Origin of the sequence: Acidaminococcus fermentans (assembly GCF_009696675.1) — a bacterium.
Lineage (GTDB): Bacteria > Bacillota > Negativicutes > Acidaminococcales > Acidaminococcaceae > Acidaminococcus.
In genome coordinates, this window is record NZ_VULN01000009.1 from 1 (window position 1) to 53743 (window position 53743).

Here is a 53743-nt window from a genome sequence, read left to right on the forward strand (position 1 = left end):
TAATCGATTACAATGCAAACCGTATTCATTCGAGTATTGATTATTTAACTCCGAATGAAAAATACCAGCAATTAGTAAGTTAACGAGGTGTCTCGGTTCGATGTGTCTAAAAGCCTTGACACCTTTCGAGCCGCTATGCGGCTCACGAGGCCGGGGTGTTGCACATAACGTGCAACAGCCCCCTTTTTTTTATGTTGAAAAATCAGATAATTTTGTTATACTTAAAAAGGCTGGAGGAATCCGGAAAAGAGCGAAAAGCCCCGCAGGCCACGGACGGGCGGGCCTTCGGCTCGCCCCTACGGCGTTGGGGTCGGGATGTTGTTTGTACGGTCAGTTGGACGGGGATTTCGGAGAACCCCGTTGTTCACGGCCGCCCGACAGCGACGACGTAGGGGCTCCCCGCAGGGGAGCCCTTCCCGGCCTGCGGGTTTCACGTTCAAAGGCAGATGCGTGAGCATCTGGCATCCGAAACGATGAACGACATTCTGTCCCCAAATTCTCCCACCTCTTTTGGTATACTGGAACCAGGAAAAGAAAAGGAGGTAGGGATCATGAGCTTTGTGCTTGCGGAGGATATGGATTTTGGTACGGTGGAGACGGCGGTTTATGGGTACGTGAATTTCTGCCAGGGACCGGATTTTTATGAGTTCCGGATGAGCCCGGAGGCGGCACGGCCTTTTATGGAAAAAATCGACAAGGCCCTGGCGGGGCTCGATGGGGTGCTGAAAAAGCTGGACCCTCAGGCGCAGCCGTTGGATCAGGTCATTTACCAGGAGGGGGACGAGGACAACCAGGGGACCATTGTGTTCACCGCCTGTCTCCTGGGGCCGGTGGCCATTGACGGGGAATGGAAGAGTGAAGGGGATGCTCTGAAGTTCATCGATGAAATGGATCCGGAAGGGAAGCGGCATGTGGCCTGCGACCTGGTGGCCGACCAGTGTGATTTCGGCAATATCGTTACTCTGCAGCTGAAGAGGTTGGATGGGAGGGAGTAGGCCCAGGGGCAGTCTCTGGCAGCCACTAGCCGCTGGGGGGAACCTGCCAAACCCCAGGCCGGGAAGGGCGGGCCTTCGGCTCGCCCCTACGCCGTTGGGATCGAACGCTCGATTTTACGGTCACAGGAACGGATTTTTCGGCAGTTCCGTTTCTGGAATTTTTTGTTGGATCCTTCGGAGACGGGCGGCCGGGCCTGCCGCCCCTACGGTATCGGTATGCATTTCCCTAAAATTTGCCTGCAAATTTTATCCAAAACGACCAACGATAAATGACCAACAATGAACCACATTTCAGGAGGTGTTTAACCATGGTGCTGAAAAAACGACGGATCACCCGGGGGCTTTTGGCCGGGTGTTTGCTGCTTTCTCTGGCGGTTGGGGGAACGGCTCTGGCCCGGGAACCGGAGATCATGTCCAACTTGGGGAATATTACCATCAGTTGTTCCATCTACCCAAGCCAGGCCGGGGTGGCGGGGGTGCGTACCGGCATTTCCCAGAGCCAGGTGGAAGAGGTGCTGGGGGCGCCCCTGTCGGTGAAATACGGCCGGGGAACCATGGAATATTCCTATCCTTCCCGGACTCTGTTTTTGGTCCATTTCAGCCCGGAAATGCCCTATGTGCTGACGGACATCAAAACTTCCAACCGGGAAGATGCCACAGTGGACGGGGTCCAGCCAGGGATGGGGGAAACGGTGCTGAACGATGTGTACGGCCAGGCGGACGCCGTCTGGACCAAAGAGTACGAATCTCCCAAGATCCCGGAAGAGGACAACCAGAAGAACCACGCCCGGCTGGACGAAACCATCTATGAATACCATGCCAACAAAACCACCACCCTGGCCTTCAAGGTAAGGCAGGGAGTGATCCGGGAGATCCACGTGCATCAGGCGGAGTGAGGAAGAGAAGAAGTCAGATTCGGCCCTGACGGGCCTTGAGACGTCAGACGTCAGTTTTGTACGTTGGGAACAAGTGCAGAGTGAAGAGTGCAGAGTGCAGAGTGAAGAGCGGGACGGAGTGGGTCCAACTTCTCATTTCGGTGCCGTAGGGGCCTCACGCCGGGAGGCCCGCCAGATGCAGGACCGTTCTGTTTATCGCGGGTCAAGCTGACATCTGACTTCTTTTTTAAAAAGTTTAATTTTCCCCGCCTTCCAGTGCTGTATACTATAAAGATACAACGACAGCACTGGGGGGCGGTTTTTTTATGTTTGAAGGCAGAATCCGGGAGGTGGAGCGGCCGGATCGGATCCTTTCCTATTTTGGACAGGAAAAGGCCGTCCTGCTGGTGGTGACGGTCACCGGCATCCTGTACAACCTGGGCATGGGGGCGGGGCCCTATTTCGAAGGCCAGCTGGCCCAGTGCCTTTACGACATTTTCCAGGGCAAAGCCACTGCCGGGGATATGGTCCGTCTGGCAGCTTTGTATGTGGGGGTGATCTTCCTGGTCCAGTTGTCCCGGGCCGGGAAGCGTTACAGCGTCCGGCTGTTTGCCAACCGGGTGAGCCGGACCATGCGCCATACCCTGTACCACAGTCTGGTGCGCCTGGAAGCCCGGCAGCTGCAGCAGGAAAACCTGGGGAACCTGATGACCAAGGCCATGGGGGACGTGGATGCCTGTGCGGAAGGGATGCGGAAATTCACCACGGAAGTGTTCGACACCGGGGTGGTGATGGTGGTGTACCTGAGCCTGCTGCTGGCCTACGACTGGCGGCTGACCCTGCTGGCCTGCAGCTTCACCCCGGCGGCCTACTGGATCGCCAACCGGCTGAAAAAGCAGGTGGCCCAGGCCAACGGGGTCTACAAGGCCACGGAAGCCCGGCTGAACACCCTGACCCTGGACCGGGTGAGCCATGCCCTGACCTACCGGATCTACGGCCAGGAACAGAACCGGGATGCCGCCTACGAAAACCAGCTGACCGCCTACGAAAAGGCCAGCGCCCGGGCCAACATCTTTGAAGGGGCCCTGGGGCCTTTGTACGATGCCATTGCCATGGCAGGCACCGGGATGATCTTCTGGTTCGGGGCGAAGAACGTCCAGGGTACCGGGTGGGAACTGTGGAACATTGCCAGTTTCACCACCTTTTTGGCTTGCTTCACCAAACTGGCGGTAAAGACCAGCCATGCGGCCAAACTATTCAATGCGGTCCAGAAGGCCCAGGTTTCCTGGCAGCGGATCAAGCCCCTGCTCCAGCAGGCGGCTCCGGAAGAGGATGAACAGCCACTGGAGCCGGTGGAACCGGCGGATCTGGAAGTCCGGGACCTGGCCTGCCATTATCCGGGCCAGGAGGAAGGCCTTTCCGGGATTTCTTTTGCCGCTCATCCCGGGGACATTATCGGCATTACGGGACCGGTGGCCTGCGGAAAGAGCCTTCTGGGGAAGGTGTTCCTGGATGAAGTGCCCTGGACCGGGACCCTGCTGTGCCATGGGGAGGATTTCCATACCTTGGACCGGGAACGGCGCCGGAGCCTTGTTTCCTATCTGGGCCACGATCCGGAGCTCCTCAGCACTTCCATTGGGGAGAACATTGCCCTGGGAGACCCGGTGGATGTGGAAAAATACCTGGCCATGACCAATCTGGCAGAAGAGGTGGCGGCCATGCCCCAGGGAGTGGATACTCCGGTGGGCAGCGAAGGCACCCGGCTTTCCGGCGGGCAGCAGGCCCGGATCGCCCTGGCCCGGACCCTGGCCCATGCCCGGTCGGTGCTGGTGCTGGACGATCCTTTTGCGGCAGTGGACCGGAAAGGGGAAACAAAGATCCTGGAGAACATCCGCCGGGCTTTCCCGGACCGGGTGATCCTTTTGATTTCCCATCGGCTTACCCATTTCCCGGAATTTACCGGGGTCCTGTTCCTGGAAGGGGGACGGGGGATCTTCGGGACCCATGCAAAACTCATGGAGCAGGAGCCCGGCTATGCCCGGCTGGTAAAGCTTCAGCAGGAAGGGGTGGATCTGGATGAATAGGAAGAATCCTGTTTGGGAAAGCGTGAAGGGAACCCTCCGGGCCCATCCCCGGTCCGGGGCTCTGGTGGCGGTGCTGGTGGTCCTTTCTGTGTTCACCTCCCTTTTGCCGCCCCTGGTGCTGGAACGGGCGGTGAACAGCCTGACGGAAGGACGGGGGATTCCCTGGCAGCTGGGCCTCTTGTACATCGGCCTTACGGTGCTGTCGGACTGCTGCGAAACCGCCCAGAACGGGGCCATTACCCTGTTCGGACAGAAGGTGACCCACGGTCTCCGGTCCACCCTGTGCGCCAAACTGGACCGGCTGCCGGCCCGGTACTTCACCGGCCATCCCAGCGGCCAGACCACGTCCATTTTTGTCAACGACGGGGACACCATCGATGCCCTGTATTCTGACGGGATCGTGGGGATGCTGGCGGATGCCTGCAAGCTGCTGGGGATTCTGTGGATCCTGTGGAGCCGGAGCCAGGGGCTGTTCTGGATCCTGTGCCTTTTGCTGCCCCTGCTGTTTGGGCTCACCCGGCACTTCCAGAAGGGGACCCTGGCCGCCCAGCGGGAAAACCGCCGGGCCATCGGACGGGTGAACAGCCATGTGCCGGAAACCATCCGGAACATCCGGACCATCCATTCCCTGGGGAAGGAACAGTATATGGAAGACCGGTACGATACCCTGATCACCGACAGCTTCCGGGCCATCAACCGGGCCAATGTGTTCGACGGGATCTATTCTCCCATTATCCTGGTGACCCAGGCGGCAGTGGTGGCGGTGATCATGGTGGGGGCGGCCCTGGGGCCCGCCTGGGCGGATCTCTTCGGCCTTTCCGTAGGGTCCGCCGTTGCGGTGATTGCTTACGTGGGGAAAATCTTCGGGCCCCTGGAGAGCATCGGCATGGAAATCCAGAGCATCCAGAGCGCCATGGCCGGGATCCAGCATATCGGGGAATTCCTGGACGAAGAGGAGCGGACTTCTGTGAGCCGGGACCCTTTGCCGGAAGGAATCCGGGACAAGGCAGTGGCTTTTTCCCATGTGACCTTCGGGTATGACCCGGCCCGACCCATTTTGAAGGACTTTTCCTGCAGCCTGGAGCCGGGGGAACAGGTGATCCTTATGGGGCCCAGCGGCTGCGGCAAAAGCACCCTGTTCAAGCTGCTCCTGGGGCTGTACGGCCCCCAGCAGGGGACGGTGGCCCTGATGGGGTACCGGGCCGGGAGCCTGCCGGAAGAGGAGAAACGGAGCCTGTACGGCTGCGTGGAACAGGAATTTTCTCCGGTACCCGGTACCGTAGGGGACCAGGTGACCCTGGGAGATGGGTCGGTGACTGCGGACCAGACGGACCGGGCCCTGGAACTGGTGGGCCTGCAGGAGGCGGTGGACCGGCTGCCCCAGGGGAAGGACACCCCCATGGCGGACGGACTGTTCTCCCAGGGAGAACTCCAGCTGCTGAACATTGTCCGGGCCGTGGCCAAAGAACCCCGGCTGCTGCTCTTGGACGAAATCACTGCCAACCTGGACAGCCAGACGGAAGAAAAAGTACTGAAAGCCCTGGAAAGGGCTGCCCAGGGCCGCAGCGTCCTCAGCATCTCCCACCGGTTCTCCCGGATGATGGAAGGGCAGAGGATCATCAGGATGGGGTAACGGGCTGTCAATGGTCAATGGTCTCTGGACGATCCAGTGACCATTGACAAAAAAAGGTGCCCGGAGGCACCTTTTTTTAATATCCCAACTTTTTCTTCAGCTCTTCCATATCCTTTTCCGTCAGGAAGGGCCGGATCAGGCCCAGGTAGTATTCCGCTTCTTTTTCCCGGCCGGCTTTGTGACAGGCCTGGGCTCCTCCGGCGGCCAGCCGGAGGACTTCCGGATTGGGGCCCAGGGGGATGGCTTCCTTCTGGGCGAAGGCGGCCAGTTCTTCCCGGGTGGCCGGTTTCCCGTCCAGCTTCTGGTTTTCCGCCAGGGTCTGGAGCTGTTTTTTGGCTTCTTCCGAATCCTGGAAGTTCAGGCTCATGAGATAGGCGTACCGGGCTCCCTGCCAGTCTTCCTTATGGAGCAGCAGGGCTCCCTGGTTCCGGTAGCACCGGGCCAGGTCAGCAGGACGGAAGGCCTCACGGAACGCTTCCCGGTTCACCCGGCCGAAGCTTTCCCAGTCGGCCTCATCCTTCAGCACCGCCAGATAGGCCGCCCGCACCGGGGCGCTGGCCGGATCCCACCGGAGCCCTTTTTCCAGGGCCTTCCGGGCGTTTTTCAGGTTCCCCTGGGCCAGTTCCAGTTCCCCCTGGACCAGATACAGCAGGTGGAAGGGGAAGGGGGCCTGCTGGACGTTCTTTTTCGGCTGGTAAAACTGCTGGAACAGCACCATTTCCATGGGCTCTGCAAAGGACCGGAATTCCACTTCCGAATCCGGCTGGAACAGGGCGGAATGTTCCGCTTCCTGGATATGGGGGGCCAGCAGCTCCCGGGCCTTGTCAAAATCCCGGGCAGCGGTCAGCTTCCGGGCTTCTTCCAGATGAGCCCGGAATTTGTCGAAAGCCTGGCTGAACATGTCTGCAAAATGCTGGCGGCTTTCCTCCGGCATCAGCTTGTACAGCAGCTGGCTGCAGAACCGGGCGATTTCCCGGTGGAGAGGGTGGTCCCGGTACAGTTCCATGCACCCCTGCAGGTATTTGATGTCTTTCTGGGAGTTCCCGGTCAGGTTCTCCCGGATGGATTTTACAATGGATTCCAGTTGTTCCATGATTTTTCCTCCGATTCGTGGCAATGTATCTACTATTATACAGCCCTTGCCCCCTTCCTTCAACTGTGCTATAATGGTTCCATTCAATTCCATACCTTGCCATGAACAGGAGAGTACGCATTTCCGGAGGTCACAGAGAGTGGGGAGCAGGTGGGAGCCCCGTACGGAAAGAGATGGGGAAGTTCACCTGGGAGCAACCGGACTGAACGGAGTAGGTCCGGCGCCGGCAGCGTTATCGGCCAGATGAGTGAAAAAATAGGGTGGTACCGCGAACCTTCGCCCCTTGTGGGGACGGAGGTTCTATTTTTTTAGGAGGCGTGAACATGAGCGATAAACTGCAGGAACTGCGGGAGAAGATCCAGAAGGATCTCAGTCAAGTCAAAAGTGTGGAAGATCTGAAGAACATCCGGGTCCAGTACCTGGGCAAGAAGGGGGCCCTGACCTCCATTCTCCGGAGCCTGGGAGACGTGGCGGCGGAAGAACGGCCGAAGATCGGCAAAATGGTCAACGAAGTCCGGGCCAAGATGGAACAGCGGATCAACGAACAGATGAAGCTGCTGGAAGCCCATCAGATTGAAGAAAAACTGGCCAGTGAAACCCTGGATTTCACCCTGCCGGGACGGAAACCGGCCCTGGGCCATCTCCATCCGGTGACCCAGACCCTGCGGGACATCAAGAAAGTGTTCATGCGCATGGGGTTCGAAGTGGTGGAAGGCCCGGAAATCGAAACGGACTATTTCAACTTTGAAGCCCTGAACCTGCCCAAGGACCATCCGGCCCGGGATATGCAGGATACCTTCTACATCACCGATGACATCCTGCTCCGGACCCAGACTTCCGGGGTGCAGGCCCGTACCATGCAGAGCCGGGAACCCAACACCCCCATCCGGATGATCTGCCCGGGCACCGTGTACCGGAACGACTACGATGCCACCCATTCTCCCATGTTCCATCAGGTGGAAGGCCTGGTGGTGGACAAGGATATTTCCCTGGCGGACCTGAAAGGGACCCTGGAACTGTTCTGCAAGGAGATGTTCGGGGACAGCGTGAAGATCCGGCTGCGGCCCAGCTTCTTCCCCTTCACGGAACCCTCCTGCGAAGTGGATATCAGCTGCGTCATGTGCGGGGGCAAGGGCTGCCGGGTGTGCAAGAACTCCGGCTGGCTGGAAATCCTGGGGGCCGGGATGGTGCATCCCAACGTGCTGCGGATGAGCGGCTACGATCCGGACAAAATGAAGGGCTTTGCCTTCGGGATGGGCGTGGAACGGATTGCCATGCTGCGGTACGGCATCGACGATCTCCGTCTGTTCTTCGAAAATGACCTGCGGTTCATCCGTCAATTCTGAGTGGGAGGCAAAGGACAATGTTAGCTTCTATTAATTGGTTGAAACAATATGTGGATATTCCCGTAACGCCGGAAGTGCTGGCGGACAAACTGACCCGGGTGGGCCTGGAAGTGGAACAGGTGATCCATCTGGGCGAAGGCCTGGAAGGGGTCATCACCGGGAAGGTGGCCCAGATCGAACGGCATCCCAATTCTGACCATCTGTGGATCTGCCAGATGGACCTGGGGCAGGGGGAACTGGTCCAGATCCTCACCGGGGCCCAGAACGTGCATCAGGGGGATATGGTACCGGTGGCCGTGGTGGGCTCCCATCTGCCCGGCGGCATGACCCTGAAGGCCGCCAAGATGCGGGGCCTGGATTCCAACGGCATGCTGTGCAGCGCCGGGGAACTGGGCATCGATGCCAAACTGCTGCTGCCGGAACAGCGGGACGGGATCTTCATCCTGCCGGAAAACACTCCCATCGGGGTGGACGTGAAGGAACTGCTGGGGCTGGATGATGTGGTGCTGGATATCGACCTGACCGCCAACCGCAGCGACTGCTTCAACATGCTGGGCCTGGCCCGGGAAACTGCCGCGGTGCTGGGACAGAGCCTGCGTCTGCCCAAACTGGCCACCCGGGACGAAGCGGCCGGCAGCGCAGCCGACTGTGCCAAGGTGGAAATCCAGTGCAAAGACCTGTGCACCCGGTTCGCCATGCGGATGGTGAAGGACATCCAGGTGACGGAATCTCCTGAATGGATGCAGAAACTGCTCCGGGCTGTGAACATCCGTCCCATCAACAACGTGGTGGACGTGACCAACTATGTGATGATGGAACTGGGCCAGCCCATGCATGCCTACGACTATGACACGGTGGCGGACCATGCCTGGATCGTCCGCCGGGCCCAGGAAGGGGAGACCCTGGTGACCCTGGACGGCCAGAAACGGGACCTGAATCCCAACATGATCGTCATCGCCGACCCGGAAAAAGCCATTGGTCTGGGGGGCGTCATGGGCGGCCTGGCTACGGAAGTCACCGGCAAGACCGTGAACGTGATGCTGGAATCCGCCACCTTCTACGGCCCCAGCATCCGGCACACCTCCAAGGACCTGGGCCTGCGCAGTGAAGCTTCCCAGCGGTTCGAACGGGGGGTGGATACCATCCGGGACCACGATGCCCTGAACCGGGCTGTGCACCTGCTGGAAGAAATGGGGGCCTGCAAGGCCGTAGCCGGTGTGGTGGAAGACTACCCGGTACCCCAGGAACCGGTGAAGATCAAGGCCCTGCCGGAAGCCCTGCGCCGGCGGATCGGCACGGAAGAAATTACCGATGCAGAGATGCGTTCCATCCTGGAAGGGCTCCGGTTCGATGTGGAACCCCAGGCCGACGGCAGCTGGCTGGTCACCGTGCCCACCTGGCGGAACGACTGCACTTGCGATGCGGACCTGTCCGAAGAAGTGGCCCGGATGTACGGCTACGACAAGATCCCGTCCACCCTGCCCCAGCTGGATATGGCCCGGGGCGGCCAGGCTCCCATCGAGGACGTGAAGGACAAGGTACGGAACTGCCTGGCGGATGCGGGTCTGGACGAAGTGATGACCTACACCTTCATCAACGCCGGGGACTTTGACAAACTGGGACTGGGCGCCGACGACAGCCGCCGGCAGGCCATCCAGATCATCAACCCCATCAGCGACGATTTCCGCACCATGCGCACCACTCTGGTGCCCAGCCTGCTGAATACCGCCGCCTACAACCTGGCCCGGCAGAACGACCGGGTGGCCCTGTTCGAAGTGGGCCGGGTGTTCCTGCCCAAGGCTCTGCCCCTGACAGAACAGCCTGCGGAAAAGACCCGTCTGTGTGTGGTGCTGGCTGGCAAACGGAATGAACTGAACTGGACCGAAAGCAAGGACGCGGTGGACTTCTTCGACCTGAAAGGGGACCTGGAACTGGTGCTGGAAGTGCTCCAGGCCAGCGGCGTGACTTACGCCAAGCCGGAAGAGAAGTTCCTCCATCCCGGCAAGAGCTGCACCGTGCTCCATGACGGGAAGGCCGTAGGCTTCATGGGGGCCCTCCATCCCCAGGTGCAGGACCGGTTCGGCCTCAGCGCGGAAACCTTCGTGCTGGAACTGGATCTGAGCAGCTTCGTGGAGGGGGCGGAACGGATTCCCCAGTTCACCCATATTCCCCAGTTCCCCAGCACCAGCCGGGATATTGCCGTGGTGGTGCCCCAGACCGTCAGCGCCGTTGACCTGATGGCGGAAATCCGCACCCAGGCCGGCCCGCTGCTGAAGGATGTGCGGCTGTTCGACGTGTACAGCGGCAAGCAGGTGAAGAACGGCTGCAAGAGCGTGGCCTTCAGCCTGACCTTCCAGGATCTTACCCGGACCCTCCAGGACAAGGAAATCAACGACATCATCAACCAGGTGGTGAAGAAAGTCCAGGAACGGTTCGAAGGGGAATTGAGAGAGTAAAAAGGGGTGTGAAAAAAACACACCCTCGGTCAACGGTCAGCTGACCGTTGACCACTTTTTTCAAAAAACTGTTGACAAAAATCCCTATCTATCGTATACTAAACAAGTCAGCGGCGCTGGAAAGCAAAGCGACAACGGCCCAGTAGTTCAGTTGGTTAGAATGCCGCCCTGTCACGGCGGAGATCGTCGGTTCGAGTCCGTCCTGGGTCGCCAATGCGGAAGTAGCTCAGTGGTAGAGCATCACCTTGCCAAGGTGGGGGTCGCGAGTTCGAATCTCGTTTTCCGCTCCATAGGAGTATAGTTCAATGGTAGAGCAACGGTCTCCAAAACCGTCGATCTGGGTTCGAATCCTAGTACTCCTGCCATCGATTTTGCAGAGAACTAGACAACACAAGGCGATATGAAACAGTACGTGGAACCGCTTCCACACTGGGAAATCCCGTGTTTCTGGTTCTCTTTTGTTATCGTTTTATATCGCTTCATATTGCACCATATTCCCCATTTGTTCCCTATCGGAGCAGATGGGGCCTTTTTTCTTGTAAAAAATAGGGAACAAGGAGCCGCAAAAGAAGCCCCGGTGCGGCTTTCCGGGTCCTGTTACTTCAGGGCATCCAGGGCTTTCACGGCCTGGTCGGCCATGTCCTCAGTCACGTGGGTGTAGATGGCCATGGTAGTGGTAGGATCATTATGCCCAACGCGCTGCATGATTGCCTTGAGGGGTACGCCCTGCTCTGCCAATAGGGAAATGTGGGTGTGCCGGAAGATGTGGGTGGTCAGCTTTTTAGGGAACTTGATTTTCTTGAGCATGTGGTTGACGAAAGTAATGTCCAGGGGGCCGCCCTCCCTGGTGCAGAAAATCCAGTGTTCTCCGGCCGCATCGTGGGCGGTGGGGTACCAGGCCCGGCGGCGTTTGTTCTTGAGCATGTAGTAGTCCAAAATCTCCCTGGAACGGCGATCCAGTGCCACGTGGCGGATAGAGTACACATTCTTGGGCGTGCCCCTTACGGGCTGTTCTCCTTTGCCCAGGCCCCACTGTAAGGTACCATTCACATAGATGGAATCCCCCTCATAGTCTTCATCTCGCAGCGCCGCCAGTTCTCCGAACCGGAGCCCCGTCCTTGACTGCAGTTCACAGGCATCGGCCACCAGGGGGGACAGCTTCCGCAGCGCGGCCAGGACCTGTTTCAGCTCTGTTTGGTCCAGGTACTTTTCCCGCTGACTCTCTACTGCCTGGATGGTTTTGGGCGGCCGTTTGATCTCTACCCGGTTCACTAACTCCATGGAGTGGAGGATGCCCAGCTTATAGGCACGGTCTAGGCTGCGGCGCACCAGGGTCAGGATTTTTCCGGCATAGACCACGCTGTTTTTCAGCACGATTTCGTCCAGGACCTTCTGTATCATGGCCGGTGTCAGCTTTCCCACCAGGGTATCCGGCGGGAAGAACTGCAGCAGTTTCGACCGAACCGTCACATAGTTCTTATAGGTGGTCGGCTTTACGAATGGGCGCTGCGCAGCCATGTAGTCGTCAATCAGTTCAAACAGTTTCGTGGGGGCCTCTGCGGCCTGCTTTTCGGCGATCAGCTGGTCCAGCTTTTCCCTGGCGGCCTTTTGGGCCGTTCGGGACCCGGTGGGCATCGTTACAGATACCTTGTGCCTCTTGCCGGTCAGGTGATCCACATAAGTCTCGCGGAACACATAACCTGTTTTATTTTTTTCCATCCACATGGTATTACCTCCTTACATTTCGTATTCTTATGTGATGGTTTCAGGGTATTTCATGGTATAATAAAACAAATCAAAGGGAGGAGAGGTACAAGTATGAGCACGATTGAAAAGGCGAGGATTGCCTATACGGGCCCTGGCCTGAATGATGGCGCCATGCCCGTAAAAGACCTGGCACCGGCACTGCTGGCCTTTACAGAACTGGTTGAAAGTGCTTATCGTGCCATTGGCGGCACAAATCCGGTCAAGGTCATGCTTAATCAGGACAGCCTTCACAAAGGCTCTTTTGACATTACGTTCCTCCTGAATCTGGATATCCTGCAGCAAGTAAAACTTTTCATGTCGACTGCCCAGGAAACCGGCCTGACGGATCTGCTTACGGTCCTGGGGTGGGGCACTGCGGCCGGCAAAGGGATTTTCTGGCTGATTAAAAAAATCCATGGCCGCAAGATCAAAAGCATCGACGCCCCCAGGGGAGAAATCACTCTGGCTGATGGAGAGACCATCCAGACCGACCCGAACACCATCAAGGTTTTCCTGAATGTAGATTGCCGGGTCAGCGTAGAAAAGGTCATCGAGCCTGTGAAACAAGAGGGAATCGATGGATTCGAACTGCGGGACCCGGACCGGAACAATCAGGAACAGACCCTGCTGCAAATCGACAAGAGGGAAACAGAACTTTTCAAGGCTCCTCCTGCGGCTGACGAAGGTGATATAGAATCCGATACCGCAGAACAGGATATGCTGGCCAGGATCATCTCCGTAAACTTCGACCTGGGGAAATGGCGGCTGTCCGATGGAACAAATTCCTTCTGGGCATCCATCGAAGATAAGGATTTTCTTCAGAAAGTTGACAAAGGAGAGCTGTCTTTCCGGAAGGGTGATATGCTGCGGATCCGTTACTATGTCCATCAGGCAGTGAAGAACGGAAAGCTTTCTTCTGACTATATCATCACAAGTGTCCTGGAACTGAAAAGGGCACCTCAGCAAATCAAGCTTGATCTCTGAGCGCATTTGTTACCCGGCCTTTGTGGCCGGGTATTTTTTGTCCTCAAAACTTCCTTCTCATAGACCCATTCTTTTCTCTGTAGGAAAAGGTATATTCCAAAGAAAATAGTTCCTTTCAGATTCTAAGTGTAGGAAAAAGTCATTTTCTGTTCTTACTGTTTGTTAAGAGCAGAAAAGTGGCTTTTTTTGTTCTTAGCAAAAACCGGAAGGCTTTTTATAGATGGGCATCGAGTTTCTCCTTTGTCATATCCTTTAACACATCGAATAACGGCTTATAATCGATGTTTTCTATAATAAATTCGCCAACTCGAGCCTCCACTGCTTTTCGAATGGAACTGAAATCCTTTTTATAATTCTTTTTTATTTTAATTTTTTCTTTTTTCGTTAACTCAAAAAGGCCAGAGTTAAGCAAATCAGGCACCCCAGCGAATGACAGAATGTCATTTTGACAGGAATAGCCAGAAGATTTCAATAGATCCAGAGTTATGAAAGTTAAACGCATTGCTTCCATTAATGGCGCTGTTTTCGCAAATGTTTTAAGCACACCAAGATAATATTTTGCATAGGCCTTTTGTACATCTGAGACCATTCCGTCATTTGGTATCAAATTAAGTTCCATTGCCAAACGGAGTATGTGCTTGCAAGCAAGCGTCTCATTATTAAATTCAAAGTCCATGCAGGTACAACTACATAAAGTGGTGTCATAAATTTCACCAGTGCTGCCGACAAATCTTCCACTTTTGGTTGAAGTGTCAATACTTAATGGGGTTAATTCGGCAGCCATAGCTGATTTATAGCGTTTTTCATCTATGTTTTCTAATAAATTTCTCATACTAACACGTCCTTTCAATCTCTATTCTTCACATAAAACTTCAGATTCTCATAAATCTGAAAATTATTGGTGTCACTACATTATTTGGAATGCCTTTCCTTTTCTACTTGTCCCACATCCAATTCCTTGTCCAGATCCCCATTCCTCACATGAGATAGCGCATGGAGGTAGGACGCCTGGTTTGTTTCCCGATTGTACCGAGAGTTCAGCAGCACCACAGTAGATCCGTCGTCCGATTCACAGACCATCTCCCGCACTCCCAGGGGCAAATCATACAGCACAGCACGGGGCCGTTCATCCATTGTTCTCGCCGCCTTCCTTGGCTTTTTGGTATCTAATAAAGTTCATGACTTCTTTAACCGCTTCGGGGGAGAGACCCCGGGTGGCATCAAACATGGCCTTGTATTCCGGATTATCGTGGAGCTCTTGGGCAAGCCGGGCGGTTTCAGGATCGGTATAGTACCCAGAATCTGAGTTTCCAAGAAGATAGTCCGTAGAAACATGGAAAATATGTGCAAGAGCTTTGATTTCATCATCACGGGCGGGACGTTTTCCGGTTTCAATTCGGTTTAGAACGGCCGGGTTCATGTTAGCCTTTTGAGCAAGTTCATATTGCTTCATTCCAGATTGTTCGCGCAGTTCAGCAATCCTGTCACCAATATTCATAACACACCTCCATATTTCTATATTGTTAATACGTTTACATTATAGCATTGATAAAACGGAAAAAGGAGCTTCTTTACAAAATAGCAATAAAGTTGTTGTATTTCCAAAACAGAAATATTATAATGAAAGAGCAAATGAAGGGAGATGGAGATAAGATGAAAATTAATCTTCCATTCATCAAAAGGAAGAGAGAGGAAAAAGGCCTGTCAATGCAGGATATGGCTGAACTGCTCGGCTTTAAATCTGCGCCGGCGTATTTTCACTATGAAAAAGGTGAGAGAAAGTTCAGGGCGGACATGCTCCCGGTTTTAGCTCGGGCATTTGACTGCAAGATCGAAGATTTATACTGCTGATTTTTTTTACAAGAGAAATTTCTAAAATAGAAATATGAGGTAAAAACAAGGAGAGAAAGGGAAAATGATTGATGGGCTCAAAGGAAAGACTCTGCACGGGGCTGAGATTTTAGACGTCAGCTACGGCAGGGAGGAGGTACCGGAGGAAATCCAGAACATGGGCCGCAAATTGGGCCATGAGCCAAACACATCTACGGGGCTCTGGTTCCAGGCAAGCTGCAAGGTAAAGGGAAAAACCTACCTGGCAGATCTGCGATGGACGCCGGACGAAGGCAACGAGTGCATGATCTTCAGGTTTATCGAGAGCGGCAGATCGTACTACTCTAGACGGGGCATACCGCTGACCATCCACAGCCTCCTAAAATGCGTCGACGACTTTGCTAAGGATGGAGGCGGAACGCCATATGTGGGGCAAGTAAGCCGGCATTGTCCTATCGCAACAAGGAGAGAGTGGAAGGAAGAAGAAAATGGGGACTGAACCTTTAGAAAAAGAAAACGCCGATCTCAAGCGGCAACTTGAAGAACGGCGCAATCTGGCTAAAAAGAGATTCTATGCAGACCTGTTGATTTATTGTCTGCTGGAAATCAATCTTTTCGCAATCATGACCCAGCAATGGGACGTCAAGCTTCTTTACTTTTTCCTGGCAGAAGTCGTTGGACTGCTGGTCTGGACAGGATGGGCATTGTTTAAAGAGAAAGAGAAGTAGAAATGGGTGAAAAAATAAAAGCACTCCAAAGAATGTGGAATGCTTTGTCGTTCGAAACAAAGCTGATTCTGGTCCTGGATGGCATCACACTTGTCTGCACTGTCATTAACGTAGGACGGATATTACAGAAGCTATAGCCGCAACCGCACTCAGAACAATTGAAACATAGTTGAGATATCTATTTTTATCGGCTTCTCTGATTTCATACCAGCGGTTCTCTCCCAAGACAGAGAGAGCGAAAGCATCTGTCGGTTTGAACTCATAGAGCGGATAAAAGTCTTCTGGAACCTGGACAAGCTGAAAGTAATGCTTTGGGAAGGAATCCTGTAGTAAAGAAATGGGGCTTAAAGGACTTTCCGGAGCGTTCGGATCTTTTTTGAAATCATCGACCAGATAGGAGCAAAGGGTGGGCGAATTCATTGAAGGGAGAACGTTTTGGATATCTTGATAAGTATTTCTACCTGACTTGATGGAACGAATGACCTTATCAATCTGTTCGTGAGTAAGAGCGAATTCTTTGGCATGGTATGCATCCAGCTTTTTCTTGTAACTTTCATAGCGGCTCTGTTCGATGCTGGCCCTATAAAGAGGGCTAGACATCAGTGAACTGCTTAATTGAGTCAAACCGGAAAGCTGATTCATATCAACCATCAATATCACCTCCTTCCGTACCCATTATACCAGAAGGAGATCTGGAAAGCAGAAAGGGGAAAACAATCGTGAATAGGGTAGACTCCGTAATCTGGTGGGGCAAATATATCCTGGCAATCATTGACCGATGGACCAGTCATCACCCTGGCCCTGCCGGATTCATTGCGGGGGTGCTTCTGGCGGCCTCCATGTTCGAGTGGTAGGGGGGTGGAAGAGTTGAAACGTGCGGCACTGAAACGTTTTGTGGAATATGGAATCCTGCTGCCGATGGTGCTGATCTATATCCTGATCCGCCAGGCAATCGGAGGATTCATGAACTGGCCGGCTGCAGCCAAAGGATTTTTCCTGGGCTTCACGGTGGCCATGATCAGCCTCCTGGTCTTCGTCGACTGGGTGCTGGTATAGGGATCAATGTTGGGAGGGGCGAACCATGGACGTAAAAATCACCGAAACGGTCCCGGCGGCGCAAATGTATGCCAAAATTCCGGAAATTTGCAAAACATTTTCCATTGGCGCAACGCTGGCCCGGCGGCTGAGTGACGAAATGCACGCCTCCAGGAAATGGAAGAAGTATGTGATCAAGATGGATCACCTGACTCTGGTGAACATCGACGGGTTCGACAAATTCCTGCAGGCGAAGAGTTACTGATTACTGAGGAGGAAAGGCACATGGAAAACGTAGTATCAGTGGGGGAAATCAAATGGGGCGACATGAACCCTATCATCAGTTATACAGAGAAAGTGGGAAGCAAGGAAAAAGTGGTGAAGGGGGTCAGGATCCGCGGCCAGATGCCACATCCGGATTTCGTGAAGGCTATGGACTCTCTGGGCAATGACTTCCTGAACATGATGCAGTTGCGGCTGCTGGATAACGAACTACTGGGGGACCGGATCATCGTAACCGGTCTCAAGGCAAGCGAGAGCGGACGTGTGGCCATAAGGGTACAGCTCCTTTTCGACCACGTAAAAGCAAAGGAGTATATCACGCCCAGCTATGCCATGGAACAGTTGCCGGATGCCGCCCAGCGGCATATAACCCGGGCACTCGTGGAAGCCAAACGGTACTTGAAGGGAAAGAGTGCCCAGACTGTGCTGACGTTTGACGGCGGCAATGATACCGGGGCAAAGGCAGCAGTATCATGAGTACGGCCAGCATGGGGCTGCGGCTGCTGCTGGGGTTTGATCTTTTACTGATTTTCCTTGCGGCAGTCACCATCCTGGCAATTCTCTTTGACATGAAAAGGAACGGAAGGAGGTGAATTCCATGATCAGTCTTATCGGACAGTTTAACGCTTTTTATCGATGGATGGAGACAGCTGATATCGGCCCTGCCGCCCTGGCTCTTTGGATGGCTCTTCTGAAGATTTCAAATGATGCGGGGTGGAAGCTGACGTTCAACGCCTCGAATTCCATGTTGAGCGTCAAAACCGCCGGGTTGTCTATACCTGCTATCCATCGGGCACGTAACCAGTTGCAGCAGCAGGGAAGAATAACCTTCCGGGTCCGGAAAGGAAACCAGTCATCGGAATACACCATTATTCCCTTTGCTGAAAAATACGTTAAGCAATCTGACCAGCAAACCGACAGCAAAGCGACCAGCAAACAGCCAGCAAACCGACAGCAAAGTGACCAGCAAACCGACAGCACCACGACCAGCATTGCGACCACATACATAGAAGAGAAGAAAAGAGAAGAGATAGAGAACGAGAAAAACAAGAAAAAGAGTCGTTGTCGTTGTCCTGATTTTGGAGAAGTGGCAAAACTCTTCCAGGACAACATCCACCCGTTCAGCGGACCGGTGGAAAAGGACATGGTTATAGACCTGGTGGATACCTACGGGGCAAACTGGACCCAGCTGGCTATCCGGCAGGCTATTGGGGCAGGCGCACTGAGTCTGAAGTATATCACGAAGATCCTGCAGAACTGGAAAGCCAAAGGCGGGCCGACTACACGACGGAAGACAACGGTGGATGCGGCCCAGATGGCAGCAGAAATGAGAGAGGAGGGGATTGAGTCATGGTAAAGGCAAGAGAAGCAGCGGAACGGCTGGCCGGCCATAAGGCCACGAAAATGCCGGGGGATTACCTGGATGGAGACGGCTGCATTACCTGCGGCGTGTGCAATCACCGGAAAGAGAGCTACGTGAAGTGGTTCGACGGATCCGTGAAACTGGTTCCCGTGATGTGCGACTGTGAAAAGGCCAAATGGGAGAAGGAAAAGCTGGACCAGGAACGCCGCCAGGATGCTTTCCGGATTCGGCAGATCCAGGCCTACGGATTCGCCCCCAGCCAGCTGCAGGAAATGACGTTCAAACACGCCGACCCGGAGGGAGAGAACGTCCGTCTGGCTGCGGCTTATGCCAGGCATTTCGATGAGATGAAATCCCAGAATGCGGGGCTGCTGTTTTACGGCAACTGCGGCACGGGGAAGACCTTCCTGGCCGGTTGCATTGTGAACTACCTGCAACATCGGAACCGGACGGCCTTTATGACAAGTGTCCCGACTTTGGTACAGGAACTGAGCAGCTGGAACCGGGACGACAAGACCACCGCCCTGGACCGGATCCGGAACTGCGAGCTCTTGGTCATCGACGATTTGGGAGTGGAGAACGAAGACAAGAAGAGCCTGGAAGTGGCATTCCGGGTCATCGATGCCCGGGTGAAGGCCAACCGGCCCATGATCATCACCAGCAACCTGAATGGCCAGGATCTGATGACGGACGAAATGAAGTACAAGCGGATCTACGACCGGATCAAGGACGTGTGCAAGCCCGTGGTGTTTAAGGGCAAAAGCCGCCGGGGGCGGAAGAACCACGCAGACAAGTGGGAAGAAGTGGACAGGATCCTGGAAGGAGCAGCACAATGACCTACGATCTGGATTTTTTTCAGAGAGAGAATACAGAGCAGGCGGAAGAGATTACAAGGCTGGGGCAGGCTTTGAAGATGTCGAAATACCATACCCGGCGGCTGAAGGAAGAAAAGCACCACCAGGCGGAACAGATTGATGAACTGCAGGACCTGGTCCGGCAGCTGTCAGCAGAAGTGAACCGGCTGCGGCGTGAGAAGGAGGAAAAGAAATGAGTGACGTGAAAATGCTGATCCGGCTGACTGCGGATCCACAACTGCGAAAGACGAAAGGCAGCGGAAAGAGTGTCCTGAGCTTCCAGGGCGCCATCAACCGGCGAAAGGACCGCAATGGCAACGAACGGGCAGATTTCCCCAGTTTCGTGGCCTGGGAAAAGAAAGCGGAAGCCATCGCCCAGTACGTGAAGAAGGGTGACCGGCTGCTGGTGGAAGGGGACATCACGACCCACAGCTACGAAAAGGATGGGGAAAAGAGAAAGAGCACCTACATCACCGTGCGGGACATCACCTTCATCGAGAGCCGCAAGAAGGAAAACAGCCAGGGAAGTAGTGGCCCTATGGACACCTTCGGCGATGACTTCGACAACATCCCATTCTGATCATGGCAGAGCGAGAAGGAGACGTGTACGTCTTTATCATCAAAGGGAGACCCATCACGAAGAAGAATTCCAGCCGGTGGGCCGGCCGGGGAAAACTGCTACCGTCGGCATCCTACAAGGCTTATGCGCAGGCGGCACTTTGGCAGCTGAAACAGCAGATGCGGGCACAGGGTCTGGATCCTTCCGGCCGCGAGCCAATCCCCTACGCCATGGCGGTCACCTGCCACTACTGGATGCCAAATCGGCAGAGCTGGCCGGATCTGGTGGGGCTGCTGCAGGCAACCAGTGACATCCTGCAGGAGGCAGGTATCATCCAGGACGATGGGCTGATTGTGGACTACGGGAATAGCCATATTGAGGGTATCAGCAAGGAGAACCCGAAGGTGGATATCACTATCCGCACGATCCCGCCGGGGGATCCGGTATATAAAATCAACCCCAAGCTGAAAGGAGTCAAGGAATGAGCGACATGGAATCTCCGAGAGAATGGGAAGTGGTACGGGCCACCTACCTGATCCGTATCCGGCTGAGCCGGCGGGACCTTTTGGAACAGCTGGCAGAAGAGTGCCTGGAAGTGGCTGCGGCCACCACTGGGCTGAAAGGTAATCTGCAGGAAGAGATCAGCGATGTGCTGAATGTGATGCATGTGATGGGCATCTACGATGGAGTACCGGCACCGGAAAACGAGAAAGCCACACAAAATCTGCTGTACATGAAAGGCGTCGGCAGAACGGTGGGCATCCTGGCCGGCAGTGCGGCATTTAACGCCCTGAAACTGATCCGGGCAGAAAAGTGGACAAAGAACAGGACAGTTGAAAAAAGGCAGGATGTACTTTGGAAGTTGATGGAAAATCTGAAGTACATGCTGTACCGGGCCTGGCTGCTGGGCTGTGATCTGGAAATCAATCCGGAAAAGATCGTCCGGTGGTGGGACAGAATCAAGGGGGCAGAACAATGAGTAAGATGACGACGATGATCAACGCCCGGGCGGCCTTGATGGCCATCGGGGTGGAGGCCGAAAAGATTGCGGCCCTGGCGGCCTACCAATATGCCAGGCTGATGGAAGACGGCTGCAATCCTCTGGATGTGACGGAAAATGCCATGTACAAGCTGGATAAGCAGCTGACGGCGCTCAAAAACAAGCGGCGGGACCTGGTGCGAGCCCGGTACGAAATGCGTGTCGAGAAGCGGGAGGCGAATGACTGATGTACCATCCATTCTGCGATTATTGCAGATACCATGTAAACCTTCCTGTACCAGATTTCCCGGCAAAGGAATACCATGTTAGCTGCTGCATCTATGAGAAAAAAGAATGCGATGGCCGCGTTTTCCCATTACAAGAGATGAAACGCTGCCCAATGAATGATATAGACTTTTATGAAATGATAAAAGGAGGCCTCCCAAATGAGAAAATGGGGTAAATGGTTCACAATCGGGAATTATGTGTGGCGGGCGTGCCATGACGAAAATAGTCGTGGCTACATGATTCCGGTGGATATGGGAAGCCACGGGCTGGCTCAAAGAATTGCAGACTCGCTGAACTGGCAGGAAGAGGAAAATCAACGGCAGCGTGAAATCGGCATGTATAACATCTATGATGAATGGTACTACATGTATGGCTGCCTCTATCGCATTAATACCATGTGCCCGCTTGACTACGTACTGCCATTGCCCAAAAATTTTCAGGGAGATGAAGAGCTTATCGCAGAACAGATTGCGGATGATCTGAACTGGATGGAAGAAGAAAACGAGGCGGAAGGTGATGAAGAAGGGTATCTTCCTTCTCCTGGCGGCAAACGATCCTATACGGGGTATAGAACCACAAAAGGGGAACCAATCTTTGATAGAGACATTATCTTCGACACGGAAAGCGGGAAGCGCTGGGAAGTGCATTGGATTGAACCGTATCGGTTAGAGAGCGGCCGCTGGTATGGAATCGATGAGTTTGGCCATGCATTATGGCTAAAAATTCTGCTGGAAGCTCATGATGACGTGGAGAAACGGGAGGCACAGAAAGAGAAATGAGAACGATAAGATTCCGTGGATGGAGCTATGAAAAAGAAGGCTGGGTGTATGGCGACTTGAAGCATGTGGGAGAATCAGGGACGATGATTGTTGATAAAAGCAATTATCGGTATGTAGTACAGCCCCAATCCGTTGGTCAGTATACGGGTTTCACAACCAAAACGGCCGGAGACATCTACGAAGGGGACATACTCAATTCCGATGATGAAAATCTGTATCTGGTGATGTGGGACGAAGAATCTGGACAATGGTGCGTAGTGGCACCGGATGATCCATCCATTGGAAACGCTCTGGAAGATGAAGTGGCTAATGCAGAGTTGATTGTTGTTGGAACGGAATATGAGGCTGAATGCCTGGGCAGAGCTCCGTGGAAAGAAGAGGAGGGTCAGCAATGAATGACAGAGGCAGAATGATGCTCAGGGCTCAATGCTCTTATAGTGATTACAAGAGGCTGAAATATAATCGGCGGCTAGTTTTTTTGAGGAATTATCTCCCGAGAATTTTAGAAAGAAAAATCAGGGAAGCAATGGAAGCTCCGCTGCAATTCATGCAGAACGGTGTTTTTCCTAATCCGTTGGAAGATATTGTGATTCCGGTTGAGCTTGAGATTGGAGAAAAATCATGATGTTCATTGCGGGCTGTTTTTTCGGGGCGGCAGTGGCCACACTCATTCTCAGCACATTGTGGCTGGGCGGAGATGCTGACCACCGATAATACGGGAAGGGGGAGACTACAGTGACTGTGCTGCGGAATGAGGAACACTATCAGGATCCAACGGCGGGGACTGTCATCAAGACCATGGAAGACAGGATCCGAAAGATCTATGACGCCCGGGACACGGCAGCCATGGAGGAAGCCCTGCGGCAGGCAAAAGCCATCTTCAATGAAGCGGGCTTCTCCGTGCAGGAACGAATCGTGCTGAAGAACATCCGGACGGGAAAAATCTACAGATAGGGGGCGACTCCATTGGGACGGAAGAACCACAGAAGAAAAAGAAGATGCGATTACAATCCACTAGCGGATGATTTTGCCAGGGAATTCCCTAATCTGGTACGGAAGGTGGAACCCTATGAGGGACGGTGCGCTTACTGCGGCCGCCCTCTCCGTCCTGGTGGATGGCACTGGATGCGGGATGAATTCGGCCAGCTGGTGCGAAAGTGCAACGACGAATACTACTGCATCCGAAAATGCAGCCGGCTGGCCTATCGGGCCCTGGAACGAGCAAGGAGGGAGTAGTCATGGGAGCAACAGGAAATTTTACCGGGGAGCTGATGACCAAAGAACGGGAATGCCCCATCTGCCATCATCGGTATGTGGTGTATCCCTGGCAGAACTGGGTATACAAGTTCAGGCCGCGGGGAAAAGAATCCAGTAGCATCGAAGTATGTTCCTGGCATTGTCTGCAGGAACTGAAAAGCAGATATCCGGCAGAACCGAAAAGGAGAAAGCGGAAGGAGGAACACCAATGAATCATTACTACTGGGAGGCGGCCGTGCTGGGCGTGATTTCCACCCTGGCGTTTGTCGTCCTGTGTGCCTGGATGTTTGGAGGCTGCTTATGACGGCCGCAGAGTTTTTGCAGCGGATCTATGATCTTCAATCTGATATCGTCTGCAAGGAAGATGAGATCCGCAAGATCCACGAGGACATGACCCACCTTAAAAGCGTGGATACCAGCAAGGACCGGGTGGACGGCGGCCAGCCTATGGACCTGTCCGACAAGGTGGCCAACCTTTTGGAAGTGGAAGCCCAGCTGGATGCCGAATGGGACGAACTGATCAAGTGGCGTGAGGAAGCCAGGAAGCTAATCGCGCAGCTGGAACCCGGGCTATCGAAGAGCGTACTGCTGTTACGTATCGTGAATCACAGGAGCTGGAAGCAAATCGCAGCCATTGTGCATAAGTCGGACGATTATTGCCGCCATTTACTTCCGCTAGCCGTGGGGGATTTCGGATACCTACTGGCTACTCGATTTCCGGGTTTTCTTGATTCCGTGAAATTCAAACAATATAGCACAAAATAGCCAGGAATAACACAACAAAACCAGCAGCATGAATGGTATCATATACACTGTAATCAGTGCCGATGAAGTCCATGCGATGCTTCATTCTGGTTATTACCCAATGTAATTCACATTGTGCAGGGAACCTCCTGAGCAAGAGCCGCCTCTAACCGGGCGGCTCTTGCCGTATCTGCGTGCTGAGTCAGCCGGCCGGAGTTCTTGGCAGCCAGTGCTGCCCGCCCTCATTGTCTTCACCGGCCTGCTGACTCAGCACAGCAGCTGCGGCGGCCATGAGCGAGCAAGTGTCCTATACACACGTACAGCCAAGTGACTGGGAAAAGCGGAGGGACTAGGTTCTTCTAGCTTAACGGAAACGCCGCGGGTCTTTCGAACCCCAAAAACGAACCAGATGTGAAAAATTTTCGACTCTAAATATAAGGTTAACTCAAATCCGGAGGTGATTGTGGTGAAAATCTCAAAAGGTCTAAAGTCCCTCTCCACGACACAAACGGAATTGGGGAAGGCCCTCGGAATCACGGCTGGTCGTGTGAATCAGTTGATTACAGAAGGCATCGTGATTCGTGATGACTCAGATCCAAACGGGGCTGTACTGGTCGTTGCCTCTCTTCGGAACTTCTTTAATTCCAAAGCCGGTGGCGACTCTGAAGAAGATGTTGATCTGATGGCAGAACGCGCCCGCCATGAAAAGGCAAAGCGGGAAATCGCAGAGCTGAAGCTGGCAAAAATGCAGGGAAATGTGTACGACGCCCGGACAGTTGAGCTGGTTATGACTGAAATGGCCAGTAACCTTCGAACACAGCTTTTAGGCTTGCCCAGTAAGCTGGCACCCATACTGGAACAGAAAAGCAAGGAAGAAATCTACACCACCATGACACAGGAAATCGAAGAGAAACTCTCCGAGCTAGCCAGCTACAAGCCTGATCTTTTCATCGAGGATGCCCTGGAAGAAGGTGACGAAGATGAAGACAGCTGATGCCCTTTGGTCATATGTATCCGAGCACGGCTTGAAGCCGCTACCGAAAACATCAGTTTCAGAATGGGCGGATACTTATCGGATGCTGTCGGACTCTTCAGCGGAACCTGGCCGGTGGAAGACCAGCCGGGCGCCCTATCAGCGCGACATCATGGACGCCTTTACTCAGCCAGGAATCCACCAGGTTGTGGTGAAATCCTGCAGCCAGATTGGAAAATCCGACATTATGAACAACGTAATTGGCAGATATGCACACCTGGACCCCTGCAGCATTATGATGGTGCAGCCCACCATTGAAATGGCGGAAGACTTTTCCAAGAGCCGGATCGCTCCTATGCTGCGAGACACCAAAGTCTTGAACGGCCTGTTCAGCGACGTGAAAACTCGGGACTCCAATAACACGATTTTGAGCAAGATGTTTCCCGGTGGTCGGCTGATCATGACCGGCGCCAATTCTCCTGCCGGCCTGGCATCACGGCCCATCCGTGTCCTGCTCTGTGACGAAGTGGACCGGTTTCCCGCATCGGCAGGCCAGGAAGGTGACCCTGTGGATCTGGCCAGTAAACGACAGACCACTTTCTGGAACTATGTGCGTGGGCTCTTTTCCACACCTACCCTGGACGGGGCCAGCCGTATCGATGTAGCTTATCTGTCTGGTACTCGGGAGGAATGGCAGCATCAGTGCCCGAACTGCGGGGAGTTCCACAAACTGGAATATACCCAAATGGAACCGGATGCAGTAGAGATGGGAAAAATCCAGGGCCGCCGGACATACCTGGTACGGGATGTTAAGTGGAGATGCCCCGACTGCGGATTCGCCTTCAGTGAACGACAGATGAAGGACGCACCGCAAAAATACGTGGCCCAGAATCCGGCAGCCATCAAAACCGGCTGTAGGTCTTTTTTCCTGAATGCTTTTTCTTCCCCCTGGATTTCCTGGACGGCCGTTATGAAAGAATGGCTGGAAGCAAAAGGGGATCCGGAACGGGAAAAAGTCATTATGAACACGCGGTTCGGGGAGAGTTACAAAGCAGCCAGGGCATTCGATTCTTCTGATTTCCTCATGCAGCGCCGGGAAAAATACGGGGCAGAACTCCCCGAAGGGGTCCTACTCCTTACTGCGGCCGTAGATACTCAAGACAACCGTCTGGAATATGAAGTCTGCGGCTGGGGCCAGGGAGAGGAAAGCTGGGGAATCTGGAAAGGTGTAATTTTGAGCCCTCCAAACAGGAAAAGCACCTGGGATGCCCTGGATGAAATCCTGGACCGGGAATACAAATTTAAAGATGGTTTCGCTCTGAAGGTACGAAGGACCATGATCGATGCCGGTGGCCACTATGCCGGCGCGGTGGTCCGATACTGTGAGCGAAACTACGCAAAAGCCCGCCTGCCCATCATTGGACGGGCGGGGGCTGGGATTCCCCTCTACAATGGGAAACTCGCCAAAAGTAAATATTCAAGTTCCGTCCCCCTGGTCATTTTAGGGGTAGATGACGGGAAGCAGGAAATCATGAACCGGATTGGGGTCAAAAGCCCCGGTCCTTTGTATTTCCATTACCCGATTGACGAACCTGGCATCATGAGCAATCGGGGCTATGATGGGCGCTATTTTGCCGGTCTGATCTCCGAACACCGAAAGACAGTCAGACGAAACGGAACGCTGCGGGAGATATGGGAAACCACCCAAGGTGTCAGAAATGAGCCTCTGGACCTTCGGAACTATAATCTGGCCTGCATGCAAAGCCTCAACGTGAACTGGGATGCCTTGGACGAAACCCTTACCAATATCCGGGAGGGAAAAGTAGAACCAGAAGTAGCCTTCAAGCCAAAACCGAAAAAAAAGAAACCACGCCGCATGTCGGCGTCAGTCAGTATATGGTGAAGACCGCTGCATAGCGGTCTTTTCTTATGGGGGAAAGCCATGAGTCAAGTACAGAATGAGAGACTGAAAATGTACCTGGAAGCGGAAAAAGCGGTGCTGACAGGCCAAAGCTACACTATTGGCAATAGAACTCTGACCCGGGCCAGCCTTTCCGCTATCCAGGCAGAAATCAATCGTCTGGTGGCGGGTGGTGCGACATTGGCAGGTGATACTCCTGATCAAGCCGGCCATGCCCGCAGAGTCGTGTTGATGGATTAAGGAGGCGGATCCGATGAAACGAAAAAAGAAAATCATCAAATCCAGGATCAGATCGCCGGCTGGAATCACCAGGACCGTCCGCAACTCTGGCTATTCTGATGGCGGGGCATCCTGGCAAAAGGATGCACTGAAATCCTGGCATCCGCAGCGACTGTCAGCTAAAAGCGACATCGATGCCAATCTGGTAACTCTACGGAACCGGGCGGCTGACCAGGTCATCAATACACCGATTGGATCCGCTGCTATCATGACCAGCGTAATGCACACGGTTGGCGCTGGCCTGAAGCTGTTTCCACGAATCCCTTACAAGCTACTGGGAGTATCCCCAGATTACGCACGGGAATGGGAACGGCATACGATTCAGGAATTCAAGCTGTGGGCAGAATCCCGCGACTGTGATCTTTTTCGCCGAAACAACTTCTACGAATTACAGAATATCGCCTATGGCATCTATTTAACCGATGGAGACAGCTTCGCACTGTTTCGTCGTAAAGCACCGACGGACAACTTCCCTTATACTCTCCGAATCCAGCTTCTCGAGGCCAACCGTGTGAGTAACCCACTGGGCAGCGGCTCCTTCTACAATGCTGTGAATTCCTATGGTGTTGAACAAATCAACCCACAAAACGGGAACCATATCATAAACGGCGTAGAAATCAACCCGGACGGATCTTTGGAAGCCTATTGGGTATCTAACAATGTGCCCGGAGACATGGTTACCCTGGACGGGATGACTACTTGGACTCGAGTGAAAGCGTTCGGAGACCGGAGCGGAGCCCCTAACATCTTGCAAATCTGCCACGACATTCGGGCAGAACAGTACCGGGGGACTCCCTATCTGGCCCCTGTCCTGGAAAACTTGAAACAGGTGGGACGCTACTGCGATGCGGAACTGACTGCGGCAGTAATCCGCAGCTTCCTCTCCGTGTTCTTCGTCAATACCACCGCCAACAATACCGTGGAGAACATCCTGCCGGATACCTATCAGCAGGACGGTGAAGATGGTCAACAGGGTGTGGTTGATCCTGGCTATTACCGTTTGGGCCCGGCCACACTGAACTCTCTGCCCAAGGGGGTGGATGTGAAAACAGTGGACAGCGCCAACGCTCAGACGGCATACGACAGCTATATGACGCATCTGGAAAAGGGGATTGCAGCCGCAGTCAACATCCCCTACGAAGTTCTTTTCAAGAACTTCAATTCCAGTTATAGTGCTTCTCGTGCTGCACTGCTGCAGGCCCAACAGGAATTTAAAACGCGCCGCAGCTGGTTTGCCTCTGACTTTTGTCAACCAATCTACGAAACCTGGCTGATGGAAGCTGTTACGACCGGACGCGTTGAGGCCCCCGGATTCTTCGAAAATCCGCTGATCCGGAAAGCCTGGAGTACGGCAGACTGGTTTGGACCCAGCATGAGCATCCTGGATCCAGTGAAGGATGCAGAAGGGTCCGCTCTGCGGGTGGCCTTCGGGCTCTCTACAAGGGAACGAGAGGCTGCGGAAATGACTGGCAGCGACTTCGAGGCAAACATGGAAGAACTGGCTTATGAACAGCAATACATGAAGGGCCTGGGGCTGAAACTGGCCAGTCCGGTAACGGTCAAGATGGATGAAGAAGAAAAAGGTGATGAAAATGCATAAAAAGTTTTGGCAGATCAAGAACGAGGCTGGATCTGATAGAGCAGAAATTCTACTCTATGGAGAAATCAACGCCAATGCTGAGTTCTGGAAAGAATGGCTGGGTGATGACAGCATGACTTCTGCCAGAGGGTTCGCCCAAGACCTGCAGACCCTAGAAGGTAAAGATCTGCTGCTGCGGATTAACTCTCCCGGTGGGGATGTGTTTCAGGCCCAGGCTATGTACAGCCTCCTGAAAAGCTATAGCGGAGATGTGGAGTGTCATATCGACGGCATCTGCGCCAGTGCTGCTACGGTTGTGGCCTGCGCAGCCAGCAAAATCGTGATGCCGGAAAATGCGCTGTTTATGATCCATAATCCATCCGTTATGCTATGCGACTCCATGACGGAAGAAGACCTGCAGAAGGTCCAGGGGATGCTGGCAAAGGTAAAGGAATCCATCCTGTCAGCCTACATGGCTCGCACTAATGGGAAAACCGACGAGCAGGAACTCAAGGATATGATGAATGACGAAACCTGGCTGACGGCACAGGAGGCTCAGGAAAAAGGGTTCATCGATGATATCGACGATTTCGGGGTTGCGGCCTCTATAACGGATAATGCAGTATTGGTGGTCAATGGACAGGCAATGCCCGGAATCGTGAAGCATAAACAAGAAATCCTGGACAAACTGACAGCCGGGAAGAAAGTGAGGAACAAGATGGCAGTAAACAAAAGCCTGATGGAACAGATCAAGGCTTTCTTTGGTACTGCGGATGGACAGGAAGTCCTGAATGCAGTGAGCGAAGCCAAAGAAAACGAGAAAAATCGTGTGGCCACGCTGGACGCCCTGAAGGGTGACAACGAATACGTGAACGCTCTGGTGGATGTGGCCAAAGCCCATGGGACTGATGCGGAAGCGTTGAAACCGTACCTGGATGCAGTAGCCAAGGTACAGCCGAAAAATACCGCACTGGAACAGATGGCTGCCCTGATCAAGGACGAAATGCAGTCTGGTGCCACGGGCGTCAAAGCCCAGCCGGCAGAAGCTGCGCCCCAGGATCTGGAAAAAGCAAAGAAACAGGCCGAAATCGAAAAAATCGTCAATCTGGCCAACGGACTGGCCGCTAGAAAGGAAGGCTGACTATGGCAATTTATGAATCTGAAATGATTGCGACTGATAAGCTGGCTGGTGGCCCTGAAGTCCATGTGCTGACTGCCAACTATCAAGTCACTGCGGGTACCGCTCTGAAACGGGGCACCCTGGTGACAATCGGCGACGACGGCAAAGCTACAGCCACCATCAAAACCGGCGTGGCCTCCGCGATTGTGGCCAATGACATTGATACAAAGGCCACCGTAGTGACCTGCTATACTTCTGGCCGTTTCAATGCCAATGCACTGATTGTGGCCAGTGGCGACACTGTGGCTGCCCATGCTGAAGAACTGAAAAAGGCCGGGATCTACCTGACCACCAGTAAATAAGGAGGAAGAGCAATGATTGATCTTCGCGATACTACTTCTCTGATTGCAGCCGTTGAACGGATGAAACCCTCTGCGACCACTCTGGTTGATACCTTTTTCCCTCTGGTACCTGCCACTTCCTACAGCACCAACATTGAAGTCCACTTCCGGAAAGGCCAACGGCGTCTTGCACCCTTCATCGTGCGCGGTGCCAAAGGCGTAATCGTTGATCGTGATGACTTCAAGAGTCAGATCTATACCCCGCCCATGATGGGACCTTCCCGCGTCATCGATCCTGAAATGCTGCAGACCCGGAGCTTCGGCGAAAACATTTCTTCCACCAAAACCCCGGCCCAGCGCGCAGACGAAATGCAGGCCCGGGACTTGGTAGAACTGCTGAACATGGTACAGAACCGGAAAAACAAGATGGCTGCGGACATTCTGACCACTGGTAAATGCGTAATCAAGGGCTTTGGCGACGACGGCAAGGAAGCTGTAACCGATACCGTTGATTATGGCTGGGATCAGAAAATCGTTCCTGCTACTACTTGGGACCAAGCGGGCGCCACCATCTATGATGATATCCGCAATGCCAGCCTGAAAATCCAGGAAAACGCTGGTATGGTTCCTACTGTGATGTTGGTCGGAAAGAATGTGGCTAACTACATGCTGAGCAATGACCAGATCCTCAAGTTCCTGAATGTGCCTTTGGCATCCAACCTGAGTATGTTCAATTTTCAGCCCCGCATCGTTTCTCCGCAGGTCATGCTGGTTGGCCGGATTGCCTCCCTGAATCTGGAAGTCTACAACTACATGGAAACCTACCTGGATGATGACAACACTGTGAAACCATTCCTGGGTGACGATGATGTGATCATCGGTATCCCGGGCCGTGGCCGCCAGCTGCATGGGGCTATTACCCTGGTTGATGACAGCGAAAGAGGCATCTCCACTTATGCGGATCCCTATGTTCCTTACTTCAACGCCAGCAAGGACTCTCAGCAATTGAAACTGAGCATGTACTGCCGGTGCATCCTTGCCCCTGAAACGGTAGACGACTTTGCCTGCATCAAGACGAAAGGAGAATAATCTATGCTGTTGCGTGTAGAATACGGGTACGTTTCCCGGGCCAGTAAGCTTTTTGGCCGGGGGGAAGTAGTTGAACTGGACGACACTGTGGCGGCATGCCTCCTGCGTTCCGGACAGGCAGTACGGGTTGATGAAACCGCGGAACCTTCCACCGAAGAAGCTGCAGCGGAGCCCGATGCTGCCGGCCTGCCGGACCTGGGGACGGACGCAGTCATCACTCCGGCAGAGAGTGGCCAGAAAAGAAAATGAACTTCAAGGATACGGTAAAAACTGATAGGGATGTTTTTCTTTGCGGATCCGAATTTGCAGAAGAACACGACCTGGATGGAAAGAAGGCCATGGCCATTGTCCAGCAGGTAAGCGCGGACAACATCTATACCATGGGAAGTAATATCCAGACCCGGAAATATTTCGAACTCTATGGCAGCCATGCAGAAGTGAATTGCAAAGAGGAAGACCTGGCAGAGATTCCTGTCTACGGGCAACTGTTCCGGCTGGACGGGAAACCCTATCTGGTAATGGAAGTAAAAGACGATATCGGAATTGTGACTATGGTATTGGTGGCGAATGACCGATGATCCAACTTCGAATGAGTGTTGAACAGCAGGGGCTGGTGGCCAAATATTTGGAGGAAGCCCCGAAAAAAGTACAGAGAGCTGCCTATATGGCAGTGAAACGGACAGTGACCCGTGTGCGTAAGAACCTGGCCAAGCAGGCCCGGGCGGAGTATACGGTGAAATCCGGAAACGTAAAGAGAGCACTCACTGTTTCCAATCCTTCTTACGGAAACCTGCTGGCAACGATTACGGCCACCGGCCGCCAGTTGCCTTTAGCTGCATTCGTGGTCAGAAGACCGGTCAATGGTCCCATGAAGGTACAGGTAATACGTTCCGGAGGACTGAAACCGGTAAAAGGCTTGTTCCAGAATGACGCGGCAGGATTTTCAGGACCTATGCACCGACGGCAACCGGCCCGCTTCCCGCTCCATACTCCTGGTGGCCCCTCTGTCCCTCAGATGGTGGAAAGCCATGCGGTCATCGATGAAGTGGAAAAGGACGGGGAACAGTTCCTTGCGGCCCGATTCGAGCATGAACTGGCCTGGCGATTCAAATAGGAGGAAGCAATGACTCTCGTAACTCTAATGGATGCAGTAAAGGAAGAAGTCGAGGCGGCTGTGGCCGATGACCCGGCTTTGCAGGATTTGAAAGGGGGCCCCATCACGGTATACGCAGGGTTCCCTGAAACCAGGACCAGCGCTAAACGGATGCCTTCTTTCGTTTATTGTATGGTAACCAAATGGTCTGATACGGATAATCCGGAACTGTACAGCAGTGCCCAGGTGGAACTTGGATTTTCTATCGAAGATCCAGAGTTTATGACCCTGATGAACTTCATGGAACATGTTCGCCAGCGGCTGCTGGCGAAACGGATCCTGGCTGAACGCTACAGCTTGCAACTCCCTCTAAAGGGAGAAATCCCGACTCAGCAGCCTGTGGACAGCTGGCAAGGACGGATCCAGGTCACGTACTCCATCGGGCAGCCGGAATACTTTGGAGCGGAGTATGTATATGAATGAAGAAAAAGTGATTTATGTAGGGCCGTCCCTTAGCCGGGGACGGCTTCCTCATGGGCGCATCCTGATTGGCGGCTTGCCGCCTGAGCTAAAACTCCTGCAGATGGAACATCCCTGGCTCCGGTATCTTTTTGTACCGGTAGAACAGTATGCTTCTGCCTGCAAAGAAATCAGCAAAAAGGGAAGTGCTATGGCTCTCTATTACCGAAAAGCGAAGGAGGTATAATCCATGGCTTATAAGCATGGCGTCTATGTGTCTGAAGTGCCCACCAGTGTGGTGCCCATGACCGAAACGGATGCAGGGCTGCCTGTGGTGTTCGGTACGGCCCCGGTCCATCTGGCAACCGAACCGGCCGCAGCCAATCGGCCCCAAATCTGCTACAGCTACGATGAAGCCGTGAAGGCTTTCGGCTACAGCAGTGACTGGAAAAAATACACACTTTGTGAAGTGCTGTATTCTCAATTTTCTCTGTTTGCACGGGGTCCGGTCGTACTGGTGAACGTGCTGGATCCGAAAAAACACAAGAAACATACCGCTGATCAGAGTGTTACTCTGACCGATGGCCAGGCTACCATCAAGGATGCTGTCCTGGTGGATACTCTGGAAGTAAAGAAAAGCGACGGAACCAGTAGTTTGACCAAAGGTACGGACTACGAAGCTGAACATGATGACGACGGCAATCTGGTGCTGACCATCCTGGCCAAAGGCGTGACCGGTACTGTCAATGTGTCTTACGATGCTCTGGATGCTACTGCCGTAACGGCTGATGACATCATCGGCGGGGTGGATACGGACACGGGTGCTTACAAGGGGCTGGAATGCCTGAATCAGGTGTTCCCTCTGACTGGCCTGATCCCTGGCTTCGTCCTGGCCCCCGGCTGGTCTGACAATCCTACGGTTGCGGCCGTGATGGTGGCCAAAGCAGCCAACATCAACGAGCATTTTAGAGCCCTGGCGCTGACGGATATCTCGACTAAAGAAGTCAAGAAGTATTCTGACGCACCGGACTGGAAAAAACAAAACAACTATACCAGCGCCAACCAGGTTACGCTGTGGCCCTGCTTCAAACTGGGTGACAAGGTGTTCCACGGATCTACGGAATTACTGGGAGTGGCTGCTACAGTGGACAGCGACAATGATGACATTCCGTACGTTTCCCCTTCTAACCACAGTGCCCAGGGTAATGGACTGTGCCTGGAAGACGGTACGGAAGTAATCTTGGGGCCGGAACAGGCCAACTACCTGAATGGACAGGGAATTGTCTGCGGTCTCAACTTCATGGGCGGTCTGAAAATCTGGGGGAATCGTACCGGCTGCTTTCCGAGCACCACCGATCCCAAAGATGCTTTCATCCCCATCCGGAGAATGTTCAATTGGGTATATGGCAAAGTGGTAACCACATTCTGGAGCCAGGTGGACGGCCCAGTGACCAAACGGCTGATCCAAACCGTTGCGGACAGTGTCAACATCTGGCTGAATGGCCTGACGGCCATGGGTGTCATCCTGGGTGGTCGAGTTGAATTCCTCAGTGATGAAAATCCGACTACGGATTTGGAAGATGGGATTGTCCGGTTCCACATTTACCTGACGCCGCCTCCAGCCGGACGGGAAATCGATATGGTTATGGAATATGATGTAAATTATATTCAGAACCTGTTCGAGCAGTGAGAAAGGAGTAATCCATGATTCCTGAAAAACTGATTAACTACAGGGTGTACCAGAATGGGAAAGACCTGATTGGTACTGCCGACTGCGATCTACCCAAGCTGCAGCCTATGACCGATACGGTGAAAGGAGCCGGGATTGCCGGGGAAATTGACTCCCCGGTTTTGGGACACTATAAATCCATGGATGCCTCCATTAAATTCCGCGATTTGTCTCCGGAATCCGCGGCTCTGGCCAGCCAGGCCGGCAAACAGTTGGAATTCCGCGGAGCTTCCCAAATCTATGATGCGGAGCAGATGAAGTATGTTGTAAGGCCCATCCGTGTTGTCATGCGTGGCGTGCCGAAAAACTACGACTTGGGCAAGGCTGATCCGGGCAAGCCGACGGATACCACTGTACACCTGGAAGTCACTTACATCAAAATTGTCATCGACGGCAAGGAAGAAGTGGAAATCGACAAATACAACTACATCGCTAAAGTAGGCGGTGTGGACTATTTGTCTGAAGTCCGGGATGCCCTTGGTCTGAACTAATAGAAAAGACCCTGCTCCAATGCGGGGTCACTTCTTTGTATTTTTGGAGGATTTAAATGGAAAAGAAAGCTGAAACGGTAAAAAAACCGGTTATCCTGGACCTGAGCAAGTTGACCGGGAGAGACCTGCTGAAGGCGGAATCTGAAGCCCGGGCAGAACGTGATATGGCTCCAATTATTTCTTTGTCCATGCGCTATCAGGCAGCCCTGGCCGCCAGTGTTATGGGTATCGCCCTGGATGATTTACTGGACTATCCTGCTGACGAATTTACGGATATCATCAACCAGGTGGCCGCTTTTTTAAACAGATAAAAATAGGAGCGAAGGACATCCGTCGAACGGTCATGATCCTAGCCCGAGATACCTGTACTCCGCTGACCTATTATTTAAACCTGCCGCTTTATGAGCTGGCCCTATGGGCTGACGCGCTCAGCCAGCTGCAGGCAGAAGAACGTGAAGGAGATGAGAACTGATGGCCGGAAGAGACATGACCTTCCAGATCATTATTGGTGCTGCCATGGCGGGAACCGTTGGGACTGCTTTTGCTGCAGCATCTAAAAAAGTCCTATCTCTACAGAAACTGGTGGACAAAGTCAACCAGAATACCAAGGGGGCTGTCGCTACCCAGAACGGACTTATGAAGGCGTTCGGTCAGGGGTCCATCTCTGCTAATACCTATGCTGCGGCAATCCGGAAGGTGAACCAACAGATTGCCATGAATAAGAATGCCAAAAGTCTGATGAATGGAATCGCCCAGCAAAGGGATTCCTTCGCCCAGATGGACAAACTAGCAACCATATATATGGGGAAAATGATGGCTTGGGGAGCAACCACAAAGTTTCTATCAGGCCCCATTCAGAGCGCGATGAAATTCGAGAGTGTGATGGCGGATGTGCGGAAAGTAGTGGACTTCGACACTCCCAAACAATTCAAGGAGATGTCTGACGATATTCTCAAACTGTCCCAGCGTATCCCTGTATCGGCCCAGGGCCTTGCCCAGATCATGGCATCGGCTGGTCAAAGCGGCATTGCCCGAAACGAACTACTTTCCTTTACGGAGAGCGCTGCTAAAATGGGCGTGGCGTTCGATATCACTGCTGACCAAGCCGGCGACATGATGTCCAAATGGAGGACTGCCTTTAAGATGTCCCAACCAGAAGTTATTGCCCTGGCTGATAAAATCAACTATTTGGGGAACAAAACGGCCGCTACCGCATCTCAGATTTCCGACGTGGTAACTCGCATAGGCCCCTTGGGGAGCATCGGCGGCGTGGCCAGCGGTGATATCGCTGCCATGGGCGCCAGTATTGTCGGTGCCGGTATCAACTCCGAAATGGCAGCCACGGGCATTAAAAACTTCATCTTGGGGCTGACAGCTGGCGAAACAGTCACGAAAAAACAGGCTGCGGCTTATGCTGAACTGGGCCTAAATTCCAGTGAAGTAGCCGAAGGGATGCAAAAGGACGCAAAAAAGACCATGCTGACTGTCTTGGAATCGATCAAAGGACTGGACAAAGCAAAACAGTCTGCTGTCATTAAAAATCTTTTCGGAAAAGAGAGCATCGGCGCAATCGCACCCTTGCTGTCCAACCTGGACAATCTAAAGAAGAATCTGGATCTAGTCAGCAAACCTGGTTACGAAGGCAGCATGGAAAAGGAATTCGAAGAACGATCCAAGACTACGGCCAATGCGGTGCAACTTTTGAAAAATGCAGCCACGTCTCTGGCTGTGACCATGGGCAGCTCCCTGCTTCCTGCCATCGCCTCTGGTGCGGCCTGGGTGGCCAAAATGGCCACCGCTGTTTCGAATTGGGGCAAGGCCAACCCCGTAGCCGTGAAATACCTGTATGGAATGGTCGTAGGGTTCGCAGCCTTTATGACAGTAGGAAACGGCGTGGTCGTGTTCCTGCTACGGGCCAAACAGGCATTCCACGGGGTCATGATCGTCGTGAAAAGCCTGCGGCTGGTATTCATGGCACTGAAAGTGGCCATGACACTGATTTCCGCACATCCTATCGTCCTGGGCTTTATGGCTCTCATTGCAGTAGGCTACCTGGTTTATACACATTGGGGAGCTATCAGTAAATTCTTCGCTACCATGTGGGAAGCTGGTAAAACGGCCCTGGCTAACTTTGCTGCCTGGATCACTGCCAAATTCGGCCAGGCCTATGCTTTCGTCATGGGCCTTTGGAATGGCGTGAAAGCGTTCTTCGAAAGCATGTGGAACGGAGCTATCAGTGCGGTTGGAAATTTTGTGGCCTATGTCCGCAGCAAACTTTCTGAAGCCTACGACTGGGTCATGGATAAGTGGGGAGCTATCAAGAACTTCCTGTCCAATCCTATCACCGGCACGGTGAACATCGTGAAAAGCGTAGTGGGCAGTGGAATCCACCTGGCCAGCGGCGGCATTTTCCCGAAAGGTGCTTTCATGACTTCCTTTGCGGAAGAATCCCCCGAAGCAGCTATCCCTATTGATGGCTCCGCACGGGCTATGGGGCTGTGGAAGGAAACCGGCCGGCGGCTGGGCGCACTCCCGCTTTCGGGTGACCACCGCAGCCAAAGCATCTCCGTCAACTATGCTCCGCAGATTACGATTTCTGGGAATGCGGATCAATCCATGATAAATAATGCCATGGATCAGTCCCTGGACAGACTGAAAAGGATGCTTCAGGAACTGCAGCAGAACCAAAGGAGACTGGCTTATGAGTAAGACACTTACGACAATTCAGGGGGATATGTGGGATCTGATCTCTTACCGGACCTATGGCACAGAGCAGGGCGTAAAAGTCCTACTGGATGCGAACCCGGACCTGGCAGACCAACTGGTCCTCCCAGGCGGACTGACGGTAGTCATACCGGATTATGAGCCGCCCACATCCGACCTGCTGCCCCCCTGGAGGCGATGATCATGCTGGATGCCAGACGGGTCAGTGCGACCATCCTTTATAACAAGAAGGACATCAGTACCGATATCCTGCCTTTTCTGCAATCCGTGGATTATACGGACAACATGGAGGGCCAGGCCGATGATCTGGAAATCAAACTGGAAGACAGAAATGGACTTTGGGAAGGAGCGTGGATGCCGGAAAAGAGAGCATCCCTCCTGGTGACTTTGATTACTCAGGGTTGGGATGAACCTGGACCTGATCTGAAAAAACTGGACCTGGGTCATTTCGAGATTGACAGCATAAGCTATAACTATGCACCTGCGGAAATGACTATCAAGGGCGTATCAATCCCGGATGGTAACAAGCTAAGAGGCGTGGAGAGATCCCGCAGCTGGGAAAAGGTGAGACTGTCGGCCATCTGCAAGGATATCGCCACGGACGCCGACCTGACCTTGTCCTATACTGCTCCCAATGACCCTGAACTGGACCGGGCAGAGCAGAGCGAAGAGTCAGACCTGGTATTTTTGTGGAAACTACTGAAAGATCATGGTCTGGCACTGAAAATTTACAAGAAGAAACTCGTGGTGTTCGATGAAGCGGACTATGAAAAAGTGCCGCCAAAAATCACCTTGGTGAAGCCGGGCACGGTGTATGTGAAAGAATCTGACATGATGTATATTACCATGATCAAGAGTTGTAGCTTCAGTACTAAAATCCGGGACACCTACAAAGCGTGCCATGTGAAGTATAAAAGTGGGGAAAAAGGTTCCGTGATTGAAGCAACTTACAAGGATCCCTCTAAGAAAGAGGGAAAAACCCTCCAGGTGAACGAACAGGTGAAGAGTGTGGCAGAAGCCGAACGACTGGCCAGGAGAAAGCTACGGGAGAAGAACAAAGAAGAGACTACAGGTTCCTTTGAAGTCCTGGGAAATTTCAATCTGCTATCATCCCTGACAGTAAAGGTCAAGGGGTTCGGCAGCTTCGACGGAAATTACCTGATCACTTCTGCGAAACACAGCCTGGGGAGCGGGTACACTACCAGCATCGACATCCGGAGGTGCCTCAATGGATACTAGCCAACTGAAAAACGTGGTGCGGAAAGGCCGCATTTCCGTAGTAGACGGGACTAGTTGCCGGGCCAAAGTCGTTTTCGAAGATCAGGACCAGCTGATCAGCGACTGGCTTCCAGTCCTGCAACCCTTCACTTCCAAAAGTCAGGCTTATAGCGTTCCGGAAGTAGGAACGCCGGTGGCCTGCCTATTTACCATGAATCCATCCGGAAATGGTCTGGCAGCTGGGTTCATCCTGGGGGCCTACTATGATGATTCCTGCATGCCGGTAGAATATGACCCGGATGTGCGGAGTGTACAGTTCCCCGATGGCAGCTGCATCCGCTATGATCATGGAAATATCACCATCCAGGCCAGCGGAAATATTGTCATCAAAGGGGCCAAAGTGGCTATTAATTAAAGGAGACGGGAAAATGCCAGCAGCAACAAGACTAGGTGACCTGGACAGCGGTCATGATTCTTGTGCCCCGACTGCACTTGCAAGTGCCAGCGAAAACGTCCTGATTAATGGTAAAGGGGCTGGAAGACTGGGAGATTCCTATAAGCCTCATGGCTGCAAGGATCATCCTGCCCATGTGGGATTTATTTCCGGAGGCAGCAGCACCGTGACGATTAACGGCAAGGCTGCAGCCCGTGTGGGTGATGCTGTGAGTTGCGGAGGAACGGTGGCCCAGGGCTCCGGAAATGTGACGATAGGAGGCTAAAATGTTAATTGGATTTTTGGATCAGACCCCTTTTACCGTGTCTTCCCATACCATCCGTACCTTCGACGATTATAGTCGGAGCGGTACAGGGCGATGGGCCAAACATGACCTGATCGGACAAAAACCTAAACTGGAATTTCTAGGGCCGGATATTGAGAAAATCAGTTTCAAGATGCGGCTTAGGGCTGATCAGGGCATCAGTCCTAAGCAGGAACTGCGACGGCTGCGAAAGCTGCGTGACCAGGGACAAGTGGTATCCCTGGTCCTGGGATTCAAGCCTGTTGGAACCGGTTTCTGGATTATCGAAAGTCTGGACGAAACGGTGAAATACTGGACGAAATACGGACACATTTACTGTGCTGAAGTCTCCGTCACTATGCAAGAATACGATAGCGAGGTGGATACCAAATGGCCAGTGAAGTATTTGTCCTAAACCCTCTGACTCGGGACATCGACTTTGCTCCGAAAACGGTGCGGGCCGAAATCCTGCAGAACGTAAGAACCATCATCAGCACAGTGATGTACAGCGTTCCACTGGACAGGGCGTTTGGCATCGATGCCAGTTTTCTTGACCGCCCCATGGCGGTGGCCCAGGCGGCCATCTCCTCCGAAATCCTTCGGGCAGTGCGACGTTATGAACCACGGGCCACTATTACCACCATCAGCTTTACGGGAGACGAAGACGGAAAAATGGTGCCCAAGGTGGAGGTGAGTATTAATGAATCTTAACAATCTCCCCACAGTCACTTTTGCTGATTATGACGAAGAAACTGTGAAAAATATGGTACTGAATACCTATCAGGAAATCACGGGGAGAACGCTGGCCGAAGGGGACCCGGTGCGGCTGTTCCTATTGAGTATTGCAGCCGTCCTGATCCAGCAACGCTACCTGATTGATCAGGCCGGCAAGATGAATCTGCTGGCCTATTCTAAGGGCGATTACCTGGATCATCTGGGGGCGCTGCTGGACGTCACCAGAATCCCTGCCACAGCTGCGGAGACTACACTGCAATACACCTTGTCTGCAGTGCAGCAGGATGCTACTGTTATTCCGGCAGGAACCCGGGTAACTGGAACTAAAAAAAGTGTATTTTTTGCCACCGAAAAGCCTTTGGTCATCCCGGCCGGTGAACTGACAGGAACCGTTGACGCCCAATGCACGGCTACAGGAACAGCGGGTGAAGGACTGGCTGTCGGATACTTAACCGAACAGGTAGATCCCTTGCCTTATGTGGCCAAGGTCACCAATATCACGGAAACATCTGGAGGGTCTGATAAAGAAACGGACGACTCCTATAGGGAACGGATTCGGGAAGCTCCGGAAAAATTTTCCAACGCCGGAAGCTATGGGGCCTATCGGTTCTGGGCTAAAAGTGCCTCTGCCGACATTATGACGGTAGGGGTATCCAGCCCCACCCCTGGTACAGTCCAGTTGATACCGCTGCTAACCGGCGGCCAGATCCCGGGTGAAAACCTGCGGAAACGTGTCCTCGAAATCTGCAGTGCCGAAAAGGTCCGCCCCTTGACGGATACTGTGACCTGTATTGAACCAACAGTTACCAACTACGATATCGTGGCCACTTACAAGATCAGTACCGATGATGCTGCGGCAGTGACCACCATCCAAAAGGCAGTAGACCAGGCAGTGACCGATTATATCACCTGGCAGCGTTCTGCCCTGGGACGGGATGTGGATCCTTCGAAACTCTACCAACTAATGGTGGATGCCGGGGCCACAAAGGTACAGATTACAAAGCCGGTACTTACGGTTTTGGACGATAGCCAACTGGCTGTAAACTCCACCAAAACGGTGACTTTCGGAGGCCTGGCTGATGGATAATAAAACGATTAACATCATCCCGCAGTCAATCAGCGGGGATAAGACCGTTCGAGAACTATGCCAGGTACTGGATAACTTCCTCTTTCCAATCGATAAGGACACAAGGTTGTCACTGATTTACAGTAAAATCGACACCTTGCCCATTGAAGTTATTGACCTACTTGCCTGGCAACTCCACGTAGACTCCTACGATCTGGCAGCCGATGATGACGCAAGGCGCAGCATGGTCAAAACGGCCATCCTGGGCCATCGGTACAAAGGAACACCCTGGGCGTTGACACAGGCAGTCAGACTGGTCATTCCTGACGGGAAAATCAAGGAGTGGCAGGACTATGGAGGAAATCCTTACCGTTTCAAGGTTACAACGGAACAGGGTCTCGGCAGCGCTATGCATCTGCAGAATCTGCTTCGGGCGATTGCCAACAGCAAGAATGTAAGATCCTGGCTGGATGGTATCGAACAGGAAATCTCTGTGCCGGCTACCACGTATGCCGGCGCAAAGTTAGTCATGGAGCAAGAGGTGACTCTTTATCCTGCTGACCAGACGGCGAACAGCATCACCAGCCAGATTTACATTGGAATCGCAAGAATGGAACAGGAAGAAATTGAAATCAGAGGTGATTTTAGTGGCAGTATGGAGTAAATTCGAGCTGACGGATGCCGGAAAAAACATCCTGGCTCAGCACGTGGCAAATGCCAAAGTACTTCAGATTACCAGGGTGGCCATGACAGATACTACGGATAGTCTGACCATTGCCGGCCTGAAGAAGCTTCCCGGGGACGAACGGTTCTTCGGAATCACGTCCAGTACTCTAACGGACGATAAAACCATCAAAATCGAGTGCATCGTAACAAATGTGGGGCTGTCTAAGGATTATAAGCTTACGGCCATTGGTCTGTATGCGAAGCTGGAAGACGGGGCAGAGGATACACTGTTTGCTGTATCGACTGCCTCTGTAGCTGAGACCATTCCCGCTTTGGACAATGGCGTGGTCAAAATGATCCTGGAAAAGTTCTACTTGACTTTTGACAGTGCCTCTGATATCAACGTAAAAATTGATATGGATACTTACGTTACCCATTCTGAATGCATTGCAACGGTCTTCCCAGTGGGTACTGTAGTCCAAACGGACGGCAGTTATAACCCGGCTGATAAGTGGGGTGGAACCTGGGAACAAATCAGTGGCGTATACATGATGGCCAGCGGCTCTTACAATGGCACTGTATGCACCGCCAATAAATACGTTGGGGAGTACAAGCATAAAATGAAAATCAAGGAGCTGGTATCCCATAACCATGGACCTGGCACTATGAACATCTGGGGTTCCCTTCCACTGCCAACACACACGGGCAGATGGGATCGCTATGTTCGGGGCGTTTTCACAACTGAAGGTGGCAACGGTGGCAACGTGACCCACACTGTGCCAGGGGCCGATTTCGACGAATCTGGCAAATGGTGGGATATTACCTATAGTGAGTTCAATGCAAGCCGCTCCTGGTCCGGCCGGACCACTTCTGAAGGCGATGGCGAACCATTTCCTATCATGCCACGGGCTTACGTGGTAGATGTATGGAGGAGAACAGCATAAGGAGGTAGAAATGGCAAATTCTTTTTCTGGCTACGTCCTTACGGAAAAAGGCCGTGAGCTGCAGGCCAAAGCCGAAGCCGGAACGGCACTTAACCTGACAAAAATGCAGCTGGGCAGTGGGACTGTAGAATCCCTGGGGGATTATGCAAGCAAGACAACCCTGGTGGCCCCAGTTCTGTCCGCACTCCTTACCAGCAAAGCTCAAAATGGAACTATTTGTACCATCACCGCTACTGTATCTTCGGACGCTGTTGACTCTGGGTTCAACGCTACGGAGTTGGGGTTATACGCCCAGGATGGAGACACGGAGTATTTGTACGCGGTCTCTTACAACGCGGACAGTCCGACCTACGTTCCTGGGAAAGGGGATAACGTATCACTGACTACCACGTTTAAAATGCAGCTAAGTTTTTCAAGTGAGCCCACAATCAACGTGGTACTAGCGGCAGACCAGGAAAAAATTGTGACCCTGGTCCAGGACAATGCTGTCAAGTCGGTAGATGCTGCTAAAGCTGCGGCAGACAGTGAAGCAAATGCTCAAGCCGCCGCGAAGGCCGCCAACGACGATTCGGGTAATGCGGAGAATGCTGCCACTGCGGCTAAAAATGCTCAAACAGCGGCGGAAAAAGCCCAGAGTACTACTGAAGACATAATCAAGACGGCGGAATTGAACGCCACAAATTTAGTCAATGCGGCAGCGGCGTCTGCAAAGGCTGCTGGCAACGAGAAGTCTGCAACGGACGAAATCTACTATAAGACTAAGGTTATATATGGCCACATCTTTAGTAATATCGTCGGGCCGTCTGCGGCAGCAATGACGGCGTCCAGAATCCTTGTCTGCGCTGGTGCCGCAGCCATGGCCGAAAGGGGGTGACAGCATGGCGACTACAGAAGAAAGACTTAGCGCCCTGGAAGAAAAAATGGGGGATATCCCCGTTGGCTATACAAGAATCCAGATGTCTAAGGACACTGCGTCAAACTGGGAAAAGTATAACCCGGCATTACTGCCTGGCGAAATGGTCATTGTGGCCAACCCAGACGGGAAAGCATCAGTAAAGGTCAACATGGGGACCAGCGATACAAAGTATGAAGACGTCCCTACCGTCTGGGATGAATCAACAGCAGATCAGCTCAAGACCAATCTTGCTGATACACGGCAGGCAGCGAGTGCCGCAGCCGATGCCAAAACGGCAGCCCAAAAGTACGCTCAGCAAGCAGAGGCATCCGCCAAAGCAATCAAGGAAAAGGAAATCCTGGCCATTACCGACAGTGTCCAGCTTGCGGTCAACACCGAAGACGGCGGACTGGATATCATTGTAACGACTGACGAATAGGAGGAAATATGGCAACCAAAACCTTCAACCTGCCCCGTCGGGAGGACTACACCCGCATTGCGGCAGCAATCGAATCTCAAAATGATCTGCTTCGTGGCCACTTCAAAGCGGCCGGCGAAACTGTAGTCAAATCGTGGGAGGGGTTCCGAAATCTTTGCCGTGCCGGAGGCATCCGAACCTACTATGCAGTAGGGGACCAGCTGCAGTGCAAACGCGGCAACGCGACTCTTACTTGGGACATCGTCCACATCGGGGACGTGGAAGACACGGGCGGCAACTATGTGATCCTGCAGACCCATGATTGCCTGCCAGATGGGACCTACGAATTCGATATCCGAGAGGCTATTTTCCGGGCTCCGAGTGATCTGCCGGCCGGGAACTACCACTTCACCACGGTGACCACTGGTATCACTGACACAAACTGGACGGACAGCACCAAATCTGACTGGACGAAGAGCTTCCAGTTCACGACCACCAAGGTGATTCCAAAGGGCGGCCAGGTCTGCTTTACAAAAACCATGGACTGGGGTAATGACCTAGCCAGCAAAGGAGTAAGCACCTACTCCACCCCCGCCGATACTACGGCCCTCGAAAGTCTTACTCTCACTGAGGGAACGGGTGGAACCGACCTGGCGACAATCGGGGCCATCAACCATGCCAACCGAATCTGTTACGGCTACAACCGTTGGAGCCAGTCTAACATCCGGCAGTGGCTGAACAGCAAAGGAGCTGCGGGAAGCTGGTGGAGCCCGCAAAACGACTTTGATCGCCCACCGCATTACTCAACGTCCGAAGGGTTCATGAATGGCCTTGACAGTGATTTTCTCGCGGTTGTCGCAAAATCTACTCTGATCACCGACGTAAACAAAGTCAGTGATAATGGTGGCCACGACACGACGCAGGATTATTTCTTCCTGCCGGCCATGGTCAACCTGAACGGTGGCGACAACTTTTACGCTAATCCAGGATCCACAATCCAGGATATCGAAGATACCGTAGTTTGGGACTACTACACGAAGTTCCGACGGGACGGCAAGACCGGAACGAATGCTGAACAAGATGACAACCGCAGGAAGTATCAGCAAGGAACATCTACTGAATGGAACTGGTGGGAACGGTCGCCTTATTGCGCCAATGCCTGCAGCGCTCGCCTCGTGACCGATGGTGGGCGTACCTGGTGGAACTACGTCGCGAACAACTGGTTCGGCGTGGCCCCGGCTTGCCGAATCGAATAATCAATGAATCAGCCGCACACAGCGGCGGACGGAGGGAAAGAATGGCAGTACCAAAATCACAACGAGAGAGTACGCCGCTGACTGTGCTGGTAGAAGCGAACGCTCTTGTCTGCTATACGATCAAGCTTTGCACAGACGAATCTAAATTTCCAAAACGCTACAGATGGTGTTTGACGCAGGAAATCGTGCAGAGTGCGGTCAACATGAAAGCAAATATCGCAAGAGCAAATTCTGTTTACGTGAACAACCATCAGAGCGGAGTGCTGCGGCGTACGTACCAGCAAAAAGCCCTGGCTGACCTCGCAGCATTATCCGCACTGATGGATACGGCCTTCAATTTCTTCGATGGCCTGCGCCATCTCGACAAAGAAGATCGACCACAAAAGCGGGTAAACATTGCGAATTGGACTGCCCAACTGATAAAAGTTAAATCTCTGATCCTCGCCTGGAAAAAGGCTGATGCAGAGAAATTTAAATTCATGGCTGATTGCTGACGGTCGCCTTATTGCGCCAATGCCTACAACACTCGCAACGTGACCGATGGTGGGCGTACCTGGTGGAACAACAACGCGTACAACTGGAACGGCGTGGCCCCGGATTACATAGGCCAGGTGGAGTAGGAAACGAAACCAGAGCCGTATGCAAGGAGCAAGAAGCCTGATCTCTGGAAGGAGACGAACAAGATGCTGCGACGCGGGCGGCTTATGCCGGTCCCGCTATTCGCACAGCTTTTAATTATGGAAAGATCAGTGAAAGAGACCGTTGCCGATTTTGGGAACTTATACGACGCAATGCAGCATTGTGCTAATGGTGTCCGGTGGAAATCGGGTGTTATCCGCTATCTGCAGAATGGATTGGCTAATACCGAGAAGCTGCGAAAAGAGTTGCTTACTGACTCCTACAGAATTGGTGGGCAGTCACGCTTTAAAGTATACGAGCCAAAAGAACGCGAAGTAGTGGCCCTCAGATTCCGCGACCGGCAGGTACAGCGGTCGCTGCTGTATAACTACCTGGCCCAGGAACTGTCACGGCATTTTATTTATGATAATTCCGCTGGTCAAAAAGGCAAGGGACCAGACTTCGCGATCCGCCGACTTAAAATGATGCTCGAAAAGGCCCATAGACTATATGGGAATAATGTGTACGCTTATACCTATGACATTCAGCATTTCTTCGGCAGTACGCGGCACAATGTCGCTAAGAGGGCGATTAGAAAGCGGGTATGCGATGGCTGGGCCTGTCAGATGGTCTATCAGCTTATCGACAGCTTCGACGGCGATATCGGCATTGGTCTGGGGTCTGATGTCGCACAATTTATCGAGTTGGCGGTGCTCGACGATTTAGATCACTATATCAAAGAGAAAATGAAAGCAAAATTTTATCTGCGATATATGGATGACTTTATTATCATTGCAGACGGAAAGGATAAAGCCGGAGAGTACCGCAATCGGATACAGTGTGAACTTGACCGGATTGGATTGCAGCTCCATCCACGTAAGTACAGAGTCGTACCAGTGCGGAACGGTTTCAAGTGGCTCGGATTTCGCTTTAGACAGAAGCCATCTGGGAAAATCATTATGACCCTGGATAAATCGAAAATCCTACACGAGAGGCGAAAGCTGAAACGGATGGTACGACTTGCCAAAAACGGAAAGTTGAGCAGAGAGGATGCTGATCACAGCCTGGAATGCTGGATTGCTCATGCTAAACATGGGAATAATCATGGAGTCATTTTGAAGATGAAAGAGTATTACGGAAAGCTATGGAGGGATGAAAATGTTTAATCACATCGCCAAAGAAAAGAGACTGCAACAGCTTGAAACGGAAAATCGTCTCCTAAGATCCAAACTGGCAGAGACTGTGTCTCAAACGGAATACATCGCGATGATGAATGACATTGAACTGCCGTCGGAAACGGCGGGTCAAGAAACCATGGAGGAGGCTGGCACAAATGACTAATTGGTTTACCAAAATCAAGACCTGGTACGAAGCTGGCTATTGGAACAAAAAAATGGTCGGGAATGCTGTAAAAAAGCAGAAAATCACTGCTGAAGAATATAAGTCAATTACGGAAGAAGATTATCAGGAAGTAGAGTGATGGGCGTTGGAACTGCTGCAGGTGGTCGAACACCAGTCGTTGATTATCCAACAGCAGGCACGGGTTATAAAAGAGCTCTCCTGTGAACTGGAAGAAATCAAAACGGTGTGCGGTCTAAAAACCTATGCTACTGGGGAAGAGGCGAACTATGAACGATCTACTTAATACTGCGGCCAGTTGCCTGGCGTCGGCTGCTTTTGGCTACTTGATCAGATGGGTTACCGCCCGTTATACAGACAATGGACATATCAAGCTCGGAATCCAAGCCCTTTTGCGAGACAGGATGCTGCAGAAATGGGACTACTGCCGCAACCGTGGGTATGCCCCAATCTCGGACAAGGGGTCATTTGAAGCCATGCATACCTCTTATGCTGGTCTCGGAAGCAATGGAGTCATGGATCGAGTGTATAAAGATTTTATGGCTCTCCCTGAGGAAAAATGATAATGAATATCACAAAATTACAAAAGGCCCTGCTGAATCTGCTAGGGTCCATGGGCCGCATGCATGTCCGAGGACTGCCCCGGGCCCTGGTCATCACGATTATGCTCCTGATCATCGGGAGCATTTTTTTGTATCTGGCGGCATGGACATGGCTGTGGTGGGCCAAGAACCATGTGGACCTGCCGGCCCTGAATATGCTAATCCAGACCATTACCAGTATGGCGTTTATCGCCGCTATCGGCTTCATCGGAAAATCTCTGATTGACGCTGACGGCGATGGAGTTCCGGACCCATGGCAGAAGGAGGTAAAAGAGAAAAATGCAACGAGTAACACTGAAAGACATCCGGACAATGGCTGAGGCTGCCAGACCCACGCTTATGGCCCAGGCCCAGGAGTATGGCCGTGACGTCAAGGTATACCTGCATTGGACGGCCGGCCGATATGGCCAGATGTATGATGATTATCACATCAATATTGACAAGGATGGGTCCCTGTGGGCCAGTACCGACGACTTTACGGATACACTGAGCCATACCTGGCACCGGAACACGGGGAGCATCGGGGTGACGCTCTGCTGCTGCTACCAGGCTGCGAGTAACGCACTGGGTCCGTATCCGCCCACCGCTGCCCAGATCGAGGCCATGGCCCAGGTGGTGGCCGTGCTGGCTAAGGCCCTGTGGCTGACCATCGACCGGGATCGAATCATGACCCATGCAGAGGCTGCTGATAACGTGGACGGCCTCTTGCCGGAAGGTGATGAATACGGACCCTGTAACGGCTGTGAGCGCTGGGACCTGCAATACCTGGGTACGCCGGAGAGCCCGGCATGGACCACCGACTACGACAGCCCCAGGACCGGCGGCAACGTGTTGCGAGGTAAGGCAATTTGGTACCAACAACAAATGCAGGAGATGCAGGACAATGAGGAGGGCTAAAGATGTATGGAATCAAGTGCAGGCACAGGCTGGACGCTGCCCTCGTTGGGCTGTGTACTTTGCTGCTGCTTTACTGCTGTTCGGGGCAGGCTTCGGCTGCGGCTACTACCGGAGAGCCCATGTATATGGTCAGCCAGTCGGAGATGGAGAGGCTCAGCAGCAACTTGATGCAGCTCAAAAATCTCAACGAGAAATCTCAGAAGGAGCTGAAAGAGCTGCGCAAAGAGCTGGCGACATCCAAAGTCGAATTGACCGAAGCCAGGACGCAATCGACCGAGCTGATGGCCGAGCTGAGTCAGCTGCAGGCAACCTCGAAGAAGCAGGAAGCCTCATTGATGATTGCCAACGAATCCTTGAAGAAATTCGGGGCCGAGGAAAAACGGACCCGGCTGCGCATTAAGGCCCAACGAAATACGTGGGAGGCTGTAGCGGCTGGGTTACTTGTAGCCTGGGCTGCAAAATGATATCTTGAAAATTTCTATATATAATGAAGAAACCCGTAGAGCCAAACATGACTTTACGGGTTCTTTTTTATGTTTTCGAGCGCAAAATGAATTCCCTATTTTTTCCCTATTTTAGTGGATATAAATTGTAAAAGAAGATTATAAGCGACTGAAAGCCTTTAATCCTAGTACTCCTGCCAGTGAATTTGAAAGGACTTCCTGAAAGGGAAGTCCTTTTTCGTATATGCTGTCCCCCTTTTTACCCACCAACTCTTCTATAATGGAAGTAAGAAAAAGAAAGGTGGGACAATCATGAAAAAGATCTTCATTACCATTACCGGCTGCAACCATTATCTGGGGTACGGAGTATTCCGGCGGAAAATGGAACTGGTGCTGCGGAAGGAACCGGACAACGACTATGACAAGGAAGCCATCCGGGCGGAGATCCCGGGGATCGGAAAAGTGGGATACGTGGCCAACAGCACCCACACTGTGCTGGGAGATACCTGCAGCGCCGGACGGATCTACGACAAAATCGGGAAAAAAGCCCATGCCAAGGTGGTTCTGGTCACCGAACGGGGCGTAGTGGCACGGGTGAAGAAGGAAAAGTGAAGAGTGAAGGAGACCCTCTGCCAGGAGCCAGAGGGTCAGGCGCTTACAGTCACTAGTCACTAGTCTCTAGCCGAATGAAATCATCTGCCAAAGGCAGATGATCCTGAATAGAAACGCAGCTGGGGCTGCTAACCCACCACCAGCCTAACGGCTGGTCCCCCGCCCTTGAAAAGGGCGGATATATAAGGATGGATACATTGCCGGAGAACACCGTTGTTCTCGGCCGTAGGGCAGCGACGGCGTAGGGGCTACCCGCAGGGGAGCCCGTCCCGGCCGCCCGGCAGGGCATGGTCTGTGGGGGCGTCCTGGGCATGGGACAGCATTTCTTCCACTATACTGCAGGTAATTTCATCGTAGGAAAAAGAAGAGAAAGAGTCAATGTTTCCTTTGTATGCTACAATAGAAAGAAACAAGGAGGACGGCTACGATGAAATGTCTGGGAAAATCCACGGCCCTGGCAGCCCTGTGCCTGCTGCTGGTCCTTCTGGCAGGGTGCAGGGTGGACCAGAGGCAGCGGGACGGAAAGACCGGGGCGTCACCGGTGAGGATCAGTGAGCTTACAGTCACTAGTCTCTAGTCTCTAGCCGAATGAAATCATCTGCCAAGGGCAGATGATCCTGAATAGAAACGCAGCCCATTGGGCTGCTAACCCACCACCATTGCGCAAGCGCAACGGTCCCCCGCCCTTGAAAAGGGCGGATATATAAGGATGGATGTACTGCTGGAGAACACTACTCACGATGAACGACAAAGGAGCGCAATTCATGTCTTTCCAACTTACCCCGCTTACAGCGGGACTTCTTTTGATCAATGTTATTACTTTTGCCGTGTACGGCTATGACAAATTCTGTGCCAAACGGGGGGCCTGGCGGGTGCCGGAAATCCGGCTGCTGGGGCTGGCGGCCCTGGGGGGCAGTGTGGGGGCTCTTTTGGCCATGTTCCTGTTCCGGCACAAGACGAAGCATCTGAAATTCACCATCGGGGTGCCGGTGATCCTGGGACTGCAGGTTTTTGCGGGGGCCAGGGTGTTGGGGTGAAACAATCCCCTCTTGCCAAACGTCAAATTGTCAAATATAATAGAGCATGGGAGAACCTGTCTGTCCCGTAGGAGGTAATCATCATGCGCAATATTGCAGATGCCATAGAGCAATTCATCATCAGCGAACTGTTCGCCAACGAACAGGACCGGGTGGATGTGAAACGGAGCCAGCTGGCGGAAAAACTGTCCTGTGCTCCCAGCCAGATCACCTACACCCTGACTACCCGCTTCACCCCGGAACGGGGGTATGAAGTGGAATCCAAACGGGGGAACGGGGGCTTTATCCGGATCATCCGGCTGCCCCGGGAACCCCATGTCCAGCCCCAGCTTCCTGCGGGGAAGGACGTGAAATCCTCCGGCCAGCTGGTCCAGCTGCTGGCGGCCCACAAACTGATCACCGGCCGGGAGGCCCGGCTGCTGGATTATTTCCTCCATGTGCTGGGGGACCATGTAAGCGAAGAAAACAAGGAACAGATCGTGCGGAACGCATACCAGCTGCTCCAGGAGGAGGAGTAAGTGGCCAAAACACAAACCCATTACGTCTGCCAGAACTGCGGGTATTCCACTCCCAAATGGCTGGGCAAATGCCCGGAATGCGGCCAGTGGGATACCCTGGTGGAAGAAACGGAGGCTCCGGCTCCCAGCCGGCAGCGGCCGTCTTATCTTGCCATTACGGAAGCCCCCACCCCCAAGACCCTGAAACAGGTGGAAAAGGTGAAGGTCCAGCGGATGACCACAGGCATCCATGAGTTTGACCGGGTGCTGGGGGGCGGCATCGTCCCCGGGTCCCTGATCCTTTTGGGCGGGGCCCCCGGCATCGGCAAAAGCACCATCACCCTGGACGTTTCCATGAAGGCGGCGGCCCGGGGTGCCCGGGTGCTCTATGTATCCGGGGAAGAGAGCGAAGCCCAGACGGCCATGCGGGCAGAGCGGCTGGGACAGGCAACGGATGCTCTGCAGATTATGACGGCCACGGAACTGGGCACCATCCTGGTCCAGGCCAGACAGGTGAAGCCCCGTCTCCTGGTCATCGACTCCATCCAGACCATGTACAACCAGGAACTGGAAAGCGCCGCCGGCAGTGTGGGCCAGGTGCGGGAATGCACCGCCAAGCTGCTGACCTTTGCCAAGGAAACGGGAATCGCGGTGATCATCATCGGCCACGTGACCAAGGAAGGGAACATTGCAGGCCCCCGGCTGCTGGAACACATGGTGGACGTGGTGCTCCAGTTCGAAGGGGACCGGTCCTACACCTACCGGGTGCTCCGGGCTCTGAAGAACCGGTTCGGCTCCACCAGCGAATGCGGGATCTTTTCCATGGAAGAGGAAGGGCTCCGGGAAGTGGCCAACCCTTCCGGACTGTTCCTGGAAGCCAAGGAAGAGGCGGTGTCCGGTTCGGTGATCACCGCGGCCATGGAAGGGAACCGGCCCATCCTGACGGAAATCCAGGCCCTGGTGTCCCACACCCCCTTCGGGCTGCCCCGGAGGACGGTGGTGGGGGTGGACTTCAACCGGGTGAACATGCTGTTGGCGGTGCTGGAAAAGCGCTGCGGCATGAACTTCGGGGATCAGGATGCCTATGTGTGCGCCGTAGGGGGCATGAAGGTGAAGGAACCAGCGGCGGACCTGGCCATTCTGGGAGCCCTGGTTTCCAGCTACCGGAACCGGCCGGTGCCCATGGGGGTGCTGGCGGTAGGAGAAGTGGGCCTTACCGGGGAACTGCGCCGGGTGGGCCTGGCGGACCGGCGGATCAAAGAAGCGGCCCAGCTGGGGTTCCACCGGTTCATCGTCCCCAAAGGAAGTTTCCCACCAGGAAAAGAACCCAAAGGAGTCACCATCATCCAGGCCAGGACTGTGGAAGAGGCCATAGCAGGGATGTACAGGGAATAGGGGCTGCTGATCAGCAGCCCCTTATTTATTTGACAGCCTTCTTCTCTTTTTATATAATTTATGGGATACGAAAGAGAAATTAATTTTCTGGCTGATGGGATTTTTTCCTTTTTGCTGGAGGGAATTTGGGAGAGTTGGTAATGAAATATTTAACTGGTAATGAGATTCGGCAGAAGTATCTTGATTTCTTTAAGGAACGGGGCCATCTGGTACTGCCCAGTGCGTCCCTGATTCCTCATGATGACCCTACGCTGCTTCTGATTGGCGCAGGCATGGCTCCGTTCAAGCCGTATTTTACCGGCAAGGTGAAACCGCCTGCCACCCGGATCACTACCTGCCAGAAATGTGTCCGGACCGGGGATATTGAAAACGTGGGCCGTACGGCCCGGCACCATACTTATTTCGAAATGCTGGGGAACTTCTCCTTTGGGGACTACTTCAAGAAAGAAGTGATCCCCTGGGCCTGGGAATTCCTCACCAAGGTGCTGGAACTGCCGGCGGACAAACTGTGGATCACTGTGTACCCCAAGGACCAGGAAGCCTATGACCTGTGGCACGATGTGTGCGGGGTGCCGGCGGAACGGATCGTGAAGCTGGAAGACAACTGGTGGGAAATTGCCAGCGGCGGTCCCTGCGGCCC

General features: G+C 53.3%; 75 protein-coding genes, 3 tRNA genes and 1 other annotated feature (1 of these 79 cut by a window edge). Of the genes, 72 read left to right on the forward strand and 6 right to left on the reverse strand.

What is annotated here, in order from left to right; all coding sequences use genetic code 11:
* The first annotated feature begins 551 nt into the window (after window positions 1-551).
* From FX155_RS06905 to FX155_RS06920, 4 genes are all read left to right on the forward strand, one after another.
* Window positions 552-995, forward strand: a complete 444-nt coding sequence (locus FX155_RS06905) for a hypothetical protein (protein ID WP_022488013.1) — start codon at window positions 552-554, stop codon at window positions 993-995.
* A gap of 308 nt (window positions 996-1303) precedes the next feature.
* The gene (locus FX155_RS06910) at window positions 1304-1891 is read left to right on the forward strand and encodes a hypothetical protein (RefSeq protein WP_154488190.1); all 588 of its coding nucleotides are present in this window, start codon (window positions 1304-1306) and stop codon (window positions 1889-1891) included.
* A gap of 305 nt (window positions 1892-2196) precedes the next feature.
* Window positions 2197-3954, forward strand: coding sequence for an ABC transporter ATP-binding protein (locus tag FX155_RS06915; protein ID WP_154488191.1), 1758 nt, complete (start codon window positions 2197-2199; stop codon window positions 3952-3954).
* Window positions 3947-5587 (forward strand): ABC transporter ATP-binding protein, encoded by a 1641-nt coding sequence (locus FX155_RS06920; RefSeq protein ID WP_154488192.1) that lies wholly within the window; start codon window positions 3947-3949, stop codon window positions 5585-5587. The genes FX155_RS06915 and FX155_RS06920 overlap by 8 nt, the downstream gene beginning before the upstream one ends.
* A gap of 76 nt (window positions 5588-5663) precedes the next feature.
* On the opposite strand, the gene FX155_RS06925 is transcribed toward FX155_RS06920, so the two are convergent.
* Complete coding sequence (locus FX155_RS06925) at window positions 5664-6680, reverse strand: hypothetical protein (RefSeq protein ID WP_022487560.1); 1017 nt, start codon at window positions 6678-6680, stop codon at window positions 5664-5666.
* Between the two features lie 92 nt (window positions 6681-6772).
* Window positions 6773-6967, forward strand: a binding site (T-box leader).
* A 36-nt stretch (window positions 6968-7003) separates the two neighbouring features.
* On the opposite strand from FX155_RS06925, the gene pheS reads away from it, so the two are divergent.
* From pheS to FX155_RS06950, 5 genes are all read left to right on the forward strand, one after another.
* Window positions 7004-8026 carry a phenylalanine--tRNA ligase subunit alpha gene (pheS, locus tag FX155_RS06930; RefSeq protein ID WP_154488193.1) on the forward strand — a complete coding sequence of 341 codons (1023 nt, stop codon included), beginning with the start codon at window positions 7004-7006 and terminating at the stop codon, window positions 8024-8026.
* A gap of 17 nt (window positions 8027-8043) precedes the next feature.
* Window positions 8044-10482 (forward strand): phenylalanine--tRNA ligase subunit beta, encoded by a 2439-nt coding sequence (gene pheT, locus FX155_RS06935; protein WP_154488194.1) that lies wholly within the window; start codon window positions 8044-8046, stop codon window positions 10480-10482.
* 136 nt (window positions 10483-10618) lie between these two features.
* Window positions 10619-10695, forward strand: a tRNA-Asp gene (locus FX155_RS06940).
* Between the two features lie 2 nt (window positions 10696-10697).
* Window positions 10698-10772, forward strand: a tRNA-Gly gene (locus tag FX155_RS06945).
* Between the two features lies 1 nt (window position 10773).
* A tRNA-Trp gene (locus FX155_RS06950) sits at window positions 10774-10847 on the forward strand.
* Between the two features lie 232 nt (window positions 10848-11079).
* On the opposite strand, the gene FX155_RS06955 is transcribed toward FX155_RS06950, so the two are convergent.
* The gene (locus FX155_RS06955) at window positions 11080-12207 is read right to left on the reverse strand and encodes a tyrosine-type recombinase/integrase (RefSeq protein WP_154488195.1); all 1128 of its coding nucleotides are present in this window, start codon (window positions 12205-12207) and stop codon (window positions 11080-11082) included.
* A 93-nt stretch (window positions 12208-12300) separates the two neighbouring features.
* On the opposite strand from FX155_RS06955, the gene FX155_RS06960 reads away from it, so the two are divergent.
* Window positions 12301-13212, forward strand: a complete 912-nt coding sequence (locus FX155_RS06960; protein WP_154488196.1) for a hypothetical protein — start codon at window positions 12301-12303, stop codon at window positions 13210-13212.
* A gap of 214 nt (window positions 13213-13426) precedes the next feature.
* Here the strand turns inward: FX155_RS06960 and FX155_RS06965 are convergent, their stop codons facing one another.
* The 3 genes from FX155_RS06965 to FX155_RS06975 form a co-directional block, all read right to left on the reverse strand.
* Complete coding sequence (locus tag FX155_RS06965; RefSeq protein ID WP_154488197.1) at window positions 13427-14044, reverse strand: hypothetical protein; 618 nt, start codon at window positions 14042-14044, stop codon at window positions 13427-13429.
* A gap of 80 nt (window positions 14045-14124) precedes the next feature.
* On the reverse strand, window positions 14125-14346 hold the full coding sequence (locus tag FX155_RS06970; RefSeq protein ID WP_105326138.1) for a hypothetical protein: 222 nt from the start codon (window positions 14344-14346) through the stop codon (window positions 14125-14127).
* On the reverse strand, window positions 14339-14710 hold the full coding sequence (locus tag FX155_RS06975) for a helix-turn-helix domain-containing protein (RefSeq protein WP_154488198.1): 372 nt from the start codon (window positions 14708-14710) through the stop codon (window positions 14339-14341). The genes FX155_RS06970 and FX155_RS06975 overlap by 8 nt, the downstream gene beginning before the upstream one ends.
* 122 nt (window positions 14711-14832) lie before the next feature.
* Between FX155_RS06975 and FX155_RS06980 the strand changes: the two genes are divergently transcribed.
* From FX155_RS06980 to FX155_RS06990, 3 genes are all read left to right on the forward strand, one after another.
* Window positions 14833-15063, forward strand: a complete 231-nt coding sequence (locus FX155_RS06980; protein ID WP_154488199.1) for a helix-turn-helix domain-containing protein — start codon at window positions 14833-14835, stop codon at window positions 15061-15063.
* 64 nt (window positions 15064-15127) lie between these two features.
* Entirely contained in the window at window positions 15128-15541 is a 414-nt protein-coding gene (locus tag FX155_RS06985; RefSeq protein WP_154488200.1) for a hypothetical protein, read from the forward strand.
* Window positions 15531-15770: a hypothetical protein gene (locus FX155_RS06990; protein ID WP_154488201.1), complete on the forward strand. Its 240-nt coding sequence runs from the start codon at window positions 15531-15533 to the stop codon at window positions 15768-15770. The genes FX155_RS06985 and FX155_RS06990 overlap by 11 nt, the downstream gene beginning before the upstream one ends.
* A 105-nt stretch (window positions 15771-15875) precedes the next feature.
* Here FX155_RS06990 and FX155_RS06995 read toward each other — a convergent pair whose 3' ends face one another.
* On the reverse strand, window positions 15876-16421 hold the full coding sequence (locus tag FX155_RS06995; protein WP_154488202.1) for a hypothetical protein: 546 nt from the start codon (window positions 16419-16421) through the stop codon (window positions 15876-15878).
* Between the two features lie 216 nt (window positions 16422-16637).
* On the opposite strand from FX155_RS06995, the gene FX155_RS07000 reads away from it, so the two are divergent.
* From FX155_RS07000 to alaS, 59 genes are all read left to right on the forward strand, one after another.
* Window positions 16638-16826, forward strand: coding sequence for a hypothetical protein (locus FX155_RS07000; RefSeq protein ID WP_154488203.1), 189 nt, complete (start codon window positions 16638-16640; stop codon window positions 16824-16826).
* 25 nt (window positions 16827-16851) lie between these two features.
* Window positions 16852-17070, forward strand: coding sequence for a hypothetical protein (locus FX155_RS07005; RefSeq protein WP_154488204.1), 219 nt, complete (start codon window positions 16852-16854; stop codon window positions 17068-17070).
* Window positions 17071-17090: 20 nt separating this feature from the next.
* Window positions 17091-17564 (forward strand): hypothetical protein, encoded by a 474-nt coding sequence (locus tag FX155_RS07010; RefSeq protein WP_154488205.1) that lies wholly within the window; start codon window positions 17091-17093, stop codon window positions 17562-17564.
* Window positions 17565-17685: 121 nt separating this feature from the next.
* On the forward strand, window positions 17686-18444 hold the full coding sequence (locus FX155_RS07015; RefSeq protein WP_154488206.1) for a DnaD domain protein: 759 nt from the start codon (window positions 17686-17688) through the stop codon (window positions 18442-18444).
* Window positions 18438-19286 (forward strand): AFG1/ZapE family ATPase, encoded by an 849-nt coding sequence (gene zapE, locus FX155_RS07020; protein ID WP_154488207.1) that lies wholly within the window; start codon window positions 18438-18440, stop codon window positions 19284-19286. Before FX155_RS07015 ends, zapE begins: the two co-directional genes overlap by 7 nt.
* Entirely contained in the window at window positions 19283-19501 is a 219-nt protein-coding gene (locus FX155_RS07025; protein ID WP_154488208.1) for a hypothetical protein, read from the forward strand. The genes zapE and FX155_RS07025 overlap by 4 nt, the downstream gene beginning before the upstream one ends.
* Window positions 19498-19884 carry a single-stranded DNA-binding protein gene (locus FX155_RS07030; RefSeq protein ID WP_154488209.1) on the forward strand — a complete coding sequence of 129 codons (387 nt, stop codon included), beginning with the start codon at window positions 19498-19500 and terminating at the stop codon, window positions 19882-19884. The genes FX155_RS07025 and FX155_RS07030 overlap by 4 nt, the downstream gene beginning before the upstream one ends.
* Window positions 19885-19907: 23 nt before the next feature.
* Window positions 19908-20348, forward strand: a complete 441-nt coding sequence (locus tag FX155_RS07035; RefSeq protein ID WP_195839628.1) for a RusA family crossover junction endodeoxyribonuclease — start codon at window positions 19908-19910, stop codon at window positions 20346-20348.
* Entirely contained in the window at window positions 20345-20842 is a 498-nt protein-coding gene (locus FX155_RS07040; protein ID WP_154488211.1) for a hypothetical protein, read from the forward strand. Before FX155_RS07035 ends, FX155_RS07040 begins: the two co-directional genes overlap by 4 nt.
* Window positions 20839-21090, forward strand: coding sequence for a hypothetical protein (locus FX155_RS07045; protein ID WP_154488212.1), 252 nt, complete (start codon window positions 20839-20841; stop codon window positions 21088-21090). Before FX155_RS07040 ends, FX155_RS07045 begins: the two co-directional genes overlap by 4 nt.
* Before the next feature lie 198 nt (window positions 21091-21288).
* On the forward strand, window positions 21289-21909 hold the full coding sequence (locus FX155_RS07050; protein ID WP_154488213.1) for a hypothetical protein: 621 nt from the start codon (window positions 21289-21291) through the stop codon (window positions 21907-21909).
* Window positions 21906-22304 (forward strand): YopX family protein, encoded by a 399-nt coding sequence (locus FX155_RS07055; RefSeq protein WP_154488214.1) that lies wholly within the window; start codon window positions 21906-21908, stop codon window positions 22302-22304. The genes FX155_RS07050 and FX155_RS07055 overlap by 4 nt, the downstream gene beginning before the upstream one ends.
* Entirely contained in the window at window positions 22301-22534 is a 234-nt protein-coding gene (locus FX155_RS07060) for a hypothetical protein (RefSeq protein WP_154488215.1), read from the forward strand. The genes FX155_RS07055 and FX155_RS07060 overlap by 4 nt, the downstream gene beginning before the upstream one ends.
* A 110-nt stretch (window positions 22535-22644) precedes the next feature.
* On the forward strand, window positions 22645-22863 hold the full coding sequence (locus FX155_RS07065) for a hypothetical protein (protein ID WP_154488216.1): 219 nt from the start codon (window positions 22645-22647) through the stop codon (window positions 22861-22863).
* Window positions 22864-22875: 12 nt separating this feature from the next.
* Entirely contained in the window at window positions 22876-23145 is a 270-nt protein-coding gene (locus FX155_RS07070) for a hypothetical protein (protein WP_154488217.1), read from the forward strand.
* Between the two features lie 2 nt (window positions 23146-23147).
* Window positions 23148-23378, forward strand: coding sequence for a hypothetical protein (locus FX155_RS07075; RefSeq protein ID WP_154488218.1), 231 nt, complete (start codon window positions 23148-23150; stop codon window positions 23376-23378).
* Window positions 23379-23466: 88 nt separating this feature from the next.
* Complete coding sequence (locus tag FX155_RS07080; protein ID WP_154488219.1) at window positions 23467-23931, forward strand: DUF1492 domain-containing protein; 465 nt, start codon at window positions 23467-23469, stop codon at window positions 23929-23931.
* Window positions 23932-24376: 445 nt separating this feature from the next.
* Window positions 24377-24904 (forward strand): hypothetical protein, encoded by a 528-nt coding sequence (locus FX155_RS07085; RefSeq protein ID WP_326831120.1) that lies wholly within the window; start codon window positions 24377-24379, stop codon window positions 24902-24904.
* An 82-nt stretch (window positions 24905-24986) separates the two neighbouring features.
* Window positions 24987-26786: a phage terminase large subunit family protein gene (locus FX155_RS07090; protein ID WP_229778475.1), complete on the forward strand. Its 1800-nt coding sequence runs from the start codon at window positions 24987-24989 to the stop codon at window positions 26784-26786.
* A 39-nt stretch (window positions 26787-26825) separates the two neighbouring features.
* Window positions 26826-27044: a DUF6148 family protein gene (locus FX155_RS07095; protein ID WP_154488221.1), complete on the forward strand. Its 219-nt coding sequence runs from the start codon at window positions 26826-26828 to the stop codon at window positions 27042-27044.
* Between the two features lie 13 nt (window positions 27045-27057).
* Window positions 27058-28683 (forward strand): phage portal protein, encoded by a 1626-nt coding sequence (locus tag FX155_RS07100; RefSeq protein ID WP_154488222.1) that lies wholly within the window; start codon window positions 27058-27060, stop codon window positions 28681-28683.
* The gene (locus FX155_RS07105) at window positions 28676-29803 is read left to right on the forward strand and encodes a head maturation protease, ClpP-related (protein WP_195839629.1); all 1128 of its coding nucleotides are present in this window, start codon (window positions 28676-28678) and stop codon (window positions 29801-29803) included. Before FX155_RS07100 ends, FX155_RS07105 begins: the two co-directional genes overlap by 8 nt.
* 2 nt (window positions 29804-29805) lie before the next feature.
* Window positions 29806-30144 carry a hypothetical protein gene (locus tag FX155_RS07110; protein ID WP_154488224.1) on the forward strand — a complete coding sequence of 113 codons (339 nt, stop codon included), beginning with the start codon at window positions 29806-29808 and terminating at the stop codon, window positions 30142-30144.
* A 12-nt stretch (window positions 30145-30156) separates the two neighbouring features.
* Window positions 30157-31212, forward strand: coding sequence for a major capsid protein (locus FX155_RS07115; RefSeq protein WP_154488225.1), 1056 nt, complete (start codon window positions 30157-30159; stop codon window positions 31210-31212).
* Window positions 31213-31215: 3 nt separating this feature from the next.
* On the forward strand, window positions 31216-31461 hold the full coding sequence (locus FX155_RS07120) for a hypothetical protein (RefSeq protein WP_154488226.1): 246 nt from the start codon (window positions 31216-31218) through the stop codon (window positions 31459-31461).
* Window positions 31458-31790 (forward strand): hypothetical protein, encoded by a 333-nt coding sequence (locus FX155_RS07125; protein ID WP_154488227.1) that lies wholly within the window; start codon window positions 31458-31460, stop codon window positions 31788-31790. Before FX155_RS07120 ends, FX155_RS07125 begins: the two co-directional genes overlap by 4 nt.
* Window positions 31787-32326 (forward strand): hypothetical protein, encoded by a 540-nt coding sequence (locus FX155_RS07130; RefSeq protein WP_195839630.1) that lies wholly within the window; start codon window positions 31787-31789, stop codon window positions 32324-32326. The genes FX155_RS07125 and FX155_RS07130 overlap by 4 nt, the downstream gene beginning before the upstream one ends.
* A gap of 9 nt (window positions 32327-32335) precedes the next feature.
* Window positions 32336-32788: a hypothetical protein gene (locus FX155_RS07135; protein WP_154488229.1), complete on the forward strand. Its 453-nt coding sequence runs from the start codon at window positions 32336-32338 to the stop codon at window positions 32786-32788.
* Complete coding sequence (locus FX155_RS07140; protein WP_154488230.1) at window positions 32781-33011, forward strand: hypothetical protein; 231 nt, start codon at window positions 32781-32783, stop codon at window positions 33009-33011. The genes FX155_RS07135 and FX155_RS07140 overlap by 8 nt, the downstream gene beginning before the upstream one ends.
* Window positions 33012-33014: 3 nt before the next feature.
* Window positions 33015-34454, forward strand: a complete 1440-nt coding sequence (locus FX155_RS07145; protein WP_154488231.1) for a phage tail sheath family protein — start codon at window positions 33015-33017, stop codon at window positions 34452-34454.
* Between the two features lie 14 nt (window positions 34455-34468).
* Window positions 34469-34984: a phage major tail tube protein gene (locus tag FX155_RS07150; protein ID WP_154488232.1), complete on the forward strand. Its 516-nt coding sequence runs from the start codon at window positions 34469-34471 to the stop codon at window positions 34982-34984.
* Between the two features lie 56 nt (window positions 34985-35040).
* The gene (locus FX155_RS07155; protein ID WP_154488233.1) at window positions 35041-35295 is read left to right on the forward strand and encodes a hypothetical protein; all 255 of its coding nucleotides are present in this window, start codon (window positions 35041-35043) and stop codon (window positions 35293-35295) included.
* Window positions 35296-35455: 160 nt separating this feature from the next.
* Complete coding sequence (locus tag FX155_RS07160) at window positions 35456-37693, forward strand: phage tail tape measure protein (protein WP_229778476.1); 2238 nt, start codon at window positions 35456-35458, stop codon at window positions 37691-37693.
* Window positions 37686-37889 (forward strand): tail protein X, encoded by a 204-nt coding sequence (locus FX155_RS07165; RefSeq protein WP_154488234.1) that lies wholly within the window; start codon window positions 37686-37688, stop codon window positions 37887-37889. The genes FX155_RS07160 and FX155_RS07165 overlap by 8 nt, the downstream gene beginning before the upstream one ends.
* Window positions 37890-37891: 2 nt before the next feature.
* Window positions 37892-38947, forward strand: coding sequence for a phage late control D family protein (locus tag FX155_RS07170; RefSeq protein ID WP_154488235.1), 1056 nt, complete (start codon window positions 37892-37894; stop codon window positions 38945-38947).
* On the forward strand, window positions 38937-39341 hold the full coding sequence (locus FX155_RS07175) for a phage baseplate assembly protein V (protein ID WP_154488236.1): 405 nt from the start codon (window positions 38937-38939) through the stop codon (window positions 39339-39341). Before FX155_RS07170 ends, FX155_RS07175 begins: the two co-directional genes overlap by 11 nt.
* Before the next feature lie 13 nt (window positions 39342-39354).
* A complete protein-coding gene (locus FX155_RS11745) occupies window positions 39355-39645 on the forward strand; it encodes a PAAR domain-containing protein (RefSeq protein ID WP_154488237.1) in 291 nt (96 codons plus the stop codon).
* 1 nt (window position 39646) lies between these two features.
* Window positions 39647-40078 (forward strand): phage tail protein, encoded by a 432-nt coding sequence (locus FX155_RS07185; protein ID WP_154488238.1) that lies wholly within the window; start codon window positions 39647-39649, stop codon window positions 40076-40078.
* Complete coding sequence (locus FX155_RS07190; RefSeq protein WP_154488239.1) at window positions 40054-40374, forward strand: GPW/gp25 family protein; 321 nt, start codon at window positions 40054-40056, stop codon at window positions 40372-40374. The genes FX155_RS07185 and FX155_RS07190 overlap by 25 nt, the downstream gene beginning before the upstream one ends.
* A complete protein-coding gene (locus FX155_RS07195; protein ID WP_154488240.1) occupies window positions 40364-41485 on the forward strand; it encodes a baseplate assembly protein in 1122 nt (373 codons plus the stop codon). Before FX155_RS07190 ends, FX155_RS07195 begins: the two co-directional genes overlap by 11 nt.
* A complete protein-coding gene (locus FX155_RS07200; protein WP_154488241.1) occupies window positions 41478-42128 on the forward strand; it encodes a phage tail protein I in 651 nt (216 codons plus the stop codon). The genes FX155_RS07195 and FX155_RS07200 overlap by 8 nt, the downstream gene beginning before the upstream one ends.
* Window positions 42091-43074 (forward strand): phage tail protein, encoded by a 984-nt coding sequence (locus FX155_RS07205; RefSeq protein ID WP_195839631.1) that lies wholly within the window; start codon window positions 42091-42093, stop codon window positions 43072-43074. The genes FX155_RS07200 and FX155_RS07205 overlap by 38 nt, the downstream gene beginning before the upstream one ends.
* Window positions 43075-43084: 10 nt before the next feature.
* Window positions 43085-43948 (forward strand): phage tail protein, encoded by an 864-nt coding sequence (locus tag FX155_RS07210; RefSeq protein ID WP_195839632.1) that lies wholly within the window; start codon window positions 43085-43087, stop codon window positions 43946-43948.
* 4 nt (window positions 43949-43952) lie between these two features.
* On the forward strand, window positions 43953-44408 hold the full coding sequence (locus FX155_RS07215) for a hypothetical protein (protein ID WP_229778477.1): 456 nt from the start codon (window positions 43953-43955) through the stop codon (window positions 44406-44408).
* Window positions 44409-44416: 8 nt separating this feature from the next.
* Window positions 44417-45643 carry a DUF6273 domain-containing protein gene (locus FX155_RS07220; protein WP_154488244.1) on the forward strand — a complete coding sequence of 409 codons (1227 nt, stop codon included), beginning with the start codon at window positions 44417-44419 and terminating at the stop codon, window positions 45641-45643.
* Window positions 45644-45684: 41 nt separating this feature from the next.
* A complete protein-coding gene (locus tag FX155_RS07225) occupies window positions 45685-46137 on the forward strand; it encodes a four helix bundle protein (RefSeq protein WP_154488245.1) in 453 nt (150 codons plus the stop codon).
* 189 nt (window positions 46138-46326) lie between these two features.
* Entirely contained in the window at window positions 46327-47427 is a 1101-nt protein-coding gene (locus FX155_RS07230; protein WP_229778478.1) for an RNA-directed DNA polymerase, read from the forward strand.
* Window positions 47420-47602, forward strand: coding sequence for a hypothetical protein (locus tag FX155_RS07235; RefSeq protein WP_154488246.1), 183 nt, complete (start codon window positions 47420-47422; stop codon window positions 47600-47602). Before FX155_RS07230 ends, FX155_RS07235 begins: the two co-directional genes overlap by 8 nt.
* Window positions 47595-47741 carry an XkdX family protein gene (locus FX155_RS07240; RefSeq protein WP_154488247.1) on the forward strand — a complete coding sequence of 49 codons (147 nt, stop codon included), beginning with the start codon at window positions 47595-47597 and terminating at the stop codon, window positions 47739-47741. The genes FX155_RS07235 and FX155_RS07240 overlap by 8 nt, the downstream gene beginning before the upstream one ends.
* Before the next feature lie 148 nt (window positions 47742-47889).
* Window positions 47890-48183, forward strand: coding sequence for a hypothetical protein (locus FX155_RS07250; protein ID WP_154488249.1), 294 nt, complete (start codon window positions 47890-47892; stop codon window positions 48181-48183).
* Between the two features lie 2 nt (window positions 48184-48185).
* Window positions 48186-48542, forward strand: coding sequence for a hypothetical protein (locus FX155_RS07255; protein ID WP_154488250.1), 357 nt, complete (start codon window positions 48186-48188; stop codon window positions 48540-48542).
* On the forward strand, window positions 48502-49119 hold the full coding sequence (locus FX155_RS07260; RefSeq protein ID WP_154488251.1) for an N-acetylmuramoyl-L-alanine amidase: 618 nt from the start codon (window positions 48502-48504) through the stop codon (window positions 49117-49119). Before FX155_RS07255 ends, FX155_RS07260 begins: the two co-directional genes overlap by 41 nt.
* Window positions 49120-49121: 2 nt before the next feature.
* Window positions 49122-49583, forward strand: coding sequence for a hypothetical protein (locus FX155_RS07265; RefSeq protein WP_154488252.1), 462 nt, complete (start codon window positions 49122-49124; stop codon window positions 49581-49583).
* A 291-nt stretch (window positions 49584-49874) separates the two neighbouring features.
* Window positions 49875-50174, forward strand: a complete 300-nt coding sequence (locus FX155_RS07270; RefSeq protein WP_154488253.1) for an HIRAN domain-containing protein — start codon at window positions 49875-49877, stop codon at window positions 50172-50174.
* A gap of 427 nt (window positions 50175-50601) precedes the next feature.
* Window positions 50602-50751, forward strand: a complete 150-nt coding sequence (locus FX155_RS11415; RefSeq protein WP_022487552.1) for a hypothetical protein — start codon at window positions 50602-50604, stop codon at window positions 50749-50751.
* 187 nt (window positions 50752-50938) lie between these two features.
* On the forward strand, window positions 50939-51211 hold the full coding sequence (locus FX155_RS07275; protein ID WP_154488254.1) for a DUF1294 domain-containing protein: 273 nt from the start codon (window positions 50939-50941) through the stop codon (window positions 51209-51211).
* A gap of 83 nt (window positions 51212-51294) precedes the next feature.
* On the forward strand, window positions 51295-51729 hold the full coding sequence (locus FX155_RS07280; protein ID WP_022487610.1) for a CtsR family transcriptional regulator: 435 nt from the start codon (window positions 51295-51297) through the stop codon (window positions 51727-51729).
* Window positions 51730-53103, forward strand: a complete 1374-nt coding sequence (gene radA / locus FX155_RS07285) for a DNA repair protein RadA (RefSeq protein WP_326831121.1) — start codon at window positions 51730-51732, stop codon at window positions 53101-53103.
* A 140-nt stretch (window positions 53104-53243) separates the two neighbouring features.
* On the forward strand, window positions 53244-53743 hold the 5' end (the start) of the coding sequence (alaS, locus tag FX155_RS07290; RefSeq protein WP_154488255.1) for an alanine--tRNA ligase. It continues 2128 nt past the right edge of the window; only the first 500 of its 2628 coding nucleotides appear in the window; its start codon is at window positions 53244-53246; its stop codon lies off the right edge, out of view.

Coding starts and splice junctions, on each gene's coding strand:
- FX155_RS06905 (WP_022488013.1), top strand. CDS start 552: ATGAGCTTTGTGCTTGCGGAGGATATGGATTTTGGTACGGTGGAGACG.
- FX155_RS06910 (WP_154488190.1), top strand. CDS start 1,304: ATGGTGCTGAAAAAACGACGGATCACCCGGGGGCTTTTGGCCGGGTGT.
- FX155_RS06915 (WP_154488191.1), top strand. CDS start 2,197: ATGTTTGAAGGCAGAATCCGGGAGGTGGAGCGGCCGGATCGGATCCTT.
- FX155_RS06920 (WP_154488192.1), top strand. CDS start 3,947: ATGAATAGGAAGAATCCTGTTTGGGAAAGCGTGAAGGGAACCCTCCGG.
- FX155_RS06925 (WP_022487560.1), bottom strand. CDS start 6,680: ATGGAACAACTGGAATCCATTGTAAAATCCATCCGGGAGAACCTGACC.
- pheS (WP_154488193.1), top strand. CDS start 7,004: ATGAGCGATAAACTGCAGGAACTGCGGGAGAAGATCCAGAAGGATCTC.
- pheT (WP_154488194.1), top strand. CDS start 8,044: ATGTTAGCTTCTATTAATTGGTTGAAACAATATGTGGATATTCCCGTA.
- FX155_RS06955 (WP_154488195.1), bottom strand. CDS start 12,207: ATGTGGATGGAAAAAAATAAAACAGGTTATGTGTTCCGCGAGACTTAT.
- FX155_RS06960 (WP_154488196.1), top strand. CDS start 12,301: ATGAGCACGATTGAAAAGGCGAGGATTGCCTATACGGGCCCTGGCCTG.
- FX155_RS06965 (WP_154488197.1), bottom strand. CDS start 14,044: ATGAGAAATTTATTAGAAAACATAGATGAAAAACGCTATAAATCAGCT.
- FX155_RS06970 (WP_105326138.1), bottom strand. CDS start 14,346: ATGGATGAACGGCCCCGTGCTGTGCTGTATGATTTGCCCCTGGGAGTG.
- FX155_RS06975 (WP_154488198.1), bottom strand. CDS start 14,710: ATGAATATTGGTGACAGGATTGCTGAACTGCGCGAACAATCTGGAATG.
- FX155_RS06980 (WP_154488199.1), top strand. CDS start 14,833: ATGAAAGAGCAAATGAAGGGAGATGGAGATAAGATGAAAATTAATCTT.
- FX155_RS06985 (WP_154488200.1), top strand. CDS start 15,128: ATGATTGATGGGCTCAAAGGAAAGACTCTGCACGGGGCTGAGATTTTA.
- FX155_RS06990 (WP_154488201.1), top strand. CDS start 15,531: ATGGGGACTGAACCTTTAGAAAAAGAAAACGCCGATCTCAAGCGGCAA.
- FX155_RS06995 (WP_154488202.1), bottom strand. CDS start 16,421: ATGGTTGATATGAATCAGCTTTCCGGTTTGACTCAATTAAGCAGTTCA.
- FX155_RS07005 (WP_154488204.1), top strand. CDS start 16,852: ATGGACGTAAAAATCACCGAAACGGTCCCGGCGGCGCAAATGTATGCC.
- FX155_RS07010 (WP_154488205.1), top strand. CDS start 17,091: ATGGAAAACGTAGTATCAGTGGGGGAAATCAAATGGGGCGACATGAAC.
- FX155_RS07015 (WP_154488206.1), top strand. CDS start 17,686: ATGATCAGTCTTATCGGACAGTTTAACGCTTTTTATCGATGGATGGAG.
- zapE (WP_154488207.1), top strand. CDS start 18,438: ATGGTAAAGGCAAGAGAAGCAGCGGAACGGCTGGCCGGCCATAAGGCC.
- FX155_RS07025 (WP_154488208.1), top strand. CDS start 19,283: ATGACCTACGATCTGGATTTTTTTCAGAGAGAGAATACAGAGCAGGCG.
- FX155_RS07030 (WP_154488209.1), top strand. CDS start 19,498: ATGAGTGACGTGAAAATGCTGATCCGGCTGACTGCGGATCCACAACTG.
- FX155_RS07040 (WP_154488211.1), top strand. CDS start 20,345: ATGAGCGACATGGAATCTCCGAGAGAATGGGAAGTGGTACGGGCCACC.
- FX155_RS07045 (WP_154488212.1), top strand. CDS start 20,839: ATGAGTAAGATGACGACGATGATCAACGCCCGGGCGGCCTTGATGGCC.
- FX155_RS07050 (WP_154488213.1), top strand. CDS start 21,289: ATGAGAAAATGGGGTAAATGGTTCACAATCGGGAATTATGTGTGGCGG.
- FX155_RS07055 (WP_154488214.1), top strand. CDS start 21,906: ATGAGAACGATAAGATTCCGTGGATGGAGCTATGAAAAAGAAGGCTGG.
- FX155_RS07060 (WP_154488215.1), top strand. CDS start 22,301: ATGAATGACAGAGGCAGAATGATGCTCAGGGCTCAATGCTCTTATAGT.
- FX155_RS07075 (WP_154488218.1), top strand. CDS start 23,148: ATGGGAGCAACAGGAAATTTTACCGGGGAGCTGATGACCAAAGAACGG.
- FX155_RS07080 (WP_154488219.1), top strand. CDS start 23,467: ATGACGGCCGCAGAGTTTTTGCAGCGGATCTATGATCTTCAATCTGAT.
- FX155_RS07090 (WP_229778475.1), top strand. CDS start 24,987: ATGCTGTCGGACTCTTCAGCGGAACCTGGCCGGTGGAAGACCAGCCGG.
- FX155_RS07095 (WP_154488221.1), top strand. CDS start 26,826: ATGAGTCAAGTACAGAATGAGAGACTGAAAATGTACCTGGAAGCGGAA.
- FX155_RS07100 (WP_154488222.1), top strand. CDS start 27,058: ATGAAACGAAAAAAGAAAATCATCAAATCCAGGATCAGATCGCCGGCT.
- FX155_RS07105 (WP_195839629.1), top strand. CDS start 28,676: ATGCATAAAAAGTTTTGGCAGATCAAGAACGAGGCTGGATCTGATAGA.
- FX155_RS07110 (WP_154488224.1), top strand. CDS start 29,806: ATGGCAATTTATGAATCTGAAATGATTGCGACTGATAAGCTGGCTGGT.
- FX155_RS07115 (WP_154488225.1), top strand. CDS start 30,157: ATGATTGATCTTCGCGATACTACTTCTCTGATTGCAGCCGTTGAACGG.
- FX155_RS07120 (WP_154488226.1), top strand. CDS start 31,216: ATGCTGTTGCGTGTAGAATACGGGTACGTTTCCCGGGCCAGTAAGCTT.
- FX155_RS07125 (WP_154488227.1), top strand. CDS start 31,458: ATGAACTTCAAGGATACGGTAAAAACTGATAGGGATGTTTTTCTTTGC.
- FX155_RS07130 (WP_195839630.1), top strand. CDS start 31,787: ATGATCCAACTTCGAATGAGTGTTGAACAGCAGGGGCTGGTGGCCAAA.
- FX155_RS07135 (WP_154488229.1), top strand. CDS start 32,336: ATGACTCTCGTAACTCTAATGGATGCAGTAAAGGAAGAAGTCGAGGCG.
- FX155_RS07140 (WP_154488230.1), top strand. CDS start 32,781: ATGAATGAAGAAAAAGTGATTTATGTAGGGCCGTCCCTTAGCCGGGGA.
- FX155_RS07145 (WP_154488231.1), top strand. CDS start 33,015: ATGGCTTATAAGCATGGCGTCTATGTGTCTGAAGTGCCCACCAGTGTG.
- FX155_RS07150 (WP_154488232.1), top strand. CDS start 34,469: ATGATTCCTGAAAAACTGATTAACTACAGGGTGTACCAGAATGGGAAA.
- FX155_RS07155 (WP_154488233.1), top strand. CDS start 35,041: ATGGAAAAGAAAGCTGAAACGGTAAAAAAACCGGTTATCCTGGACCTG.
- FX155_RS07160 (WP_229778476.1), top strand. CDS start 35,456: ATGGCCGGAAGAGACATGACCTTCCAGATCATTATTGGTGCTGCCATG.
- FX155_RS07165 (WP_154488234.1), top strand. CDS start 37,686: ATGAGTAAGACACTTACGACAATTCAGGGGGATATGTGGGATCTGATC.
- FX155_RS07170 (WP_154488235.1), top strand. CDS start 37,892: ATGCTGGATGCCAGACGGGTCAGTGCGACCATCCTTTATAACAAGAAG.
- FX155_RS07175 (WP_154488236.1), top strand. CDS start 38,937: ATGGATACTAGCCAACTGAAAAACGTGGTGCGGAAAGGCCGCATTTCC.
- FX155_RS11745 (WP_154488237.1), top strand. CDS start 39,355: ATGCCAGCAGCAACAAGACTAGGTGACCTGGACAGCGGTCATGATTCT.
- FX155_RS07185 (WP_154488238.1), top strand. CDS start 39,647: ATGTTAATTGGATTTTTGGATCAGACCCCTTTTACCGTGTCTTCCCAT.
- FX155_RS07190 (WP_154488239.1), top strand. CDS start 40,054: ATGGCCAGTGAAGTATTTGTCCTAAACCCTCTGACTCGGGACATCGAC.
- FX155_RS07195 (WP_154488240.1), top strand. CDS start 40,364: ATGAATCTTAACAATCTCCCCACAGTCACTTTTGCTGATTATGACGAA.
- FX155_RS07200 (WP_154488241.1), top strand. CDS start 41,478: ATGGATAATAAAACGATTAACATCATCCCGCAGTCAATCAGCGGGGAT.
- FX155_RS07210 (WP_195839632.1), top strand. CDS start 43,085: ATGGCAAATTCTTTTTCTGGCTACGTCCTTACGGAAAAAGGCCGTGAG.
- FX155_RS07215 (WP_229778477.1), top strand. CDS start 43,953: ATGGCGACTACAGAAGAAAGACTTAGCGCCCTGGAAGAAAAAATGGGG.
- FX155_RS07220 (WP_154488244.1), top strand. CDS start 44,417: ATGGCAACCAAAACCTTCAACCTGCCCCGTCGGGAGGACTACACCCGC.
- FX155_RS07225 (WP_154488245.1), top strand. CDS start 45,685: ATGGCAGTACCAAAATCACAACGAGAGAGTACGCCGCTGACTGTGCTG.
- FX155_RS07230 (WP_229778478.1), top strand. CDS start 46,327: ATGCTGCGACGCGGGCGGCTTATGCCGGTCCCGCTATTCGCACAGCTT.
- FX155_RS07235 (WP_154488246.1), top strand. CDS start 47,420: ATGTTTAATCACATCGCCAAAGAAAAGAGACTGCAACAGCTTGAAACG.
- FX155_RS07240 (WP_154488247.1), top strand. CDS start 47,595: ATGACTAATTGGTTTACCAAAATCAAGACCTGGTACGAAGCTGGCTAT.
- FX155_RS07250 (WP_154488249.1), top strand. CDS start 47,890: ATGAACGATCTACTTAATACTGCGGCCAGTTGCCTGGCGTCGGCTGCT.
- FX155_RS07255 (WP_154488250.1), top strand. CDS start 48,186: ATGAATATCACAAAATTACAAAAGGCCCTGCTGAATCTGCTAGGGTCC.
- FX155_RS07260 (WP_154488251.1), top strand. CDS start 48,502: ATGCAACGAGTAACACTGAAAGACATCCGGACAATGGCTGAGGCTGCC.
- FX155_RS07265 (WP_154488252.1), top strand. CDS start 49,122: ATGTATGGAATCAAGTGCAGGCACAGGCTGGACGCTGCCCTCGTTGGG.
- FX155_RS07270 (WP_154488253.1), top strand. CDS start 49,875: ATGAAAAAGATCTTCATTACCATTACCGGCTGCAACCATTATCTGGGG.
- FX155_RS11415 (WP_022487552.1), top strand. CDS start 50,602: ATGAAATGTCTGGGAAAATCCACGGCCCTGGCAGCCCTGTGCCTGCTG.
- FX155_RS07275 (WP_154488254.1), top strand. CDS start 50,939: ATGTCTTTCCAACTTACCCCGCTTACAGCGGGACTTCTTTTGATCAAT.
- FX155_RS07280 (WP_022487610.1), top strand. CDS start 51,295: ATGCGCAATATTGCAGATGCCATAGAGCAATTCATCATCAGCGAACTG.